General features: G+C 43.9%; 42 protein-coding genes. 5 read left to right on the top strand and 37 right to left on the bottom strand.

All coding sequences use genetic code 11. The features are described from left to right. Positions 1-90: 90 nt before the first annotated feature. The 20 genes from Q0I54_RS05385 to rlmH all read right to left on the bottom strand — a co-directional run bounded on the left by Q0I54_RS05385 (position 91) and on the right by rlmH (position 24,158). Positions 91-2,916 carry a penicillin-binding transpeptidase domain-containing protein gene (locus tag Q0I54_RS05385; RefSeq protein ID WP_296117078.1) on the bottom strand — a complete coding sequence of 942 codons (2,826 nt, stop codon included), beginning with the start codon at positions 2,914-2,916 and terminating at the stop codon, positions 91-93. Beyond that, entirely contained in the window at positions 2,909-3,427 is a 519-nt protein-coding gene (gene mreD, locus Q0I54_RS05380; RefSeq protein ID WP_296117076.1) for a rod shape-determining protein MreD, read from the bottom strand. The genes Q0I54_RS05385 and mreD overlap by 8 nt, the downstream gene beginning before the upstream one ends. A gap of 3 nt (positions 3,428-3,430) precedes the next feature. Beyond that, complete coding sequence (gene mreC / locus Q0I54_RS05375; RefSeq protein WP_296117074.1) at positions 3,431-4,297, bottom strand: rod shape-determining protein MreC; 867 nt, start codon at positions 4,295-4,297, stop codon at positions 3,431-3,433. Between the two features lie 21 nt (positions 4,298-4,318). Next, positions 4,319-5,332, bottom strand: coding sequence for a rod shape-determining protein (locus Q0I54_RS05370; RefSeq protein ID WP_366008568.1), 1,014 nt, complete (start codon positions 5,330-5,332; stop codon positions 4,319-4,321). Further along, positions 5,332-6,039, bottom strand: coding sequence for a DNA repair protein RadC (gene radC, locus Q0I54_RS05365; protein WP_296117073.1), 708 nt, complete (start codon positions 6,037-6,039; stop codon positions 5,332-5,334). The genes Q0I54_RS05370 and radC overlap by 1 nt, the downstream gene beginning before the upstream one ends. 120 nt (positions 6,040-6,159) lie before the next feature. After that, on the bottom strand, positions 6,160-7,479 hold the full coding sequence (locus tag Q0I54_RS05360) for an aminotransferase class I/II-fold pyridoxal phosphate-dependent enzyme (RefSeq protein WP_367270784.1): 1,320 nt from the start codon (positions 7,477-7,479) through the stop codon (positions 6,160-6,162). Continuing rightward, positions 7,476-8,435, bottom strand: coding sequence for a tRNA (adenosine(37)-N6)-dimethylallyltransferase MiaA (gene miaA, locus Q0I54_RS05355; protein WP_367270783.1), 960 nt, complete (start codon positions 8,433-8,435; stop codon positions 7,476-7,478). Before miaA ends, Q0I54_RS05360 begins: the two co-directional genes overlap by 4 nt. 15 nt (positions 8,436-8,450) lie before the next feature. After that, positions 8,451-10,532, bottom strand: coding sequence for a DNA mismatch repair endonuclease MutL (gene mutL, locus Q0I54_RS05350; protein WP_296117070.1), 2,082 nt, complete (start codon positions 10,530-10,532; stop codon positions 8,451-8,453). A 9-nt stretch (positions 10,533-10,541) separates the two neighbouring features. Then, positions 10,542-13,199 (bottom strand): DNA mismatch repair protein MutS, encoded by a 2,658-nt coding sequence (gene mutS, locus Q0I54_RS05345; protein ID WP_296117068.1) that lies wholly within the window; start codon positions 13,197-13,199, stop codon positions 10,542-10,544. Then, complete coding sequence (locus tag Q0I54_RS05340) at positions 13,200-14,798, bottom strand: NAD(P)/FAD-dependent oxidoreductase (RefSeq protein ID WP_296117066.1); 1,599 nt, start codon at positions 14,796-14,798, stop codon at positions 13,200-13,202. Positions 14,799-14,866: 68 nt separating this feature from the next. Further along, positions 14,867-16,135 carry an aminoacetone oxidase family FAD-binding enzyme gene (locus Q0I54_RS05335; RefSeq protein WP_296117064.1) on the bottom strand — a complete coding sequence of 423 codons (1,269 nt, stop codon included), beginning with the start codon at positions 16,133-16,135 and terminating at the stop codon, positions 14,867-14,869. 11 nt (positions 16,136-16,146) lie between these two features. Next, positions 16,147-16,989, bottom strand: a complete 843-nt coding sequence (locus Q0I54_RS05330; RefSeq protein ID WP_296117063.1) for an HdeD family acid-resistance protein — start codon at positions 16,987-16,989, stop codon at positions 16,147-16,149. A gap of 267 nt (positions 16,990-17,256) precedes the next feature. Next, positions 17,257-17,673, bottom strand: a complete 417-nt coding sequence (locus Q0I54_RS05325) for a hypothetical protein (protein ID WP_296117061.1) — start codon at positions 17,671-17,673, stop codon at positions 17,257-17,259. A gap of 67 nt (positions 17,674-17,740) precedes the next feature. Continuing rightward, positions 17,741-19,399: a polysaccharide biosynthesis protein gene (locus Q0I54_RS05320; protein ID WP_296117059.1), complete on the bottom strand. Its 1,659-nt coding sequence runs from the start codon at positions 19,397-19,399 to the stop codon at positions 17,741-17,743. A 51-nt stretch (positions 19,400-19,450) separates the two neighbouring features. Next, positions 19,451-20,566 (bottom strand): DUF3048 domain-containing protein, encoded by a 1,116-nt coding sequence (locus tag Q0I54_RS05315; RefSeq protein WP_296117057.1) that lies wholly within the window; start codon positions 20,564-20,566, stop codon positions 19,451-19,453. 34 nt (positions 20,567-20,600) lie between these two features. Next, complete coding sequence (gene ybeY, locus Q0I54_RS05310) at positions 20,601-21,098, bottom strand: rRNA maturation RNase YbeY (RefSeq protein ID WP_296117055.1); 498 nt, start codon at positions 21,096-21,098, stop codon at positions 20,601-20,603. Continuing rightward, entirely contained in the window at positions 21,088-22,110 is a 1,023-nt protein-coding gene (locus Q0I54_RS05305; RefSeq protein WP_296117053.1) for a PhoH family protein, read from the bottom strand. The genes ybeY and Q0I54_RS05305 overlap by 11 nt, the downstream gene beginning before the upstream one ends. After that, on the bottom strand, positions 22,073-23,332 hold the full coding sequence (locus tag Q0I54_RS05300) for a sporulation protein YqfD (RefSeq protein WP_296117050.1): 1,260 nt from the start codon (positions 23,330-23,332) through the stop codon (positions 22,073-22,075). Before Q0I54_RS05300 ends, Q0I54_RS05305 begins: the two co-directional genes overlap by 38 nt. A 10-nt stretch (positions 23,333-23,342) precedes the next feature. Next, positions 23,343-23,600 carry a sporulation protein YqfC gene (yqfC, locus tag Q0I54_RS05295; protein ID WP_296117048.1) on the bottom strand — a complete coding sequence of 86 codons (258 nt, stop codon included), beginning with the start codon at positions 23,598-23,600 and terminating at the stop codon, positions 23,343-23,345. Between the two features lie 78 nt (positions 23,601-23,678). Next, positions 23,679-24,158 carry a 23S rRNA (pseudouridine(1915)-N(3))-methyltransferase RlmH gene (gene rlmH, locus Q0I54_RS05290; RefSeq protein ID WP_296117047.1) on the bottom strand — a complete coding sequence of 160 codons (480 nt, stop codon included), beginning with the start codon at positions 24,156-24,158 and terminating at the stop codon, positions 23,679-23,681. Positions 24,159-24,296: 138 nt separating this feature from the next. Between rlmH and Q0I54_RS05285 the strand changes: the two genes are divergently transcribed. Beyond that, complete coding sequence (locus tag Q0I54_RS05285; protein ID WP_296117045.1) at positions 24,297-24,878, top strand: xanthine phosphoribosyltransferase; 582 nt, start codon at positions 24,297-24,299, stop codon at positions 24,876-24,878. Positions 24,879-24,980: 102 nt separating this feature from the next. On the opposite strand, the gene Q0I54_RS05280 is transcribed toward Q0I54_RS05285, so the two are convergent. Next, positions 24,981-26,300, bottom strand: a complete 1,320-nt coding sequence (locus Q0I54_RS05280; protein WP_296117043.1) for an MATE family efflux transporter — start codon at positions 26,298-26,300, stop codon at positions 24,981-24,983. 142 nt (positions 26,301-26,442) lie between these two features. On the opposite strand from Q0I54_RS05280, the gene Q0I54_RS05275 reads away from it, so the two are divergent. Then, positions 26,443-27,336, top strand: coding sequence for a helix-turn-helix domain-containing protein (locus Q0I54_RS05275; protein WP_296117042.1), 894 nt, complete (start codon positions 26,443-26,445; stop codon positions 27,334-27,336). A gap of 40 nt (positions 27,337-27,376) precedes the next feature. Here the strand turns inward: Q0I54_RS05275 and Q0I54_RS13280 are convergent, their stop codons facing one another. From Q0I54_RS13280 to Q0I54_RS05215, 11 genes are all read right to left on the bottom strand, one after another. Next, complete coding sequence (locus tag Q0I54_RS13280) at positions 27,377-29,146, bottom strand: HAD-IA family hydrolase (RefSeq protein WP_367270782.1); 1,770 nt, start codon at positions 29,144-29,146, stop codon at positions 27,377-27,379. Positions 29,147-29,340: 194 nt separating this feature from the next. Beyond that, positions 29,341-31,908, bottom strand: coding sequence for a heavy metal translocating P-type ATPase (locus Q0I54_RS05260; protein WP_296117041.1), 2,568 nt, complete (start codon positions 31,906-31,908; stop codon positions 29,341-29,343). 38 nt (positions 31,909-31,946) lie between these two features. Further along, the gene (locus Q0I54_RS05255; protein WP_296117040.1) at positions 31,947-32,276 is read right to left on the bottom strand and encodes a metal-sensing transcriptional repressor; all 330 of its coding nucleotides are present in this window, start codon (positions 32,274-32,276) and stop codon (positions 31,947-31,949) included. Between the two features lie 351 nt (positions 32,277-32,627). Further along, positions 32,628-33,815, bottom strand: a complete 1,188-nt coding sequence (coaBC, locus tag Q0I54_RS05250; protein ID WP_296117038.1) for a bifunctional phosphopantothenoylcysteine decarboxylase/phosphopantothenate--cysteine ligase CoaBC — start codon at positions 33,813-33,815, stop codon at positions 32,628-32,630. A gap of 9 nt (positions 33,816-33,824) precedes the next feature. After that, positions 33,825-34,232: an aspartate 1-decarboxylase gene (gene panD, locus Q0I54_RS05245; protein ID WP_294782947.1), complete on the bottom strand. Its 408-nt coding sequence runs from the start codon at positions 34,230-34,232 to the stop codon at positions 33,825-33,827. A gap of 46 nt (positions 34,233-34,278) precedes the next feature. After that, complete coding sequence (panC, locus tag Q0I54_RS05240; RefSeq protein ID WP_296117036.1) at positions 34,279-35,118, bottom strand: pantoate--beta-alanine ligase; 840 nt, start codon at positions 35,116-35,118, stop codon at positions 34,279-34,281. Positions 35,119-35,194: 76 nt separating this feature from the next. Beyond that, positions 35,195-36,022, bottom strand: a complete 828-nt coding sequence (gene panB / locus Q0I54_RS05235) for a 3-methyl-2-oxobutanoate hydroxymethyltransferase (protein ID WP_296117034.1) — start codon at positions 36,020-36,022, stop codon at positions 35,195-35,197. After that, positions 36,019-36,861 (bottom strand): Rossmann-like and DUF2520 domain-containing protein, encoded by an 843-nt coding sequence (locus tag Q0I54_RS05230; RefSeq protein WP_296117032.1) that lies wholly within the window; start codon positions 36,859-36,861, stop codon positions 36,019-36,021. Before Q0I54_RS05230 ends, panB begins: the two co-directional genes overlap by 4 nt. A 156-nt stretch (positions 36,862-37,017) precedes the next feature. After that, positions 37,018-37,830, bottom strand: a complete 813-nt coding sequence (locus Q0I54_RS05225) for a hypothetical protein (protein ID WP_296117030.1) — start codon at positions 37,828-37,830, stop codon at positions 37,018-37,020. Positions 37,831-37,940: 110 nt separating this feature from the next. Continuing rightward, the gene (locus Q0I54_RS05220) at positions 37,941-39,212 is read right to left on the bottom strand and encodes a DUF5716 family protein (RefSeq protein WP_296117029.1); all 1,272 of its coding nucleotides are present in this window, start codon (positions 39,210-39,212) and stop codon (positions 37,941-37,943) included. A 4-nt stretch (positions 39,213-39,216) separates the two neighbouring features. Continuing rightward, positions 39,217-42,306 carry a DUF5717 family protein gene (locus tag Q0I54_RS05215; RefSeq protein ID WP_296117027.1) on the bottom strand — a complete coding sequence of 1,030 codons (3,090 nt, stop codon included), beginning with the start codon at positions 42,304-42,306 and terminating at the stop codon, positions 39,217-39,219. A gap of 124 nt (positions 42,307-42,430) precedes the next feature. Between Q0I54_RS05215 and Q0I54_RS05210 the strand changes: the two genes are divergently transcribed. Then, the gene (locus Q0I54_RS05210) at positions 42,431-43,693 is read left to right on the top strand and encodes a chloride channel protein (RefSeq protein WP_296117025.1); all 1,263 of its coding nucleotides are present in this window, start codon (positions 42,431-42,433) and stop codon (positions 43,691-43,693) included. Positions 43,694-43,994: 301 nt separating this feature from the next. Here Q0I54_RS05210 and Q0I54_RS05205 read toward each other — a convergent pair whose 3' ends face one another. The 4 genes from Q0I54_RS05205 to Q0I54_RS05190 all read right to left on the bottom strand — a co-directional run bounded on the left by Q0I54_RS05205 (position 43,995) and on the right by Q0I54_RS05190 (position 45,790). Beyond that, positions 43,995-44,222 (bottom strand): hypothetical protein, encoded by a 228-nt coding sequence (locus Q0I54_RS05205; protein WP_296117024.1) that lies wholly within the window; start codon positions 44,220-44,222, stop codon positions 43,995-43,997. Further along, on the bottom strand, positions 44,212-44,703 hold the full coding sequence (locus Q0I54_RS05200; protein ID WP_296117022.1) for a DUF3990 domain-containing protein: 492 nt from the start codon (positions 44,701-44,703) through the stop codon (positions 44,212-44,214). Before Q0I54_RS05200 ends, Q0I54_RS05205 begins: the two co-directional genes overlap by 11 nt. Beyond that, positions 44,700-44,882 (bottom strand): DUF3791 domain-containing protein, encoded by a 183-nt coding sequence (locus Q0I54_RS05195; RefSeq protein ID WP_296117079.1) that lies wholly within the window; start codon positions 44,880-44,882, stop codon positions 44,700-44,702. The genes Q0I54_RS05200 and Q0I54_RS05195 overlap by 4 nt, the downstream gene beginning before the upstream one ends. Positions 44,883-45,241: 359 nt before the next feature. Further along, complete coding sequence (locus Q0I54_RS05190; RefSeq protein WP_296117020.1) at positions 45,242-45,790, bottom strand: VanZ family protein; 549 nt, start codon at positions 45,788-45,790, stop codon at positions 45,242-45,244. A 318-nt stretch (positions 45,791-46,108) separates the two neighbouring features. Between Q0I54_RS05190 and Q0I54_RS05185 the strand changes: the two genes are divergently transcribed. Continuing rightward, entirely contained in the window at positions 46,109-47,593 is a 1,485-nt protein-coding gene (locus Q0I54_RS05185) for a nucleotide sugar dehydrogenase (protein WP_296117019.1), read from the top strand. 33 nt (positions 47,594-47,626) lie between these two features. After that, positions 47,627-48,712, top strand: coding sequence for a GDP-mannose 4,6-dehydratase (locus tag Q0I54_RS05180; RefSeq protein WP_296117017.1), 1,086 nt, complete (start codon positions 47,627-47,629; stop codon positions 48,710-48,712). Positions 48,713-48,838: 126 nt separating this feature from the next. Here Q0I54_RS05180 and Q0I54_RS05175 read toward each other — a convergent pair whose 3' ends face one another. After that, positions 48,839-49,450: a hypothetical protein gene (locus Q0I54_RS05175; RefSeq protein ID WP_296117015.1), complete on the bottom strand. Its 612-nt coding sequence runs from the start codon at positions 49,448-49,450 to the stop codon at positions 48,839-48,841. Between the last annotated feature and the right edge of the window lie 129 nt (positions 49,451-49,579).

The following is a 49,579-nucleotide window of genomic DNA, read 5'->3' as shown; positions in this document are numbered from 1 at the left end:
GTATCTTACGTTCAACCTGTATAAAATTTTCAAAGTTCATTAATTTCTGCTTGACTTTTTATTTGCAGACTATTTTTGTGTCAGTTCTCTTTAATCACCAAAGCTGTTGGATGAAGTCCCGACGTTAATCGCCTGTCCGTTCAGTAACTCTTCTTCTGTGTTCTGTTTGAAGTAATACTTCATAACCTGATCTACGAATACGCAGGCATTGCTGGATCCATAACCATAAGCGATACGTGTGGCAATGGCAATCTGTGGATTGTCCGCTGGTGCGTATCCGACAAATAATGCATGGTTTGGGCGATTTTCATTCTCCTGCGCGGTACCTGTCTTACCAGCCAACGATACCTGCAGATCTTTGAACTGATCATGCTCACCAATGGCCATCTCCATACCACTGTGCAGAACCTGCCAGGTAGATGCCGACAGATTGGTAATCTGATTATGAACCTGCGGCGTATAAGTTTCCAGCGTATTTCCATCTGAATCAGTTACCTTATTAAGCAGTGTCAGATCATACACCGTACCATTATTTGCAATGGCAGCAACATAACGTGCCAACTGTGAGGTTGTATAGTTATGATTACTCTGTCCGATGGATGCGTCAATTGGAAATTCATCCGCAATTTTCGGCGTTCCTTCTGGGATCTCAATATTTGTCTTGTCAGCAAGTCCAAATTCTGTTGCATATTTTGCAATGGCGCTCAGACCTTTTTCCTCTTTGTACGTATCTCCGCTCAGGCTCAGTCGATATGCAGTCTCAGCGAAGAAATAGTTACATGAATCACGGATTGCCTGCGATACCGTAATGCTTCCGTGATTACGTGGATATACCCAGCACTTCAAATTTAATCCGAGACGGTCAAATACACCAGTATCTGTAATGACTGTTCCGGTTGAAATCGCACCTTCTGTCAGTCCGGCAGAAGCGGTTACCATTTTAAAAGTGGAACCAGGTGCTGTCGTCTGCTGGGTCGCATTATTATACAACGGCAGAGAACCATCCTGCAGCAATGCGTTATAATATGCTGAATCCATGTTGTTTGCAAGACGATTGCTGTCATAACCCGGATACGTTACACTGGCCAGCAGTTCTCCCGTATTTGGATTCATGATCACGCAGGAACCGGTACAAGGATCCAGCGCCAGTTGTGCCGGTGTGATCTGCATACTCTGAATCTTGCTTTTCAGGAAGGTATACGCACTGGTAGACCCGCTCTTCAGGCTTGCTACCGCATCGTCGTCCTGTGCAAGGATTCCCTGTTCATAAAGGATCAGGCATAACTGACTTCCTGATATCTTATCATTATAGATCAGATATTTATAAACGATCTTGTCGAAATCATTGCTGTTTTTCAGCTGTTCCGTCACATAGTTCACTAACTGTGTATATACTTCACTTGTATCTGCATATTTCTCGTTCAGATTAAATCCGGTAATATTGATCCAGGAAGAATCAATGGCATGGCGCAGATACTCCTGTACGGATGCTTTTCCACTCTTCCAGTTCTGGTATACATCATCGGATGTATCAATGGAAGAAGATACGAATACAGACTGATCCTGCAGCATTTTTACCACGTAAGTAACCATCTCCTGCATCTCATCAGACAAATCCTCATAGGCAGTATTCGACTGCAGTGCAGATGCAACTTCTGACAGTGCCGCCTCTTTCCTTGCAGAAAAAGTCTGGTATACCTGTGCCTGTACAGTACCGTCCGCTGCCTGCTCCATTTTGGAAAGATCAATGACACTGTTTTCAACCAATGCATTATATACTTTATAAATTGGAATATAAAGTTCTGAACTGTCACTGGTCTTTGCATTAATAATCTTGGAATTAATAATACCTGCAAGTTCCTGTTCGAGCAGATCGTAAACTGCCATCTGTAAGGTGGCATCAACAGACAGATACACATCATTTCCCGCGGATGGTTCTGTATAATCTTTCTGATCCAGAACCTTACCTACGTTATTGACATATACCGTCTCAGAACCTTTTTTCCCCTGAAGCTGTAATTCCATCACCTGCTCGATTCCGGCTTTTCCTACCACATCGCTGCGGCTGTAAGACTCATCCTGCTCATGCAGGGAATCGTACTCGGAATCAGAGATTTTTCCGGTATAACCTAAAATGTGGGAAAAATATTCCGGATAATCGTAAACTCGTTTGGTATCTTCCCGTACCTCGACACCCTGAAGATCAGATGCATGCTCCCGAATCATCGCCACGGTTTCATCGGAAACATCTTCCGCAATGCCGATGGCAATATACTTCTGATAGGAACTTAAATAAAGTGCGTAACGCACAACCATGATCTGATATGCACGGTATCTGTCATATGTTTTTGTATCTACCGCAAATTTTTCCAACAGATACTCATACATCTGTTCCGGCGTTGCCGTGGACTCATCATATCCAAGGGTTGCATTAAATTTCAGATCCGCAACTTTCTTTCTTCCATAAATATCCCGGCGGAATCCTGCCAGTTCTGTTCCATCTACAAGAAAAGACAGTTCTCCATTCGAATCCATATACAGATCCAGATCATTGACAATACTGTCTCCGTTTTTCTCGATCATATCGATCAGTGTACTGATCTCCGCATTCAGAAGTTTAGCACGTTCTTTATTGTTCGCATAGGTGCCGTTATCCTCCAGCGTAACTGTATAGGAAAGCTCATTATGTGCAAGAAGTACACCATTTCTATCATAAATATTTCCTCTGGTTCCCTCTACCTCGATCGTTTTCTCGATTTTCATCATGTAATCATTCAGATAATCGGAACCCTTGATGATCTGCATGGAAAAAAGATGCTGCAGAACAAAAGCAAACAGGCAGACAATCACTACCCATACCACAAACAACCGGGATGTTACAATTTTTACAATCCATTCTTTTATCTTATCAACCAAATTTCGCTGCACTCCTTCGTTCAATTGCTTCCAGTCTTTCATTTATTTTCAGTAAAATGAAGTAGAGCAGAACTGCCACGATCATTGTATAAACCAGTTCCGGTAAAATCGTATGGATCAGATAATAACCAAAAGAAAATCTTCCACGGAACCAGAACAGTGTAAAGTAGATCAGCAGATTACAGAAAAAATCACTGACTGCGATCAGTCCCAGTGGAAGTTTGATCTCATCCGGAAAAAAGATTCGCTTAAAAAATCCATTTATATAACCGATATACATATAGATCAGGGCATAAAATCCCACAATACTTCCAAACATTACATCCATCAGAAGTCCGGCAAAAAAACCGACAAACAATCCTTCCTTTTTTCCTCGCATAAATCCGAAAGATGCAACCACAACGATCAGAAGATTCGGTGAGATTGACGCGATAGACAATGCTTTGAACACTGTGCATTGTAAAAGGAAGCAGACAATGATCGTAATTGCCAGCACAATTTTCCTTCTCATAGCCTACTCCCCTCCCTGTTCATTTGTTGTATCCTTTGTCTGTAAGATAACAAACACATCACTTAGATGCTCAAAATCAACGATAGTCGCAATATGACCGGATTTGGTCAGATTATTGGAATCTGTCTGGATATCGGTAATATAACCGATTGGAATTCCCTCCAGAAACATATCACTGATATTGGATGTCACAATCTGATCCCCAACTTTTGCCTGATCTTCCTTATCTCGAAGATCATCAAACTCAATCAGACTGGACTCATTCATAGATTTTAAGCTTCCGCTGACAATACACAGATCCGATGTGCTCAGATTTTTGGCACTGACATTGCTGTTGTCATCAATGATAGAACGAACCTTTGCATAGTTTGGTCCGACCTGAATGACAATACCCGCAAGGCCGCCGTCAGCCAGTACATTCATGCCCACAGAAATACCATCATTGCTGCCGCGGTCGATCAGGAACATGGAAAACCAGTTTCCTGCATCTTTTCCGATCACATTTGCAGCTACTTTCTCGTAATCTGCATAGCTCTGATCCATGTTGTACAGTTTTTTCAGATTATCCAATTCTTCCTGATTCAACTGAACCTGATTCAGATTTTCCTGAGCCTCTGCCAGCTGTGTACGCAGTTCCTCATTCTCTTTTTCCAGTTTTTTCTTTGTCTGCATATGATCGCGCAAATCTGTCAGTGCACTTCCGAGCCGGTTCACACCCTTCTGCATCGGTGTGATCACCGCTCCGGCCGCAGCTGAAATCGGACCCGAACCGGATGCACTCAGACTGCAGCCAATGATGGCAATACACAGAATTGTCATGATCAGCAGAACATATTTCGCTGGAAATTTGCTCTGTTTCTTTCTCTTCATACCATGCCTCTGCTATTCGAATTATTTAAAAATTTTTGTACGCATGCTGTAAGCCAGCCGTTTGAATTTGTCGTTTGTAACAACAAGACTTAGTCCTCTTACAACTGTCTCATCCGGCTCCTCACAGGTATTTACTTTAATATTTGTAATATCCGTAAATAATTTATCCATATCTTTGATATTAGAGCCGCCGCCTGTCAGATAAATACCAGAATGGATGATATCTTTTGCCAGCTCTGGCGGAGTTTTCTCCAGGATCATCTTGATGGCATTGCAAATAGAATTGAGATTGTCTTTCATTGCTTCATAAACAGTCTCTGCTGTAATCTCCATCTCAATCGGCAGTCCGCTGACCACATCCAGTCCGACGATGGTATAGCTGCCCTCTTCCCCCGGGAGTGCACTTCCAATATGTTCTTTTAACTGCATGGCAGTCTTCTGACCGATGACCAGGTTAAAGTTCTTTTTGATATAAGTAATAATAGACTCATCCAGACGGTTTCCGCCAAAGTGAAGCAGATCACTCAATACCAGCCCGCCTAAAGAAATCACGGAAATCTCTGTAGTATCAGCTCCGATATCTACGATCATGATACCGGTCGGCTCATTGACATCAAGTCCGAGACCTACTGCATCTGCGATCGGTTTGTCACACAAAAGTACCGACTTCGGCTTCATTTTGCTCTTGTAAAACAGATCATAAAATGCCTTTTTCTCAACTTCTGTGATATCTGTTGGAACCGCAATGATAAACTCAGACCCTTTTACGTGACCTTTCACATTTTTCTCCAGCATTTCCTGTACCATGGTCTGCATATTATTGTAATCTGCAATGACACCGCCGGTAACCGGGAAAGACACATTGATTGTCTCTGGTGCTTTCTCATACATTGCATAAGCTTCATCGCCATATGCATACAGCTGGTTTTTATTGATTACCGCAATGGTATTTTTCTCTTTAATGATCTTATTGCTGTGTTTGCTGAAAATCTTAATATTACAGGTTCCAAGATCAATTCCGTATATATTTGCCATTATTCTCTCCCTTTCTCAAACAAAATATCCTGCTCACGGAAACTAAAATAACGATTATCTCCGATAATAATATGATCCATGAGTAAAATATCCAGTATCTCTCCACTCTGTTTTATCTTTCGGGTAACCTGGACGTCTTCCCGGCTTGGTTCCGGATTTCCGCTCGGATGATTGTGCAGGATCACAATATAAACTGCCTGCTCCTGCAGCGCAGTCCGGTAAATCTCCCTGGGCGATATCAGTGCCGCATTGCTTGTACCGACAGAGATCACTTTCTCACCGATCAGCATGCTTTTACTGTCAAACATGGCAAGCACCAGGATCTCCTGCGCTTCATGCCGCATGCGTTCCATATAATAGGATGCAATGCTTTCCGGGGACTCGAGTACCACCTGCTGTCTGCGTCTGGTACTTGCGATCCGCTTTGCCAGTTCACCGACACATTTTAACTGTACCGCCTTCACATTACCGATTCCATGGATCTTCGTCAGCTGTTTTACATCTAACTGCAGCAGATTCAATAATCCGTCCGGACCAGCATTCAAAATACGATGAGCCAAATCGACACACCGTTCTCCCCTGCTTCCTGTCCGGATAATGACACTGATCAGTTCCGCATCCGTCAGCGCATCCGCCCCATACATCAGACACTTTTCATAAGGTCTTTCTGTATCCGGTAACTCTTTTACTGTCATATTTTTCTGCATAAGCCTTCCTGTTCTACTCTCTCTATGCAGTCGTAGATATCATAGCATAATTTTTTTTTACTGTACACCTGAAAAATACGAACTTTTTTTGTAATTCTCTTAAAATTTTATGAAGAAATTTTACAAGTCTGCTACATTTTTCGCTTTAAAGTCTTTCGTTACAATACCTGCATCCACTAATTTCTGCAGTGCCATCATAATTCCAAGCTTTGCATGATACCAGGTCAGGCCACCCTGGAAATATACGGCATACGGCGGTTTGATCGGTCCGTCCGCACTCAGTTCAATAGATGATCCCTGTACAAATGCTCCAGCTGCCATAATAACCTGACTGTCATAGCCTGGCATATCCCAAGGTTCCGGTGTTACATAAGAATCCACCGGCGCTGCTGCCTGAATCCCCTGACAGAAAGCAACTACGCCCTCCGGGCATCCAAAGGTCACAGCCTGAATGATATCGTGGCGAGACTCGGTGCTGTTTGGGATCACCGGGAATCCGATTTTTTCAAAAATATTTGCTGCGAAAATAGCTCCTTTTAATGCGCCGGATACAACCATCGGAGCCTGAAACAGTCCCTGATAGAAGCTCTGGATAACACCAAGAGATGCGCCAACTTCTTTCCCAAGTCCCGGGGAAGTCAGACGGTATGCTGCGTTATCCACACATTCTTTCTTTCCTACAATGTAACCGCCGATCGGTGCCAGACCGCCACCAAGGTTTTTGATCAGGGATCCGACGATCATATCTGCGCCAACTTCCAGTGGCTCACGCTCCTCAACGAATTCTCCGTAACAGTTGTCCACCATGCAGATCACATCCGGTTTGATGGATTTCACGAAAGCGATCAGTTCACGGATCCGCTCCACAGATAATGTCGGACGTGTCTCGTAACCTTTTGAGCGCTGAATGGTCACCAGTTTTGTTTTTTCATTGATGGCAGAACGGATACCTTCAAAATCAAAATCACGGTTATTCAGCAGATCTACTTGACGGTAAGTAATGCCATACTCAGCCAGGGAACCTTTCGACGGGCGGATACCGATTACCTCCTCCAGTGTATCATAAGGTTTTCCAACCGGGGAAAGTAACTCATCTCCCGGACGCAGGTTGGACATCAGTGCCAGTGCGAGTGCATGGGTTCCACAGGTGATCTGCGGACGCACCAGAGCCGCTTCCCCGTGAAAACATTCTGCATACACTTCCTCTAAGGTATCACGGCCAATGTCATTGTACCCATAACCGCTGGTTGCCTGAAAACACTCTGCGCTTACTCTGCATTTCTGCATGGCATGTACCACTTTTAACTGGTTATACTCTGCGGTTTCATCTATTTTACCAAAACGCTCTTTTAACGTTTTCTCGATTTCTGCTCCAAATTCATATACTTCTTTTGAAATCCCCATATCCAGGTATTTCTGTCTGATCAGTTCTTCTGTCATAACCATCCTCCAGCTGTAATTGTATTTAAAATTTCATCCAGAATCCTGGAATCGTCATAATCATAATCCGGTTTGTTCAGCCAGATGACATCCCGCTCCCGGCGGAACCATGTCAGCTGACGTTTTGCAAAATGTCTGGTATCCCGTTTCAGCAGATACACAGCTTCCTCATAGGAAATTTCTCCCTCTAACCAGGAAAGAATTTCCTTATATCCAAGTCCCTGCATGGAAACCATGCCTTTATGGCATCCCTGATCCCGCAGGCGTTTTACCTCATCCACCAGACCTGCTTCCAGCATCAGATCTACCCGGCGATCAGTGCGCTCATACAGATGGGCACGCTCATCCGTCAGCACAAAATAGCGGAAATCATACGGGGATTCTTTCGCCCGCTCCTGCTCATTGTGCTTTGAAATCGGTTCCCCTGTTTTTTCAAAATATTCCAGTGCACGAATTGTCCGTTTCACATTATTTGCATGGATGATCTCGGCAGAAACCGGATCCACATGGCGCAGCATTTCATGCAGATATTCATTGCCATGTTCCTGCGCCAGTGCCGCATAATGCTCCCGCAGGGCAATATCTTCTTCCTGCTCGGTAAAATCAATGTCATACAAAAGCGCCTGGATATAAAATCCTGTGCCGCCGGCGATGATCGGAATCTGACCGTTGGCATAAATCTCTTTCAATGCTGCTTTTGCCATCTCCTGAAAACGAACAACATGAAATTCATCCTCGGGATCCAGCACATCGATCAGATAATGCTTTACTCCCTGCATCTCCTCCGGTGTCACCTTGGCTGAACCGATATCCATGCCGCGATACACCTGCATGGAATCCGCAGAGATCACAGCACCATTGATTTTTTTTGCCAAAGCGATGGACAAGTCTGTCTTTCCAACCGCGGTCGGCCCTGTCAGTATTAATAATGGTTGTTTTTTCTGTTCCTTCATCATAGTTTTACTGTCTCTCTATACGATTCTCTTAAATTTCTTTTCTATCTCATATTTTGTCATTGCTACGATCACCGGTCTGCCATGCGGGCAAAAATAAGGATTTTCCAGTGTCAGCAATTCATCGATCAGATGTTCGATCTCCGCCCTGGAAAGTTTCTGATTCCCCTTTACCGCCGCTTTGCAGGACATGCTTGCAATCTTTTCCACTACCAGATCTGGTGTATCTTTCTCAGACATACTGCCAAGGCCATCCATCAGTTCCAGCAACAGGCTTTGACCGTTCAGACCATACAAATTGCCCGGAACTGCGTTTACGGTATATTCTTTGCCACCAAAATGCTCGATCTCATATCCGAGTTTTTCAAATTCCGGTAAAAACTTTTTCAGCAGAGTTTCCTCCTGCATGGTCAGGGAAAGAATAATTGGAGGGCTGATCATCTGGGACGTAAATTCTTTTTCCCGATAAGCTTTCATAGTACGCTCAAATAAAACCTTTTCATGTGCCGCGTGCTGATCGATCATATAAAACTGATTCTGAAATTCCACCAGCCAATAAGTATCAAATAACTGACCGATGATGCGGTGCTGCGGTCTGGCCTGTTTGGAGAGCAGCTTTAGTTCTTCCTTCCTGCCTGTATTCAGATCCAAAGCAGTATCTGCATTTTTCTGTACATCAGAAACTGAATCTTCTTCTGCTTCCTGCTCCGCTGCTTCAAACAAATTCTGCTGTACAGGATTGGAAATAATCGGTATTTCAGAGTTATTTCCCTGAAATGCACTCAGATTCACGTCTTTTGTTTCAACTGCTGTACGTTCTTCTGGCGCTTGCATATCAACTTTCGATTTTACCTCCGGCTTTGCAGCAAATGAAATATTCTCCCGAACCATTGCATGATTACTGCTTTCCGCTCCGGTCGCCGGCTGCATCGTTCTTTCAGTCAGCGGATCACGCTCCGGATATTTCCGCTCATATGGACTGTCCTTTGCCACCGCTGCACGCAGACGTTCCAGACGCTTTGTCTCAAATGGTTCCGGCGCCGTTTCCCGGGAAACCTCCACTTGCTTTGCAGCCGTTTTTTCTTCATGAACTTCTACCTTCGGAATCAGTTCACTTTCCCGCAGGTGTCCGGAAATCAGTGCCACCAGCTGCTGATACAACATTTCCCCGTTGGAAAATCGCATTTCCATCTTATTCGGATGCACATTGACATCCACAAGAGTTCCGTCCAGAGAAATCATCAGAACGGTAAACGGATATTTGTGCTGCATCATAAATCCACGATATCCATCCTCCAGAGACTTAGCAATCAGACTGCTTTTAATATAACGTCCGTTAATAAAATAACTTTCGAAATTGCGGTTTCCTCTGGCAATGATCGGCTTTCCGATATACCCATCCACGCAGAATCCTTCGTATTCTCCATGTACTTCCAGCAGGTTTGCCGCAATATCACGACCATAAATATGGTAAATAATATCCTTCAGCTGTCCATTCCCCGAAGTATGTAAACGAATCTGTCCGTTATTGATAAACTTAAAAGATACATCCGGGTGGGACAGCGCCATCCGCTCCATCAGATCATTGACATATCCTGCCTCTGTCTGGGCGGATTTTAAAAATTTACGACGCACAGGTGTATTATAAAACAGATTTTTTACCAGAAACGTGGTTCCGTTTGGCGCACCAATTTCTTCCAGGGAAATCTCTTTTCCCCCCTCGATCAGATATCTGCTGCCGGTAAACTGCTCCTGTGTCTTTGTGATCAGTTCCACCTGAGCCACCGCAGCAATACTTGACAGCGCCTCACCGCGGAAGCCCAGTGAGGAAATACGCACCAGATCTTCTACTTTACGAATTTTACTTGTGGAATGGCGGTAAAAAGCAATTGGAATCTGCTCTGCTTCAATCCCGCATCCGTTGTCTGTGATACGGATCAGGGAAGTTCCGCCCTCTTTGATTTCTACGGTGATGGCAGAAGCCTTCGCGTCAATGGCATTTTCCACCAGTTCTTTGACAACGGAAGATGGGCGCTCTACCACCTCTCCCGCTGCAATCTTATCTATGGTCTGTTCATCTAAAACTTCTATCTGTGGCATATGTGCCTCCTACCAGCGATTTTTAATCTTATTCTGGATTTCATACAATTTGTTCATAGCCTCAAACGGTGTCATATTTGTCAGATCAATCTCACGGATCTCCCCGATGATGTCATCATCTTTCAACGTGTCAAACAGTGACATCTGCGCCATATCCACATCGTCCGGCTGTTTCGGTTTTGCCTTATGCTGTGCCGGAATCTCCGGAAGATTTGCGGCCAGATTGCTCATATTCGCACGCTCCAGTTCTTCGCAGATCACCTTTGCACGCTCGATCACCGGATCCGGAACGCCTGCCAGTTTTGCCACCTGGATACCATAACTTCTGTCAGCGCCGCCGGATACGATCTTTCGTAAAAATACAATATCGTCACCTTTTTCTTTTACGGCAATACAGTAATTATTTACATTGGAAAGCTTGCCTTCCAGTTCTGTCAGTTCATGATAATGAGTGGCAAACAGCGTCTTTGCTCCAAGGATTTTCGGATTGCTGATATACTCTACCACCGCCCAGGCAATAGATAAGCCGTCGATGGTACTTGTACCGCGGCCGATCTCATCCAGAATCAAAAGGCTGCTGCTTGTAGCATTTCTCAAAATATTTGCCACCTCGTTCATCTCTACCATAAAGGTACTCTGTCCGGAGGCAAGATCGTCGGATGCTCCCACACGGGTAAAAATACGGTCCACAATACCGATATTGGCACTCTGTGCAGGCACAAAACTTCCGATCTGCGCCATCAGCACGATCAGGGCATTCTGTCTCATGTAAGTAGATTTTCCTGCCATGTTCGGCCCGGTAATGATCGCAATGCGGTTATTTTTATTATCCAGATAGGTATCGTTTGCGATAAACATATCGTTATCGATCATTTTTTCCACCACCGGATGGCGGCCGCCCTTAATGTCCAGAATTCCTTTTTCGTTAATCTTAGGTCTCGTATAATCACTCTGCTCAGCTACAACGGCCAGAGAAGCAACTACATCCAGCGCCGCAACGGCTTTTGCTGTATGCTGGATGCGCACAACCTGATCTGCAATGGTATTGCGGATCTGACAGAAAATATCGTACTCCAGAGCTGTCAGTTTGTCCTCCGCACCAAGAATGGTTTCTTCTAACTCTTTTAACTCTGGTGTGATATAACGTTCCGCATTGGTCAGTGTCTGTTTTCTTGTATAATACTCAGGCACAAGATCTTTGTAGGAGTTCGTCACTTCCAGATAATAACCAAATACTTTATTAAATTTGATTCTCAGATTCTTGATACCGGTCTTTTCCCGTTCTTCCTCTTCGATCTTGGCCAGCCATGTCTTGCCCTCGGTCTTGGCATTGCGCAGATGATCCACCTGCTCATTATAACCGCTCTTGATCATGCCGCCTTCCCGGATGGAGATTGGCGGTTCATCTTCAATGGACTGACAGATCAGCTCATAAATATCCTTTAACGGATCCAGTTCTTCATCCAGTTCCCGCAGCAACGGTGTTTTCAGATCCTGAAGCAGCGTCTTGATGGCCGGAAGCATCTCAAGGGAAGAACGAAAAGCAATCAGATCCCGGGGATTTGCAGTCTGATAAACCACGCGGCTGATCAAACGTTCCAGATCATAGATCGGATTTAAATATTCCCGCAGTTCTTCTCTACAGATCATATTGTTTTTAAGTTCTTCCACTGCATCCAGTCTGGCCTCAATCTGCTTTTTATCGATCAATGGCTGCTCCAGATTGGCACGCAGCATTCTGGCTCCCATGGCTGTTCTTGTTTTATCCAGCACCCAGAGCAGCGAACCACGTTTCTGTTTTTCACGCAGTGTTTCTGCCAGTTCCAGATTTCTTCTGGTGGAACTGTCAAGCACCATAAACTTTCCGGTGGAATATGGTTCAATGGTGGTCATGTGATCCAGTGTCGTTTTCTGCGTTTCATACAGATATTTCAGCAGCGCACCGGCTGCTATCACGCCACAGTTATAATCACCAAGTCCCAGTCCATTCAGGGAAGCCACATGGAAATGATCCTTTAATGTAGTTGCTGCCAGTTCGTCTCCGAAATACCATGCATCCAGAGAATAGATTGTAATGCCAAGTCTGTGACGCAGGTCTTCCAGATCAATCCCGCTGACAAAAAATGCCTCATTGGAAATAATCTCAGATGGCATATATTTACTGATCTCATCTAACAGTTTGCGCTCAGAATCCAGTTCTGTCACATAGTAAGCGCCGGTGGTGACATCCGCCACGGACACACCGTATTTATTGTCCACGTACACCACACACATGATGTAGTTATTTTTTGTCTCATCCAATGCATTGGTATCCAGATTTGTTCCAGGTGTAACGATTCTGGTTACTTCTCTTTTTACCAGACCCTTTGCCTGCTTCGGATCCTCCACTTGTTCACAGATGGCCACTTTATATCCTTTGGATACCAGTTTGTTCAAATATCCTTCTACGGCATGAAAGGGCACACCACACATCGGTGCACGCTCTTTTAAACCGCAGCTTTTTCCGGTCAGCGTAATCTCAAGTTCCCGGGATGCCGTCAGAGCATCATCAAAAAACATTTCATAAAAATCACCCAGACGGTAAAACAGGATACAGTCTTTGTACTCCTGCTTTGTCTCCATGTATTTTTGCATCATGGGTGTCAATTCTGCTACATTTATCTCCATTTACTTTATCTCCTGTACGATCGCCTCTGCCACTTTTAATCCGTCCATGGCTGCAGACATAATACCACCGGCATATCCTGCGCCTTCTCCGCACGGATACAGCCCCCGGATCTCACTCTGAAAACTTTCATCCCTGTGAATCCGCACCGGGGAAGAGGTACGGCTCTCCACGCCGGACAAAATACAGTCCTCGCGGTTAAATCCACGGATTTTCCGCCCAAAAGCTTCCATTCCCTCGCAAAACGCCTCATTTACAGCTTCCGGAAACAGGCTTCTCAGATTTGCAAAGCCATGCAGACCTTTTACACAGCTATCAAAAGAACCGTATCCAGTGCTGGCTCTATTCTGTTTAAAATCACCATATAACTGCTGAGGCACTTTTCCCTCCGCAAGTTTCCATGTTTTTTCTTCTAACATCCGCTGAAAGGCAACGCCGGAAAGAGGATGTTCTTTATCTGGAAAATCTGCCGGAGTCACAGAAATAATGATGGCACTGTTTGCATTATGGCTATCACGTTTACGGTAACTCATACCGTTTACTGCCAGACAATTTTCTTCGGAAGAAGCATTGACCACGTAACCACCCGGACACATACAAAAGGAATACACGCCTCTTCCATTGGAAGCCTGATGTGTTACCTTATAAGCAGCTGTTGGCAGCAGTGTCATATCGGCACCGGTTCCATACTGGCTTTCATTGATCATCTGCTGTGGATGTTCCACACGCATACCTACCGCAAAGGATTTTGCTGCCATCGGAATCTGCCGCTCATACAGCATCTGAAACGTATCTCTGGCACTGTGTCCGATGGCCAGAACCACACCAGAAACTACCTTCCATTCCTTATGATTCAGCTCAATTTCCGAAATCTTCCCATCTTTGATATGTAAATCGGTCACCTTTGTGGAAAAATGGAAGGTTCCGCCAAGACCAATAATTTCCTGACGCATCCGCTCTACTACTGTGCGCAGGACATCTGTTCCCACATGTGGTTTTGCCACATACAAAATATCCTCCGGTGCACCAAATTTCACAAAAGTTTCCAGCACATACCGGCTGCGTCCGAATTTATCTTTTACTAAAGTATTTAACTTTCCATCAGAAAACGTACCGGCTCCGCCTTCTCCAAACTGCACGTTGGATTCGAGATTTAAACTGCCATCGCTCCAGAATGCTTCCACATCCTGCTGACGGGCAGATACTTCTTTTCCGCGCTCATAGATATTCGGGCAATAACCACACTGTGCCAGCAGATAAGCTGCAAACAGGCCCGCCGGTCCCGCACCTACGATTGCGATCGGTTGTTTTTCTTCTGCCGCCGTATCCTTTTTTTTCGGAATTTGATAAGTCACTGGCTGAATTTCCTGCACATGCGCATGATTTTTGCGGATTTTCTGCTGTGCATCCACCACAAGCCGCACTGTATACGTATAATTAAGTGTAGCTTTTTTTCTGGCATCCACCGACTGTTTCATGATCTGCATGGAGATCACTTTTTTTGTCGGAATCTGCGCCAGCGCACATGCCTTTTGAAAGATTTCTTCTTTTGTATGTGCCAGAGGCACAGAAATCTGTGACACTTGAATTGTCTTGTTCATATATTTCTCCAAATTATTCTGTTTCGTATTAGATATTTTACATACATTCGTGTTCGTTTCTTACTTTACTACTTTACGTCATTGTTTCTGACTTTGCAGCGCAATGCCGCCTGTCTGCCTGCCACTGTTCCACTGGACCAGGCCCACTGCAGATTATAACCGCCGCAGATGCCATCCACATCCACGATCTCACCTGCAAAATACAGTCCCGGTACTTTTCTTGACTCCATCTGTTCGGTCAGTTCTTCCACTGAAATCCCACCGCAGGTAACCTGTGCAAAAGAAAAATCCTTTGTTCCGGTTATTGTCAGTTTTACCTGTTTGAGCAAATGGATCAGCTCCCGCTGTAACTGCCGTCTCTTCGTTTCATTCACAGAAACAATCGTGCGCTCTCCCAGATGTTTTTGTGCACAAAGCATTGCTGCAAGTTTTTCGTTGACGATACCGGACAACAGTTCCTTCCAGGTCGTATCACCAGATACCTGGGTCATTTGGTTTTTCCAGAATTCGCGTAACGCATCTTCTGTATACTCTGGTGCAAAATCAAGCACCGCTTCCACTCTCTGATCCTCATCCAGCGCCAGTGACGCATACCGGCTCACCTGAAAAACCGGGATTCCGGAAATACCATAATCTGTCATCTGTACTTCCCCAATATCCTGCGCCACACATGATCCATCTACAAAAAGACTTATCGAAGCATCTGCCCGCACACCTGCCGTCTGCTTTAACCAGCCTGCCTCAGCAATCAATGCAGTCAGCGCCGGCAACGGCTTCTTCACTGTATGTCCTAATGCTTTCGCATAAATATAACCGCTTCCATCACTGCCGGTCTTTGGAGATGCCATACCTCCGGTTGCCAGAATACAACTTTTAGAAGCAAACAGACCGCTTTTTGTATCCAGCAAAAATCCGTCTTTCTCCCGCTGGATCTTCCGGATTCCAATACTGTTATACAGTTCAATCTGCAATACTTCCATGCGGCGCATCAATGCATTTCGAATGGTTGCTGCCTGCCCGCTTCTCGGATAACAGTAACCCTGCCGTTCTTTTGTCAGTACACCCAGTCCACGGAAAAATTCAATGGTATCTGTGGCGGAAAATGCCTCTAACATATGCAATACAAAGGCAGGGGTATCGCATCGATAAAAGCTCTCCCCCTGCATCAGATTCGTAAAATTGCATTTTCCATTTCCTGTTGCCAGGATCTTTTTGCCGGAAACTTCATGGTGATCCAGAATGGCTGTTTTTGCCCCTGTGGATGCAGCCTGAATGGCAGCCATCAGACCGGCTGCCCCTCCGCCAACTACAATTACATCATATTCTTTCTGTTTCACAAAAACTCCTCTTACTTATCATCCTCAAAAAAATGTAAAATTTCTCTGGTCATCTCATCGTCCAACTCATCATCTGATGCATTGTTCTCCTGCATCTCCTTTTTTGATACACTCGTAACAGGCTCAGCTGATACCACATCAGATTTTTTCAGTTTTTCTTCTTTCTCTGTATCAGGATCTGTTTTATCGGACTGTTTTTTAGTATCATTATCTGCCCGTTTTTCCAGCCCATCCCCTGCATCTTTGTCTTTTTTATCAAATGCTTTCTGTGCATGTCCTGCCAGTTCCAGTCTTCTGCTTGTGCGAATTGCAAAGATGAGATAGATCGGGCTGATAATGCTGATAACTCCGTCCGCGATCAGAATATAATAAATCACATCTTTATACTGGCTTACTTTTCCACCAGGATTCAACACGATCAGAATGGCCGCTGCCAGAAATACCAGTGCGATCAGCAGGAACACAAACCAGCCTTTGTTGTGCATACTCTTCAGATCAACCGCATTCTGCAGCTTGATAATGGCCGTCAGCAAAATGCAGATGCCGAAAAACAGTGAAAAATAGACGGCAATCTCATTGGTTCGAACCAGCATAAGGACTCCGATCAGCACGCACAAAACGCCCGCGGAGAAACCATATTTTCCAATATCCCGGTAACTTCCGGTCAGGAAATATTTCACGATCATAACAATACCGAATATCACAAAAATTGCTCCGGCAATATAAATAATATAAATCTCTTTAAACTGTGGAACAAATATCATTGCCAGTCCAAACAATATGTAAATGATAGCAATTCCAAGAATCATACCTGTTCCGATACCAATTCCCTTTTGTTTCTTCTCTTTTGACATCCCGGCCTCCATGATATATAACTATTACGCTTCTGTGTATCTCTGCAATTCTACACTCAGTCCGAGTTTTTTCCTCAGACTGAGATAAAAATCACTCGTGGTTCAGTATAGCACAAGCCACAGATTTTGGAAAGTCGTTTCCCGGGATTAATTTCTTGCTTTTTTCCAGAAAGGATCATTCTCTGCATTCTCTTTTTTACTCTTCTGTTTTGCATTTTTTCGTTCAGGCTTCCATCAACATTTCTGGAACATTTCATTCTTTCCCCGTCAGCTCGAATAATTTTCAAGAAAACTGTAAAGATTCTCCAGGGAAGAAAAGGAAATACCATTTACCGCATCATTTCTCAGATATTCAGGCAGATCGGATACCTTCAGGCTTGTCTCAAAATACAGCCGATCCGTGTCACTGAAATAAACGGACAGATATTCCCCGGATACTTTGACATAGTATTTTTCTTCTTTTAAATTATTCATGCTTTCCACCGTCGTGTTATCTGTACTGTTTTTCTGGACGGAAGCTGATGTATTTTCTTTCGTTTCATCATTTCCAGATGCCGTCTGAATTGGCGTTACATCTTCTGAAAGCTGAATGCCACCCATATAAAAGCCGCCCCAAAAAGCAGCAATGATCAATCCAGTGCAAATCAAAAAAGAAATGCGAATCATACGTGTCTGTTTCATCATACATAAACTCCTTTACACGTAGTATTCACATTTCTTCTTTTTTTATACAGATGAAAAAATCATCCTTTTATAATAAATGGAACTTCTTCGCAATGCGAATGATCAGTTCACCCTTCGGGAAACTGTGCAGTTCTTCTTCTGTCAGACCTTTGATCAACAGTAATGCAGCTGCATACACAACCATTCCAATCAGTACGGATACTCCCACACCAATCACATTGCTGTGTATTGCTTTATGGATCACAAAGTAAACCGCATATACTACCACACTCATGATCACGGACGCAATCGCCGGTTTTACAAATGTTTTCCTGATATCTGGTTTATACCCGGAATACTTTCTGACCGACGTACCGTTCAAAATACACATGATCAGAGAAAATGCAACGGTTCCAATACAAATACCATAAATTTTCAGATTCAGTCCGAACATGGCTGCAGCAATCACACCTGCATGGAGCACCAGCGCAATGGATGCATTTCGAACCGGAATTTTCATACGGTCGATACCCTGCAATACCGCATTGGACAATGTGGAAATCGAGTAGAAAATAACACTGATTCCACCGGCCTGCAGCAAATGCCCTGCCAGAGCACTTGACCCCGGAAACAAAAGCTGGATGATCGGATCTGCCAGTACCATAAGACCTGCGGTACACGGCATTGCCACAACCATGATAAAACGCATGGACATACCGATCTTTGATCTGACCTGATCATCATCTTTTTGCGCAAAAGCAGCAGCCAGTGCAGGTACACAGGAAGCTGCCAGTGCTGTGGAAATGGAAATTGGTACGTTCGTTAAAACACGGTATTTTCCAGAGAAAATCCCCCACCATTCGGACACATCCGTAGCAGAATATCCCTGAAGTGTCGCAATATTTTTAAATAACCACTGGTCCACGATAGATACCAGATTGTAAATAGTAGTACTGAGTAATACCGGAACGATCGTAGCGATCAGAATACCAAAAATCACACGGTAAGATTCCGGCTCTTTCTGTGCCACTTTCCGTTCCCGCTTCATAGCTTTGCGGAACTTTGGTAAAAACATGGAAAACACAAAGATGATAAAGGCAAGTCCACACAGAGCTCCCGCACTGGTTCCCAGTGTTCCGCCCGCAGCACCGTAAGCCGCATCATAATGTTCTTTACTTCCAAGTACGGTCGCAATTCGTTTACCATAAGCAAACAATACATAGGCAGCACCTACGCTGACTACCGCATTTACGATCTGCTCAATAATCTGGGATACCGCACTCGGGATCATGGTTCCCATACCCTGGAAAAATCCACGGAATACACCAAGTACCGCTACGATGATCAGTGTCGGAGCCAGTACCTGCAGTGCATACACGCCCAGTGGTGTCTGGAACAGCCGTGTCAGTTCTTCCGCGCCGAAAAATACGATAGCACAGGCTGCCGTACCGGTGATCAGCGCAAATAGCATAGCTCCCTTAAATACACGGTAAGCATTCTGCCGTTCCCCATTTGAAATTCGTGCAGAAACCATCTTGGATACCGCCATCGGCAGACTGTAAGATGATATCAGCAGCAACAAACTGTAAATCTCATATGCACAGCTGTAATAATCATTTCCATGATCACCAATGATCGCAGTCAGCGGAATTCGGTAAACAAGACCAATGACCCTGCTGACTAAGGATGCGATCGCCAGAATCGATCCCTGCACCAAAAAACTTGTATCATTTTTCTTCTTACTCATATAATAACCTCTTTTCCTGCTTTCAGGAAAACGCAGCATTGTCTGAGCAGCTTATCTGTTTGCATACTCTTCTTCGCTTGCATAAAAAGCGATCTTATCTGCATAGGTATCCTCGGTCACACATACCCATGTTTTTCCCTGATTTAATCGGATCTCAGATCCGCTCTCATCATAATATCTCGTCGGAGACTGCAGAGAATCTTTTTTCCATGTAATTGGAACCGCGGCACCATTTGTAACATAATACCCGGAACCGCCCGCCATGGTCTCCATATTCAGATATTCATCCTCACTGCTCATTCTGTTCCATCCGCAGATCTGGATGATGATGTTCTTTACTTCCACCTGTTTGCCGTTATTTCCATCTGTCTGAGCTTCCCCGTTCTGGAAACGTTTGTACAGCCCGGTTGTACTGTCATAGACAAACCACGGTTTGTTTACAAGATATCCCGGTTCCACCACAGCAGCCGCCTGTCCATTGTCCAGATAAAGCGGTGTATTGTCATCTTCTACAAACTGATAATGACCGGTATAATCTGCCTCATGCTGTGTGCGATATCCCTTGTAGGCAATACCTGCCACGATTCCCTCTCCGTCTGTATAGGCATTGTGTGGAGCTTTTCGATTAGAATCGCGGTGATACATGACTTTCTCCACACCACCGTCTAATCCGCTCAGATTGTCAACGTAATCTTCATTCAGAAGATCAACGGCATATTTTGCCTGACCATAATGTGCATAAATAGCGTCAAATTCCAGTGCCCAGTGCACATAATAATGGCGGCAGCTTCGAATGGACATGACTTTTTCCAGATTTGCATAATCCTGAAAAATCGCCATCAGACGTGTCTCCTGTCCTTCCACTGCAGCTTCATAAATAATATCCGCATCTGTAATTCCATACTGCGGTGTGGCAATCTTTGTATTACCAAGCATTACCGCAAACGGACGCTGCGCTGCTATTGTCTCGTCGATCCATTCTCCTGTCAGGTAACTGCGTGCCATTCCTTCTGGCACCGCCGGTTCCTGAACCTCAGGTTCTGCTTCGCTTACGGATGTTTCCTCCACCGGCTGTGACAATTCCGGTGTCGTTTCTTTTTTTCCGCATGCAGTCAGCATTGATAAGGATAACACCCCAACCAGTAACATAGCAAGTGCTTTTTTCATAAATTTACTCTCCTTTTTTCTTAATGACCCCTTTTTATCTTGTAATTCCCATGGTATCCAGGATTTTTCTCTGATGTGCCTCCATCAGTTCGGCTTCTTCCGGAACCATATGATCATATCCCATCAGATGAAGCATGCTGTGGGTGATCAAAAATGCGTATTCACGTTTTACACTGTGTCCGTACTCCTCTGCCTGCTGATATACCCGCGGTACACAGATCACGATATCTCCCAGAAGTACCTCGCCCGTATCCGGGTTGACACAGTCATCCAACTGGTCATCCACACCGTCGAAATCAGCTGGGTATTCATATGCGATCATTGGAAATGACAGCACATCTGTCGGTGCATCAATCTGTCTCATATCCAGATTGATCTCATGGATCCGTTCCTCATCCACCAGCGTCAGATTTACTTCCGCCTCATAAGGAAATCCTTCCGTATCCAGAGAATGTTCAATCACGCTCTCCGCCAGCTTTTTATAATGAAAAGAAAAACCCGGTGTCGTCTCACAGATAATATTAATTGTCATTTCGTCTTCCTCTGCTTTCTTTCTTACCGGAACGCGCGGAGCGTTCTTTTTTCAGCTGTGCACTCTCATATTCATCGTATGCTTTTACAATCTTCTGTACCAGAGGGTGACGCACGACATCCTGACTGGTCAGTTTGCAAAAAGCAATATCGTCCACATTTTTTAACACTTTCATAGCTACATCCAGACCGGATTTTGCTCCCGGAGCCAAATCTTTCTGGGATGCGTCACCGGTAACGACAACTTTTGATCCAAATCCAATTCGTGTCAGAAACATCTTCATCTGCGCCGGTGTCGTATTCTGAGCCTCATCCAGAATGATAAAGGCATTGTCCAGTGTACGTCCACGCATATATGCTAACGGTGCCACTTCGATCAAACCTTTTTCCTGATTTTTGATAAAACTCTCAGCTCCCATGATCTGATACAGTGCATCATACAAAGGACGCAGGTACGGATCGATCTTGCTCTGCAGATCACCGGGCAAAAATCCGAGCTTTTCTCCCGCCTCAATGGCTGGGCGTGTCAGGATGATCCTGCTTACCTCTTCATTTTTAAAAGCCGTGATCGCCATCGCCATCGCCAGATAGGTTTTACCGGTTCCCGCAGGACCGATTCCAAATACGATCATCTTATTGCGGATCTTATCCACATAATCCTTTTGTCCCAGTGTCTTTGGTTTTACCGGTTTTCCCTGCACGGTATGACAGATAATCTCGCTGTCTGCCTCCAGAAGCGGATGGTTTTTTGTACATCCACACATTTCAAGTGCATATGTTACCGTCTGTTCTGTAATATCATTTCCGCGCTTTGACATCCCGATCAATTCGTTCATGACTGCGCATGCTTTCTCCACATTGCTGTCATTTCCCATGATCTTTAAGCTGCCATCACGTACTACCATCGTAACCTGCAGATATTTTTCAATCTGTTTTAACCAGGCATCGAACTTTCCGAATACATTTGACATGTGTTCAATCGGAATGTCCAACATCTGTTGTGTCAATTCCATATGTGCCTGTTCCTTCCTGTCTCATCATCTTTTCCGTCTCTATCCGCCTGGTTGCCTTCACAACAACATTTAGAGACCCCTGCACGGAATTTTCCGTGTCAGTCCTTTTTATCATACCACTTTTCCCTGATATTTGAATACCTTTTTCTTCCAATTTCTTACAATAGTCTGTAAGTTTCTCTTCCGCCAGCGCTTTGGTCTCCGTTTTGCTGTAAGGAACTTTTTCCACAGTATAAGATTTCTTTTCCCTCAAGATCACCTGTACCGGCAGATAAAAATCCTTCCCGATGCATGGATACTGATAACTGCTGCGCACAAGAAATCCTTTTGTCTGGCGGTCAAAAAAAGAAATCTGACAGTTTCCCAGTACGAAAACAATGCCAAATCTGCGTTTTCCGGTCTTTTGATACACCGTTTTTTCCAGTGGAAACGTTATTTCAAAGGGAATCGTCATGCGAATATACACATCTGCATCCGCATTACAATACTCATACCCTGTCGTTTCTCCGCTGTCATCCTGCAATTCCAGCATTCCGCTAACCAGTGGCGTTCCTTTCTCCACCGTGTCACCTTTCTGCACCAGAGGTGTCCCCCGGCGCACTACGATAGAATCCACGGTTCCGGACACATCCGCCAGCAGATCTGTGCCATCTGTCTGGGAATCCTCCTGCTTTGCCTCAGCTCCCAGAAGCTGTTCCTGCACTTCCAGATACAGCCTGGTTCCAGCCATACGGACAGATACCCAGATAATATCCGGGAAATGATCCCGCAACATCAATTCTGTCTCTTCGCAGTCGATACCGCTTTTTGGCGTACCGTATCCAATGCCTTCCTGCTGCAGATAATCTGTCAGCACCTGCGTCGAATAACGGCTGTTTCCGGAGACATCCACCATCCAGATAAAACGCGACATGGAAAAAAGCACCACAAACAATGCAGCCAGCCCCACCAGAAAAAATCGGTGATGCCGGTAACGAAACCTTAAAAAAGGCAGTCCGACCCGTTTCTCGATCCGGATCCGGGTTCCGCTTTTTCGCAGCATCGGGCGCAGCCTGCGGAAAGCCTGCAGACTGATGCAAAAATGGTAGCCCTCACCATCCGGTTCAATATTCCACAGAACGATTCCCGCATTTCCACAAAGATTAAAAAAACGCTCCGGTGAATATCCCGTCAGGCATACATACAGATAACCCCGAAAAAATTTGATCACTTTCAACACCATACGCGTCTCCTCACATGCCATATTCCACTCGGTCGATTCTTCCTGTGATTCGCATATCTTCACTGGTGTAATATTCGATTTTTAACTGTTCCCCTGTAATTTCCACCTGTCCCTGTTTCAGGGAAAGCCGGATCTTATCCTGACGGTATTCCAAAATGCCCTTATAATTTTCCACCATTAAGTCACTTCTGCCGGTCACGGTAATAATTGCTGCCCCAAACATCAAATCCTTAGGCAGTTCCAGGCGCTTTGTCATCTGATCAGCCACTGTTTTGCTTTTTCTCTTCATACAACCAATATATGAAAAAGCTGTTTCCTTATAACTTCCGATTTACTATAACCCTTTTTATTTATGATATGGCTCCTTGCAGCTGATCCGGTATGCCCGGTACACCTGTTCCAGAAGGATCACACGCATCAGCTGATGCGGAAATGTCATATCCGAAAAACTCAGCAGCATATCTGCCCGGTTCAAAACTGCATCCGAAAGTCCCAGAGACCCCCCGATGACAAAACCGATATCACTAACTCCGTGAAGTCCCAGTGCATCTATTTTTTCTGAAAAAGCGACCGAATCCATCTTTTTGCCCTGAATGGCCAGCGCAATAATAAAACTGCCATCCTTCATCTGTTTCAGCAGACGTTCTCCTTCCTTTTCCTTGATCTGCTGATTTTGTAACTCACTGGCATGATCCGGCGTTTTCTCATCCGCCACTTCCACAATTTTCAGTTTACAGTACCGGCTCAGACGTTTTTCATATTCCTCAATGGCCTGACGGTAAAATTTTTCCTTGATTCTTCCTACAGTATAAATTGTTATGTTCATGAGCCCTATTATTTCACAACTGAATTTTTCTGTAAAGAAATTTTTCGTAATAGGCTTTTTAATGTAAAAAATATGTGCTATAATAATTGCAAATTATATTAACCGTATTATTCGGTGAAAACATAGTGGAGGAATATCATGCAGTTACTGGAAGAAAAGATTAAGACAGACGGCATTGCCGTTAATGAAGATATTTTAAAGGTAGACAGTTTTATCAACCACAAGGTAGACCCGTTCCTTATGAAAGAAATCGGCAAAGATTTCGCCGCACATTTCGCAGGTCAGGGAATCACAAAAATTGTTACCATTGAAAGCTCAGGTATTGCTCCTGCCCTTACTACCGCGATTGAGATGGGAATCCCGATGGTTATTCTGAAAAAACAGCCATCCAAAGTTCTGAACAAAAATCTGTATCAGACAATGGTTACTTCCTTTACAAAAGGAACAAGCTATGAACTGACCCTTTCCGCCGAACAGATTGATGAGACAGATCACGTTCTGATCATTGACGATTTCCTTGCGAACGGTGAAGCCGCTACCGGGGCAATCCGCCTGTTAAGAAAAGCTCATGCTACAGTTGCCGGTCTTGGAATCCTCATCGAGAAATCATTCCAGCCGGGTCGTGACAAACTGACTGAGCAGGGAATCCATGTATACTCTCTCGCAAGAATTTCCAAACTTGCAGAGAACCATATTGAATTCATTCCAGAAGAAGCATAATCAACTGATTTGTTTCAATAGCAATCGAAAAGCCGAAGCACAGGATTTTTCCTATGTTTCGGCTTTCTTAATTTCTGTATTTCTATTTTTATTCCTGTATCCCTACTTTTTGATACAATGCCGGAATGCCGGTATCAGAAACGCATCTGCAAAAATCCATGCCAGCACATTTGCGAGACAGATTCCCATAAATCCAATGGTCGGCGCCAGTGCAATACCCGCAATGGTTCGCGCGATCATCTCAAGCACTCCCGCAGTCATAGCAAAACTGGAAAATCCCATACCCTGGATGGAAAAACGCACAGTTCCTACCAATGTCAGCAGACAATATCCTAGCGTGCCGACAAGCAGATACAGAAAAGAATACTCTACTACTTCCGGATTCGGCTCACTCAGGAACAGCATTGTCATTGGTCTTCCCAGCAGCAATACAAGCGGAATACAGATTCCGGACCAGACAAATCCGCAGATTGATGCCTTTTTCAGTCCATCACTGACCCGTTCCTTTTTACCAGCGCCAATATTCTGCCCAACAAAAGGTGCCATGGTCTGTCCCAAGGATTCCAGCGGACATGTGATCAGATTGTTGATCTTCTGCGCTGCTGTCACTCCTGCCACAGCTACAGAGCCAAGCACATTAACAGCCGCTGTAATTACCAGTGTACCAATTGCAGTAATAGAATATTGCAGCCCCATCGGGATTCCGATACCGCATAAACGCATCGCATAACTTTTACGAAGCCGCCACTCATCTCTGGTTGCTTTCAGAATCGGGAATTTTTTCTTCATATAAAACAGACAGATCACACCGGAAATGCCCTGTGAAATTACCGTTGCGATTGCTGCTCCTGCCACGCCCAGAGGGATTGGGATCATCAGCACAAAATCCAGTGCAATATTTACCACAGAGGATAAAATCAGAAACATCAGCGGTGTCTTGGAATCACCAAGAGCTCTCGCCACACCTGCCAGGAAATTATACAAAAACGTGCATGGGATTCCCAAGAAGATGATCAGTATGTAAATATACGCATACTCGAAAATATCCTCCGGTGTCCGAAGAAGTACCAGCATATTTCTCGTGAAAATTGACACAAAAAATGTGATCACAATACTGAAAAAAACACACAGCCAGGTGCTGTTTGTCACATATCTGCGCAGATCCACCTCTTTATTCGCGCCAAAGGCCTGGGCGATTGGAATTGAAAAACCGTTGCATATACCGATGCAGAACCAAATGATCATAAAATTCAAAGAACCTGTAGCTCCAACACCTGCCAGCGGCTGTACACCGAGTACCTTTCCAACGATCATCGTATCCACCATACTGTACAGCTGCTGAAACAGCATACCAAGACACAGCGGAACTGCAAAATTTATTATGTGTTTCAGGGTAGAACCCGAAGTCATGTCCTTTGTCATAATATACTCCTCCTCAAATCGCTCTATGTTGAAACAATTTCAAAACTCACTATATACTATAGCAAATATCCTCTTGCATCCATAACAGAACTGACATAAAATATAACAAAAGCGACTTTTTTATATTCATTTGGAGATAATTATGAAAAATACTATAACAATCTCGGTTCAGGATGAATTTTGGGAAAACCGTGCCCACGGCGATACTTCCTTTCCCTGTGCTGCATACTATACTGATGCCAATACCCACGATATCCGCTGGCACTGGCATGAAGAATATGAATTATCCATTGTCCGAAGCGGCTCCTGCCCGTTATCTGTGGGAACCGACCATCTGACACTGCACGCCGGAGATGCCGTTTTTATCAATACCGGAACCCTGCATTCCCAGGAAACCACTAAGTCCACGAAAGACTTTTACAAAGAAGACCTTGTTTTTCACGGACGTCTGATCTATGGATCCAAGTATACCGTCTTTTGGCAAAAATACATGGCTCCCATTGCGACATCCAGTATTTCCCTGCCCTACATACACCTGACACCTGCGGTTCCCTGGGAAAAAGAGATCATTGATCTGATTTCCGATGCTACAGAATCTGCCCGTGAAAAGCCGTTTGGCTATGAATTTTATATCCGTGAAAAATTATCCCGGATTTTTCTTCTGTTAGCGCAAAACCGGACAGAGCTTGGCTCCCACAGTCGGGATGAAACTTCTCAGGAAATGCTGCATATCAAAAAAATGATCCGGTATATTCAAGCTAACTATACCGAATCTATTTCTCTGAAACAGCTGGCGCAGACTGCCAATATCTGCGAACGGGAAGTACAACGTTCCTTCCGCAATATCATCCGCCAGTCTCCGATCCAGTATCTGATCCATTATCGGATTGAGAAAGCCTGTCAAATGCTGGATTCCGGGGAGCAGAGTATCATTGATATCTGTAACAGTTGTGGATTTTCCAGTCCAAGCTATTTTACAAAAACATTCAAATCAATTATGGGATGTACCCCACGGGAGTATCGCAATACGCGATGACGTAAAAACAGGAAGGAATGTTTTTTCCTTCCTGCTGTCTTTATTCCGGATGGCATCTGCCACATGGTTCATAGCCCTGCTGCTGAAGTTCTTCCGCAGTTCCGGTAAATTCCTGACGATTATTTTCCTTAATATCCGCTACGCTGGAACAATCCGGCGTATGATATTTCATCGTATTTGTATTTAGCACATATGTTTTTTCCGTTACCTGAGCCTGCTGACTGGACGCTGTGGATATCTGAGACTGCTGACCAGACGCTGTGGATGCCGTCTGTGCCACAAGCTCCTCATCCGTTGCTTTCCGGCTCTCTCCGGTATTATAATCAATGATCACTCCCGGCTGTACATTGTAGACATAGACATTGTAGCAGACACCTGCGCCATTATCTTCTACAGATTTTGCTTCCATCTGTACTCCGGAGGCCACCAGGTTGTCTCCCTCAAAAATCGGAGTTACACGGTAGCGCACATGTGCATTGTTCTGTTTCACATAATCTGCGACTTCATCCTCAAAAGGTAACATTCCTGTCACATTCAGATAACGTGTTCCTGTGATCAGATTCTTCTCGTTTGCATTCTCACCACTGAGCTGATATCCGATCAGGTGGCAACGATTATACAAATAGTTTCCATCTATCCCCTCATATTTAACTGTATGCCAGCCGCTTGGTTTTATCTGACCAATGGCGCCACGTTCCTCTGTTGGCATCAAATCAATGCCAACGATTGCATCGGCCACGCCACATCGGCCAAGACTGTCCAGTTCTGAATAAACCTCATACGATGTCGTCTGCATGTCAGCATCTGTAAAATCAGGTATGTTATTGTTGATTGTTACATAAGGCTGACCGGAATACGCCGGAATGCTGTCTGGCGATATACTTTCGCAGTTCTGTGATACAGTACCACTGTCTGCAGACTGATCCTGCGATTCTGCAACTGCCTGACCATCAGTTTCTGCCTGTGTGGTACGTGGTTCCGGTGCCGGAGGCAGGGAACATGCCGAAGTAAGGACGGTTGCTACCACAATCAGCGGAATCAATACTGCACGCATTGTTTTTGTAACTTTATGTAACATATCTTTTTTCTTTTCGGATGTTGCAGATGCAACATCTGCATCTGACGCTTTTGTGCTTTCTACCTTTTTTGCATCTTTCCCTTTTCCGGTGTTCGAAGAATCTGCATCCATCTCATCGTCCACGACTCCTGCATTCTCCTTCAAAAATGCTCGCAGTTTCTCATAATCTTCTGTAAATACCATCGCCTGCATGCTGGCTTTTCGGGCACCTTCTACATTGTCTTCCCGATCATCAAAAAACAGACATTCTTCAGGATTTAACTGATATGTTTCTAACAGACATTCGTAAATCCGTACATCCGGTTTAATCAGATGTACATCTGAAGATACCATGACTCCATCAAAATCTTCCAATGAAGAAAATTTCGGAAAATACCGATAAAACTCATCTGCGGCATTGGAAAGCACATAGGTACTATACCCCCATCTTCGTGCATCCTCACACAACTTTACAGACTCCTCCAACGGCTCCATACAGATATCCCAGCCATACACACATTTTTTCAATTCCTCATGATATTGCTCAGGGATTCTTTTTGCCACGCTTTCATACATTTCCTCGATAGAAATCGTACCTCTGTCCCGTTCTACCCATTCCGGACCCTGAAACAATTCTTTTCGAATCAGATTTCTTGCTTGCTCTGATGAAACATATTCACGCAATGGAACTTCCGGATCGTAGCGCATCAGCACATTTCCCATATCAAATATTAAATTCTTGATTTTTGCCATAACTTACCTGCCTTTTTTAACCCAAAGAATGCCACTTTGCATACTCACATATAAAATCATATATGGAATACTCAAAGTGACATTCTTTTTTCTATAATTTTTATTTCCAAAATGCCTTTTTATTGATTTAGACATTTGCATCAAATCCCAGAATTTTTCTGCTCATCATTCATAGATCTGACGCCACAAATATCCTAACGGATTCCAGTTACCTCGTAACCTTCCTCTTCTACTGCTTTTTTCAGTGCAGCATCATCTACGGAACCAGATAACTGAACAACAGCAGTTCCTTTCTCATGGCTTGCTTCTGCGGATGCAACCCCCTCTAATACCTCTAATGCTTTCTTTACATGTGCCTCACAGTGTCCGCACATCATTCCTTTGATCTCGATTACTTTCTCCATGTCATTTACCTCCTGTTTTTCAGCCATTACGTCTGTATCGACTACACTCTGTACATCCTGCTGATCCTGATTCTTTTTATGATTTTTCTTCTTATCTCTCTTTGTACTGTAAACCTTTACAAAATTCAGACGCAGCGCATTGGTTACCACGCAGAAGCTGGACAAACTCATCGCTGCTGCTCCAAACATCGGGTTTAATTTCAGTCCAAACCAATGATACCACACTCCGGCGGCAATCGGAATACCTATTACATTATAAATGAACGCCCAGAACAGATTTTCGTGAATATTTCGAAGCACTGCACGGCTCAGGCGAATAGCCGCCGGCACATCAGAAAGACTGCTTTTTACCAGAACAACATCTGCCGCATCCAGGGCTACATCTGCACCTGCTCCAATAGCAATTCCCATATCCGCACGGGTTAATGCCGGAGCATCGTTGATTCCGTCACCGACCATGGCAACTTTTCCACGTTGCTGTAGTTCACGAATGACACGTTCCTTGCCATCCGGCAGGACACCTGCGATCACCTGATCTACGCCTGCCTGCGCACCGATTGCTTCCGCAGTACGCTCATTGTCACCGGTCAGCATAACAACTTCAATTCCCATATTCTGAAGCTGAGAAATTGCCTGCGGGCTGTCTTTTTTCATAACATCCGCTACCGCAATAATACCAAAAAGTTTTTCTTCTGTCGCAAAAAACAACGGTGTTTTTCCCTGATTTGCAAGTTCTTCTGCCTGACGCTGCATCTGCTCGGAAACTGTTGTTTTTCCGGAAACAAATTTCAGATTTCCGCCAAACACACGCGCACCGGAAACAATTCCTGACAGACCATTTCCCGGCATCACCTGAAACTCATCTGCCGCAGAAACCGTAATCTGCTGTTCTTCGCCATAAGCCACGATAGCTTTTGCCAGTGGGTGCTCACTCTTTAATTCCAAAGCTAATGCCGTCTGCATTAATGTATCTTTTGTGATACCCTCACACGGTATGATATCTGTTACTTTCGGTTCCCCCTGTGTGATGGTACCGGTCTTATCCAGTGCCACAATGTCTACTTTTCCGGTCTCTTCCAGAGATACCGCAGTCTTAAATAATACACCGTTTTTTGCACCTATACCGTTTCCAACCATGATTGCAACCGGTGTTGCAAGACCTAATGCACACGGACAGCTGATCACCAGTACGGAAATTCCTCTTGCCAGCGCAAAACCGAAATCACCGCCAACTAAAAGCCATACGATAATCGTTACTACTGCGATAGAAATAACTGCAGGTACAAAGATACCGGATACTTTATCTGCAACTTTTGCGATCGGAGCCTTTGTCGCTGCCGCATCACTGACCATCTGAATGATCTGGGAAAGTGTCGTATCATTTCCGACTCTGGTTGCTCGGCACTTTAAAAATCCAGATTGATTTAACGTTGCAGCGGAAACACTGTCTCCCTCGCCTTTATCCACCGGAATACTCTCACCGGTCAGCGCAGATTCGTTCAATGCGCTGTTTCCCTCAATGATCACACCATCCACCGGAACGCTCTCGCCCGGACGAACGACAAAAACATCTCCGATCTGTACCTGTTCCACCGGAACAGAAACTTCCTCACCATCCCGCAGGATCGTTGCTTTTTTCGGTGCAAGCTGCATCAGGCTCTTCAACGCATTTGTTGTTTTTCCTTTCGAATAAGCCTCTAACATTTTTCCAACTGTGATCAATGTCAGGATCATGGCTGCGGATTCAAAATAAAACTCATCCATGTACTGCATTACAGCCTCCATATCCATCCGCATCTGTGCGCCGGTCATGGCAAATAATGCGTACGTGCTGTAAGCAAAAGATGCACCGGAACCAAGTGCTACCAGCGTATCCATGTTTGGAGACTTATGCAGCAGACTTGTAAATCCACTGACAAAAAACTTCTGGTTGATGATCATGACCAGAATGGTCAAAAGCATCTGATACAGTCCCATGGCCACATGATTTCCCACCATAAAGGAAGGCAACGGCCAGTTCCACATCATATGTCCCATAGAAACATACATCAACGGAATCAGGATCACAACGGACGCGATCAATCGTTTCCGCAATTTTGGCGTCTCATGATCCTTCAATGCCTCCTCATCAAAGGCCGGTGCGGACATATTCTGTTCTCCGCCCTGCAAAGAAGCACCATACCCCGCCTGGGTAACCGCCTGAATAATATCTGATGGTGCTGCCGTACCTTCCACATTCATGGAATTGGTCAGCAGACTGACGGTAACGGTAGTTACACCGGGTACCTTCGCCACCGCTTTTTCCACATGAGCGCTGCAGGCCGCACAGCTCATGCCTGTTACAGAAAATTTATCCATAAAAACATTCACCTCGTTTATTCTATCTGCAAAATACGTTATTTCATCAGTTTCTGCATCGTTGTAACCAGCTCATCAATGACACTGTCATCACCATTTCGCACATTTTCAACCACACATGTTTTGATATGATTTGCCAGAAGCACTTTATTAAAGCTGTTCAACGCCGCGTTAATTGCTGCCACCTGTGTCAGGATGTCCACACAGTAGGCATCTTTTTCCAACATACCTTTCACGCCGCGCACCTGACCTTCAATGCGGCTGAGCCGGTTCATCAGATCCTTATATTCTTTCGCGTCACGTTCTTTTTTCTTATGGCAACAGCAACAGGATTCTTCCTGTACCGGAGCATGGTTCTCTTTATCCATATAATCTGTCCATTTCCTTTCAAAAATTGTCATTCATTCCTGTACACAGGCTCAGTGTATACCCCTATAGGGTATATGTCAAGTGTAAAAATCCGGAAAACACATCAATGATAAAAAATATCAAAAATGCATTTTCCGGATCTGTCAATTTCTTATTCTCTCTTTTTCAAACTCTTTTTTTATATTAACAGTTCACACGCGCCATTCGCAAAACGTCCCTTCAGGACTTCTCCGTAGCTACGCTACTATTTTTGCTCATAAAAAGGCGCTCCCTCCATCTTTATGTATCCTGATATCTCTTCATGCAAGCATGATCGATATCTGAATACATAAGATGAATGAACTGTAGCACTACATTCTTTCAAGAATGGTGTCCAGAATACAGCCTGCAGCCTCTTTTTTGCTCATCAGCGGCAGTTCTTTTTCCATATCATCTGCGATCAATGTAATCACATTGGTATCGGTGCCGAATCCGGCCCCTGTCACTTTCAGGTTATTGGCTACGATCATATCCAGATTTTTCTTTGCAATCTTAGTTCTGGAGTTTTCCAGCATGTTCTGTGTCTCCATGGAAAAACCGCATAAGAACTGATGTGTCTTGGAAGCACCAAGAGTTGCCAGAATGTCTTTTGTCCGTGTCAGCGGAATCGACATATCACCGTCTTTTTTCTTCACCTTCTCCGTGCTGACTTCTGCCGGACGGTAATCTGCCACAGCTGCCGTCATGATCACGATATCGGTATCCTCATATTCCTCAGTCACCGCATCATACATATCCTGTGCAGAAATCACTGGTTTCACATTGACGAACATCGGCGGTTCAATCGCACAAGGTCCTGTCACCAGTGTCACATCCGCGCCACGCAGCATCGCATTCTCTGCAATGGCATAACCCATTTTTCCGGTGGAATGATTGGTAATATAACGCACCGGATCAATGGCTTCCTGTGTCGGTCCTGCCGTTACCAGTACCTTTTTTCCTGCCAGATCTTTTTCAAAGGCGATCACGCGCATGATATGCTGGAACAGCACCTCCGGCTCCGGCATCTTCCCTTTTCCCACATCTCTGCAGGCAAGCATACCGCTGGCTGGTTCAATGATCTGCTTTCCATAGGAAGCCAGCACCTTTAAATTATCCTGCAGGATCGGATTTTCATACATATTTGTATTCATTGTCGGCACGATCAGCATCGGCGCTTTGCATGCCATCGCAGTAGTCGTCAACATATCGTCTGCGATTCCATGCGCCAACTTTCCGATCACATTTGCAGAAGCCGGTGCGATCATCATCACATCTGCCTGCTGTGCCAGGCTTACATGCTGTACATTAAACTGAAAATTCCGGTCAAAGGTATCCACCAGACATTTGTGTCTTGTCAATGTTTCAAATGCGGTTGGATGGATAAAATTTGTCGCATTCTGCGTCATGATCACATGCACATCTGCATGCTGTTTGATCAGCATACTTGCCAGTGATGCAATTTTATAAGCTGCAATACTTCCTGTCACACCCAGTACAACGGTTTTTCCTTTTAACATGATTTCTTTTTACTCCTCATCCAGTCTTGCTTTATCGAATAACTGACCATGTTTCTCATAATTTGTCACCCGGTCAATTCGATTGATCTCGTCCACAAAAACAACTGATGGTTTGTGTGTTTTTGCTTCCTCCGGCGTCATATCTGCATAAGACATAATGATAACTTTATCTTTGACGGAGGCACAGCGCGCTGCTGCACCGTTTAAGCAGATCATTCCGCTTCCACGCTCTCCGGCAATGGTGTATGTCTCAAAACGTGCGCCGTTATTGACATCAACGATCTGAACTTTCTCATATTCAAGAATACCTGCAGCATCCAGAAGATCTTCATCAATTGTGATACTTCCCACATAATCAAGTGCAGCCTGTACCACAGTTGCACGGTGAATTTTTCCTTTTAACATCTGAAGGGTCATAAAAACTTTTTTCCTCTCTACTTTTTACTTTTCTCCGCAGTGCTCATTAGCATACAAAGTTATCAATTAATCTTGTTTTTCCAATATAGACTGCCATAGCAACCAGTGCCGGACTCTTCAGTTCTGTTACCTGCTGCATTGTCAGACCGTCTACCGCTTTAACATAATCAATTTTTGCCAGCGGCTCTGTCTCAATGTTCTTTTTCATTGCTTCTACTAATTTTACCGCATCTGTCTCCCCTTCTTCAACCATTTTCTGGCCCATAAAGATGGTTTTGCTTAAAATAAGTGCTGCTTTTCGCTCTTCTGCGGACAGATAGGTATTTCTGGAGCTCTTTGCCAGTCCGTCTTCCTCACGGATGATCGGGCAGCCAATTACTTCCACATTCATATTCAGGTCATCTACCATATGTTTGATGACGGCCAGCTGCTGTGCATCTTTCTGTCCAAAATATGCACGATCCGGCTGAACGATATTGAATAATTTGCTGACTACAGTACAAACGCCACGGAAATGAACCGGACGGCTCAGTCCGCAAAGTTCCTCTGTCAGAACCGTCATATCCACAAAAGAACTGAATCCATCGTGATACATTTCTTCCGGTTCCGGATGGAAGATCAGGTCAGCGCCAAGGCTCTCACAGAATTTGCTGTCTTTTTCCAGATCTCTCGGATAACTCTCCAGATCCTCTGTCGGTCCGAACTGCATCGGATTAACAAAAATGCTGACAACTGCTTTGTCATTCTGCTCTACGGCTTTGCTGATCAGACTGCCGTGTCCCTCATGAAGATAACCCATGGTCGGTACAAATCCGACGGTCTTTCCTTCTTTTCTCCATCCTGCTACAATATCTCTTACTTCTTTTACTGTTGATACAACCTGCATTTTTAGTCTCCTCTATACTTGTTTTTTATTAAGAATGCCCTCTGCATTCTTGCTACGAGATGTGATGCCTTCACATTTAATATAACTTTTCAATAACTTCGTCTGAAATCGCGTATGTATGTTCTGTTGTCGGGAATGTACCTGCTTTTACCTCTGCGGAATAATCAGCAAACGCCTGTTTCATGATTTCGCCCACATTTGCAAAACGTTTCACAAACTTCGGTGTAAAATCAGAAAACATGCCGAGCATATCCTGATTTACCAGAACCTGTCCGTCACAACCTGCACCGGCTCCGATTCCGATGGTCGGAATGGAAACCGTCTTTGTGATCACTTCTGCAAGTTTTGCCGGAACGCATTCCATTACAAGCATAGAAGCACCTGCTGCCTCAACTTTTTTTGCATCCTCTACCAGCTGACGGGCTGCTTCCTCGCTTTTGCCCTGTACCTTAAATCCACCAAAGGCATTGATGGACTGTGGTGTCAGTCCGATATGTGCGCATACCGGGATATCTGCTGCCACAATAGCCTCAATCTGAGGGCACACTCTGGCGCCGCCTTCCAGTTTTACTCCATGTGCATGTCCTTCTTTCATCAGACGTCCTGCATTTAACACTGCATCATAGACAGATGTCTGATAAGACATAAACGGCATATCTGCCAGAACAAAGGCATTTTTGGCGCCTCTGCTGACTGCCGCTGTATGGGCGATCATATCTTCCATGGTAACCGGTAACGTATTTTCATACCCCAGCATAGTATTTCCAAGAGAATCACCGATCAGTAAAATCTCAATTCCTGCCTCGTCCATGAGTTTCGCCATGGAATAATCATAGCAGGTGAGCATCGTGATCTTTTCTCCGTTCTCTTTTTGCTTCTTCAATGTAGAAACTGTTGTTTTCATGATTTTATAATCCTTTCCATCTCAGAATAATCCCGCTCCGGATGTTTCATTTTTGCAATCTTCAGCACTTCTTCGGACAAATCTCTATAAATCTTCTGTTCCTGTGCAGACAAGCTGTCTAAATGATCCATAACCGTAGACAGGTCATTTCGCTCAATCGGGCCTGTCAAGGCACCAACCGGGCCGTACTGGATGATATTCTCCGTATTTCCAAGCATCAGCGGTGATAATGCGCGATGTGCATTTGCTGCCGAAAAGCCACAATTTCGCAGCATTTCCTCACACATATTTGCCAGTCCCACGTACAGATTGCTGGCCATAGCTGCCGCTGCATGATAACGTACTTTGTCTTCTTTTGAAATAACCTCCACCGGATTTCCGAAACTTTCAAAAAGCCGTACAAACCAGTTCAGATATTTCGGATCTCCCTCAATCGTAAAAAACGCCTGTGAGATCACTTTGTATGATTCATACTTATCATTGATGGCGAATAACGGATGGATAGAATATCCATAAGCGCGATAACGCTCAATATCCGAAAAGACAGCGGAACTCAATGAACCACTGAAATGACTTATAATCTTATTCTGAATCGGAAGCATTTTTAACTGTTCCCACATTTGGGCAATCGCCGAATCCGGAATTGCCACAAAAAGGACATCACTGTCCTCTACCAGATGTCTCAAATTCAGGTACTGTCTGGTATTTGTAAAATCTGCTGCCTCTCTGGATGACTGCGGATTACGGCTGTAATATCCGGTCACCCTAACATTGCGCTCGGTTAGATATTTTCCAAGTGAAAAACCAACTTTTCCTGCGCCAATAAATCCAATATTCATAAGCATCCCTCCATTTCTTAATGGCGGGACAGTGAGTCTCGTTTGCGACCTGCAATACAAGCTCCGTTTCAAAATAATATATACAAGGTATCGTTTCCTTTCGGAATACCATCCGCTCGACATTATACCACCACGAATGGCATTCGTAAAGATTTTTCAGGAATACATTTCCTCATATTCCTGTATCCACCGGGTACGGATCTCATCCTCCCGGCTTTTCCAGTTAAACGCATGGTTCGCATCCGAGATTTTTTTGCGTTCCTGATAATACTGCTCCTGATCGGACACATCTGTAAAATGCGAAAACGCTTCTTTCATTGTACCAAAATGGATCTCCGGTGCCTTCTCCTCCATCTGCTCCTCATCATTGATATAATTCATGGCATACAGATAACAGAGTTTTGACCGCTCTTCCCTGGATTTCTGATAAGCCGCCGAAAACATTCGTGCCGCCTCCGGGAACAAAAACAGCCTTGCATATGCCACTCCAAGATTATGCATAATATGCCCTTGCAGTTCCTCCGTCATCTGCAGCATAAATTCCGGCTGCAACAGTTCCAGATAACCATAAGCCGCATACCGATACCGTTTTTTCACCAGAAAATAATCCGCCCGCATTTTTCTGCGTTCCATCTGATTTTTTCCACGGATCCGCTCAATCACCTGCTCCAGATGATTTAATTCTGCTCCGGAATAATATCCCGATGACGCAAAAATCAGTTCCGCGCAGGCATACACATCCCGCTTTCTGTGATACAGATGCTGCAACTGTGCCGCCAGTTCCTTTGCGTCCAGCGCGTCCTGCAACCACGAAAACAGTTCCTTATTCATCCAGCCATCGTCCAGCAAAAACAGACTGGATTCCATGGCATAGCACAGTTCTTCCATCGTCTCGACCTGTACCGATAACGTCTCCAGATACAGCGGATACGCCGCTTTTTTATATGTACATAATTTTAAAGCACCCATTGTCTGCTCTCTCCATCCAATAAAGCGGACATTCAAGATCCACTTTTTCTAATTGCTCGTGAACACAGTCTCATTTTCAGATTTTGCTCTATCATATCCATGCTGCGCATCTACACACTATAACGTCCATGTTTCCCATTGTCTGTATCAAAAGACATCGGCACTGTCCATTTTTTTCCCGTAGATTCAAAAAACGCTCCAAAACCGGTGTCCGAAATATGCACCTGCGCCTGTCTGCCATTCTGTGCCACTGCCTGAATCCGAAGCCGGATCGTTTTGTCCGGCCGCTGCGGCAGATCTGTCAATTCAAAAGTCTGTTTGCGATGATTGATCTGTCCGATCCTACCGACTTCAAATACCAGTTCCGGTGTACCGTCATACAAAAATTCATAGGCAGGTGTCTCATAATACCAGTTTCTTCCTGCCTCCAGTAAGCGGATCAGCGCCGGACTTCCTTCTTTCTGAATATGCAGGAAAATCTCTCCCTGGGTCTTGTAATCACACTGATAGAAAAATCCCCAGTTGGCACTGTCACTATAACGATAAGCCGCGTAGCAGACTCCTTTCGTAAACAGATTTTTTCCAAGGAATACCCGTTTATTCGTGCCAAGCACCCGCAGAGACTCTTTCAGCCAGCTGCCGTCAAAGCCATCTCCCACAAAATAAACCGCAGAAATCATATGGTTTGCAAAGGATTCCCGGATAATATTTGCGAAAAATTCATCCCGCACCTGTGAATCCGGCACTACATAATCGGGAACATCCCAACGCTTTTTCTCCGCCGTCACCATCTGAAGGTTTCTTCCACCCCGCCGGTGCAACAGATAAAAACAAACTTCGCGCTCTGAAAAATCAAACAATACTACCTCATGCTGCCAGAGCATATTGTCCTGATGATACGTATGGGCGAAAAAACTTTCCGCATGATCCATCAAAAAGAACCTCTCTTCTGAAAAATCCAGCTCCTTTCGAATCTGCTCAAACAGGCGGATCACATCGTCCGTAATCTCCGGAACTGTGATGCCAAGACAGATTTCTGCTGCATTGGCCGCCGAACCATAACGATCTTTCAAGTGGATCAGACGCTGCAGGAACTGACGTAACAACCCCTGATAAAAGGCAGACTCTTCCGCAAATTCCTCCAGTGCTTTCTGATACAGATCTGTAAAAAAATCTCCCTGCGGATTTTCCCGTCTGCGCAACGCCTCTTCCCCATAAAATGTTTTTCCCGAACCGGACAGATACATCGCCAACGGGATCCCATACCGTTCTTCCCCGCCAACAGCAATTGTCTCCGGTTCTTTCATTCCCGACCCGAACAGGCTGACCATCGCCTGTGTTTCTGTCAGGTCAATTCCAATATATATTTTTCCAGGTTTCACGTTTCTACTCCTCTATGGGCTGAAATAAAGCATCTGCCAGATCGGTCAACTCTGCATACTGATAATCAAGCTGGGCCTCCCATTTTCCGGCAAGCATTCCAAGTTTTCCAAATCTCGTATCCTGCCATTTTTCATAGTCCACCGGTTCTAACACACCAGTCTCCATACAGCTGCCATCCGCTGTTTGAATCTCGTAAGTCTCCGATTTCTGCAGCAGTTCCCGGCAAATATAACTGTATATGCCCGGAAGCACTTCCTTAGCCGTACCTAAAATCCGGTGTCCATCCGGTCGGTTTAAGCGTACCACCTGCAGATTCTGCCCCGGTGTTCCGACAAAACAAATCGCTCTGGAACCATACAGCAGATATTTTCGCTGCAGCTTCTCCGGCAATATATCATAAAAATCAAAAAAGTGATTCTCCAACACAAATTTTTTCAGTACCTGTTCTGCCTGCTGTGCATATGTCTCATTGGCATCTTGGGCATATGCTTTCAAAAATGCTGCCGCACACACATTCTGACGGCAAGTTCTGCGTGCCATCCGTGCTCCGATGTACGTTCTGGCAGCATTTGGAAGTTCTGCTTCTTTTCGCATATACAACCAGGAAAACCAGACCGCATAAGACTGCAAAATCAGTTCATCTGTCTCATGCTCCAGCAGATCTTCATACAGTTTCTCATGCTCCGGTGCAAATTCTCCGGTAAACAACATATACAGCATCAATTTTTCCTCATACTGTGACACATCCAGTTCCTGCGCCTTTGCCTTCTGAATGCATTCTGCAAGTATTGCGATCGGTGCTGCAAATCGTTCCAGACGTTCCTGCAAAGATAACTGTACCAGTCCTGTTTCAGCATTCGAATCAGACATTTTATCCTCCGGCTGATCCTGATAAACATGCTTTCCGGACATCATTTTTTTCAGATGGAACTGATCCTTTGCTGTGTAAAGCATGCCGGAAGCACTCTCATACAAAATAACGAAAGGTTTTGTCGTCAGGTTGATATAAGTACCTTTCTCATATACCGGCACTTTCTGGATTTCTTCGATGCCATCCTGCAAAATATGAATGCCTGTCATTTCCGCATTGATCACGCTGACACGGTAGCTATTCTCCGCTTGACCACGCCACTGCTCCCAGTCGGAGCGCACAGACTGCTTCTTCACTTCCTCATAAACAACTGCAAGATCTTCGTTCATATGTCCCTGTGCCAGTTCCTGCTTTGCAAAATTCCGCAGCAGAACCAGATAGGATTCCCAACTGTTTCCAAGACGGCTGCGGTTTCTCACCAGATATGCAAACAGCATGGCTTTTCTTCTGGCCGGAAGGGAACTATTTCTGGAAAAATACCGCAAAATCTCATCCGGCAGCATTCCGTCCGTCTTGCTCCAGGAAAGCATATATGCCTCATACAAACCGGCAATTTTCAGATGCTGTGCCACGCCTTTCTGAAACCAGGAAAAATATACTGCGCCATAACAATTGCATTTGATCAGATAAGTACAGATGATCTTCACCGCATTACTGTCTGCCGCCAGCCTGTAACTGCGGCACAGCAATTGAAAATACACAGTATCAAACGTCTTTTGCGACTGCATCAGCGCAAACAAACGATTTCCGATATTCGCTGTCAACCGCCCATTTTTCATCATCCAGAAAAGTAAACGGCGTTCAAAAATTTCAAACTGGAACAGCAGTTCCGGATGATTTTCCAGTAATCTGGCTGCCTCATCATAAAAAATTGGGCTTGCATTTCCCGTCAGCATAAACTTGCGGATCCATTGGTATTTTCGCTCCGGATTGCGCAGCAATGCCTCATCAATATGAAGCAGGATCCATACAAGCACCGGATGGGACGGATATTTCAAATAAATCTCCCGCACCCGTTTCGTCACATCCCGGGTGTAAGAAGTTGTCTCACCAATGGTTGTCAGATACAGATAAAACGCACTGAGAGGAGTCCGCTGGTTCTGGATCATACGTGCCACTTTCTTTGAGAGCAGTTCTGCCTCATCCTTTCGGTCACAGGAAAGTGCCACATACATCCGATACAAAAGCTGCCACTCATTTTTGCCATCCAGTGCTTCCGCCTGATCAATGAGCTGCTCCATCTCACCGCTCCAACTATCCCGGCCAATCTTTTCACAACGATACTCCAGATACAGTTGCTCCATCTGCGCACGAATTTCACGATTTTTCCATGCCTTTGACTTCTCTGCTTTCTCCAAAACAGTCACCGTGATTTCTACCTCGACTGTCTGAAACGCCGTCTTTAACGTAATCTTTCCAAAATTTTTTCCACCATGAAGCTGTCCCGGTAAAATCTGATATGATAATTCTGCATGTTTTCCGATGAAATCATAACTTCGGATCTGCTGTTTTTCCAGTCGGATAAAATCTGCATCACAGGAAGCTTCCACAAAAATATAACCCCATTCACTTTTTTCAATATCCAGAAAATCTGTCTGAATCTTCGCGCCGGCTTTATATTCTCTCACAGACCGTGCCACCTGAATGCTGCTTCGCTTCTTTTTTCCACAGCCGATCAGGAATTCCTCCATCTCATGCGCCCCGCGCCCATGCTGTGTCAGCCCACGGTACAATAACTTCTGAAATCCGGTATCATGATGCAGCACATTTACAAAATACGGGGACTTAAAAATCTGCAGTGCCTCGTCCCAGTTCAGTTTGCACAAATTTGTAAAATCATTTAATGTCTTGATTTTTCCGATAGAAGACGGCAGATAATGCCGTGAAATATCCGCACGAAACGGCAGCTGATATTCTCCCACATTACTTGTAATGACAAAAATGCCACGATCCGTCATACCTTCCGTCATCGCATCCGCATGATACTGAAACCGGATTTGAATCTCCGTTCCATGAAATTCCGCCGTCTCACAGGTGACATGCGGATTCTCGCAGGATACAATACCACGCACTTCCCTGTCACTGCTGCTGTGGAATGCAAAGGTTCCCTCAAACACTTCATTCTCCGCAGCCGTAAATTTCAGATCCATGTCCGGCAGCAGCAGACATGTGTCACCATAGTCAAATTTTTCCTGTATGATATCCTGCAATTTTCTCTTCATGGTAATTTCCTGCCTTCTGCAATCTTTTCCGATTGCTTTTTTCCGGTTTTTCTCTATAATATTTAAGTATAAAACATTTTAGATGTTCTTGCAATGTCGGGAAAATAAGACGGGAGAAAAAGTTATGTTTGAATCATATATCAATGTATTAAAAAGAGGCGGTTCGCACCTCGTCTCATCACTCCGGGCTATTATCTTCGCGGTTCTGACCGGAATTATACTGGGATTTGTCGGAACTGCTTTTTATTACGGCATGCAGTTTGTGACAAACACAAGATTACAGCATCCATGGCTGATCTTTCTGCTTCCGGCTGCCGGTGCTGCCATCATTGGACTATATCATTTATTACATGATGAAAAAGACACTGGAACAAATCTGGTACTGTCCGCCATCCATTCCAACGAAAATATTCCGCTGCGCATGGCACCGTTAATCTTTATTGCCACACTGCTGACCCATTTGTTCGGCGGTTCCGCAGGACGTGAGGGCGCTGCCCTGCAGCTTGGCGGAAGTATCGGAAATTCCCTGGGAAAACTGTTTCACTTTGATGAAAAAGATCAGCACATTATGATCATGTGCGGTATGAGTGCCGCTTTCTCGGCGCTGTTTGGCACACCACTGGCTGCTGCGATTTTTTCCATGGAAGTGGTCAGTGTCGGTATCATGCACTATTCCGCTCTGCTGCCGTGCGTCATCGCATCGCTGACTGCTCACGGAATCGCCACAGCATGCGGCATTGCTCCGGAAATTTTTCCGATCAGTTCCATACCGGCATTCACACCGAAAACAGCTGTGGTCATCGGTATTTTTGCCGTACTTTGTGCTGTTGTCAGCATCTTATTCTGCACGATCCTGCACAATGCGGAACGTTTATACAAACGCTTTTTCAAAAATCCATATCTCCGGGTAGTTGTCGGCGGATGCATTGTCATCGCACTGACCCTGCTGGTTGGCGATCAGACCTATAACGGAACCGGCATGAGTATCATCGCAGGGTGTATGGAAGGGAAATCCGTCTTTCCGCTGGCTTTCCTTCTGAAAATGATCTTTACCGCCGCTACTCTGGGAGCCGGATACAAAGGCGGCGAGATCGTACCGACCCTTTTTATCGGTGCAACTTTCGGAACCTTTTTCGCAACCATTGCCGGATGCTCCGTTCCGCTGTGCGCCGCCGTTGGTATGGGTGCTGTATTCTGCGGTGTTACAAATAGTCCGATCACTTCACTGCTGATCTGCTTTGAATTGTTTGGATTCGAGGGAATGCCATATTTTCTGATTGCGATTGCACTGAGCTACATGCTGTCAGGCTACTACGGATTGTACAGCAGCCAGAAGATTATTTATTCTAAGTATAAGACAGAGTATATTAATCGGAAGACACATTAAAGTTTGAAAAGCCGATGGAGACATTGTCGTTTCCATCGGCTTTATACGTATCCGCAAAAAATCAAGATACTTTTTCTGTGCCTCTTTGTCATTCTGATATTCACGAAACAGGCAATTCCACTCGTCCACCAACACAACAAACGTATGTCCTGTATTTGCAAATACTTCATTCATTGCAAAAATTAAATGCTCACTATTCACATAATCCGGATATTGTTGCTTCAATTTCGTTACAATCTGTGTCTGTAATAACCGAAGCATATACACAGGTTACATAAATCAGATTTCGCAACGGCATATTTTATTCAAAAAGTTCTGGCTCATTTTCAATCAAATCTTCTGCCAGATATTTTGCATCCATATTTTCTATCCCATAACTGTCTCTTGAAATTTGTTCAGCAAGTTTACTGGAATAATAAATATCAAATGCCTTCCGCAAATCTATTCCTTTCATTTCAGAAATTGCATTAATAATATCATTTTCCAAATTCTGCTTATAAACTTCTTCCAGTTGCTTCTTATCTACCATTATTTTCCACCTCATATGCTCTTTTAAAAGTGATAAGTTTATTCAGTGTTTCCTGATTTACAATACATATTTGATTATTCATCTTATAGTATCGCAATTCACCTAATACCTTTTCCTTATCCCATAAACCTCTAAAATACATATCTACAGTCTTAAACACGTCATCATCGGCAACATTTCCTATAATAATATCATATTCTTTATTTAACGGCTGTCCTCTTCTACATGCACATACAAAATCAAGCCATTTCTCATTCTCTATTTCAAAAGATAATACATTAAAATCATCCCATGCTTCAGATAATTCATAAACATTAACTATTGCATTCTTTTCCTGTCTCATGCCCTTTCGAACTGCCCATTTCTTTGCCTGATTTTCAAAAGTTGTAATATAGAATCCTCGTCCAAAATCCAAATACTTTTTCGAATGTACTACGTCCGGATTTTTTATAATTTCTGTTGATCCATGATATACAATCATACATTAACTCCTTTTTCTCTTACGAAATCTGTAATATCTTCTACCAAATATTCTTTTCCCTGCGTATGAAGAACATCATAACATTTAATGATATAATTATCCAAAATTCCTGTTGAATTTAATATTCTATATACTTTGGCTGGAGACATCTTCCATTTATCCGCAAGACTATACAGCATGAATATTGAAAAGCTCAATTCTTTTTTCTCACACATAACTACTACCAACTTTCTATCATATTTATATTTAGATTATAACAAGTATTTTTTCTTCATACACTATTATTTTTCAATTATCATCAAAAAAATGGTAAGTTCTTAATTTTTATATTGTAAGTCATTACACCTACAAATATGTAAGCCTTTAATATCTCACCGGTATCCGCTTGTTGGCAGATACCTTGCTCTCTTTCGAGAGCATAAGCTTTTGAAGTTCTGTGTCGGTCATTGATTCATCAAGAGGCCAAGAGATATTTAGTTCTCTGGCACGTTTTTGAACTTTGACGACAATTTTGAATACTACTGAATTTATATGGTTTTTATTTCTTTCCAAATTTTACTTTTTTGTAACATCTCCACAACACATCCACCAATATACATCCAAACATACACCCCAGCGCATTATGAATCATATCATCCCACTCAAACAGTCCTCTTGCAAATATCAGCTGACACGATTCAATACCAAGTGAGATCAGAAATCCCACAAAAAAGGCTACTTTGGGTCTTATCCTCTGATTCACAATAAAGGGTAATAAAACGCCTGCCGGAAACAGCAACAAGCAATTCAGCAAATCTTCCTTTAACAATTCCATATCATGATAACGTATGATCGCATGCCAGGACCAAAACGGAATCCATTCCGCCTGCCTTGTAATCGTCGTTCTTGTAAACACAGTGGACTCAAATACGATCGCCAAAAATGTCAGAAACATCATCAGCGCAATGGCCTGCACTATCTGCACCCTTCCGTGGCGAACAGCCCGGATCAGAACAAACAATGTCAAAGCAGCAACTACGCCAAAACACAATATTTCTCTCCAGGACCACATTGGATTATAAGTGATAAGAATCTGATAAATGTCCATACAAAAATCCTCCTGAACAATTTATGCTTACCAATTATAACAGAATCATTCATTAACGCAATCCCGGGACATAATTCTTTCACATCTGGGTAACATATAACCGGTCCAAATGCCGTTGTTTTTTATATTATTAACACTTTTTCCTTTGCTTTGTCATTTTAAATGTCATTTCTATGCCATTTAAAATAGAATTTTCATTTTTGAACCATTTTCTATTGATTTCCATTTTTAAAGCTGATATTATAGAAATCGCTTATTTCCAATAGATAAGCAACACAAGAAATGTCATTTAGAATAGCATTTATAAAGGAATAAATTATGAAAAAATTATCAATTGAAAAAATGGTCAATACCATCACAGAAAAAAGAAAAGAAAAACATCTGACGCAGGCTCAGTTATCCGAAATCACCGGAATTCACCGTGGAATGATCGGCAGACTGGAAAACATGGACTACACCCCATCTATTGATCAGCTACAGTCCATCGCAGAAGTATTAGACTTCGACATCACAAATTTATTTATGGAAGAAGAACCAGAAAGTGCTTCTGCTACCACTCTGGATCGTCACTACAACATTGCAGTAGCAGGAACCGGTTACGTTGGTCTGTCCATCGCCACTCTGCTGGCACAGCACAACCATGTTACTGCCGTAGACATCATCCCGGAAAAAGTTGATCTGATCAACAACCGTAAATCTCCGATTCAGGATGATTACATTGAAAAATATCTGGCAGAAAAAGAACTGGATCTGACCGCAACCTTGGACGGAGAATCCGCATATAAAAATGCTGATTTCGTTGTCATTGCAGCTCCGACCAACTATGACAGTAAAAAGAACTACTTTGATACCTCCGCAGTAGAGGCAGTCATTGAATTGGTGCTGAAAGTAAATCCGGATGCGATCATGGTCATCAAATCCACCATCCCGGTTGGTTATACCGCATCTGTCCGTGAGAAATATCAGACCGAAAATATCATCTTCAGCCCGGAATTTTTACGTGAATCCAAAGCACTGTATGACAATCTATATCCATCCAGAATCATCGTATCTACCGATATGAACAATGAAAAACTGGTGCAGGCTTCTCATACATTTGCTGCCCTGCTGCAGGAAGGCGCCATCAAAGAAGATATTGACACATTGTTCATGGGCTTTACTGAGGCAGAAGCTGTAAAATTATTTGCAAACACTTACCTCGCACTGCGCGTTTCCTATTTCAATGAGCTGGATACTTACGCAGAAATGAAAGGTCTCGATACAAAAGCAATCATCAACGGTGTCTGCCTTGATCCACGTATCGGCACTCATTACAATAACCCAAGCTTCGGTTACGGCGGCTACTGTCTGCCAAAAGATACCAAACAGCTGTTGGCAAACTATAACGATGTTCCGCAGAATATGATGTCTGCCATTGTTGAGAGTAACAGAACAAGAAAAGATTTCATTGCAGATCGTGTTCTGGAACTTGCAGGTGCATATGAAGCAAACAGCCAATGGGATGAGAACAAAGAAAAAGAGGTTATCGTTGGCGTATATCGTCTGACCATGAAATCAAATTCCGATAACTTCCGGCAGTCTTCCATCCAGGGTGTTATGAAACGAATCAAAGCCAAAGGTGCTACCGTTGTCATCTATGAGCCAACACTTGAAAACGGAACCACATTTTTTGGAAGCAAAGTAGTCAATGATCTGAAAAAATTCAAAAAAATAACAAACAGCATCATTGCAAACAGATATGACAGCTGCCTGGATGATGTCAAAGATAAAGTATACACACGAGATCTGTTCCAGAGAGATTAATTAGCATAAATTTACAGGAGGTTTCAATAAGATATGCAGAACTTAGATTTACATAATAAAACTGTCCTTGTCACAGGTTCTGCCGGCTTCATCGGCAGCAACCTTGTGTTGGAACTTTTAAATACACAATCCCCGATCACGATCATCGGTCTGGACAACGTAAACGTTTATTATGACGTATCCATCAAAGAATGGCGTCTGAAAGAAATTGAAAAATGTGTAGCCGCACACACCGATTCCAATTATAAATTCTACAAAGGAGATCTGGCTGACAAAACTCTAGTCGATCAGATTTTTGGAGAACACAAACCGGATATCGTTGTAAACCTTGCCGCTCAGGCCGGTGTCCGTTACTCCATCACAAATCCAGATGCTTATATCCAGTCCAATTTAATTGGATTTTATAACATTCTGGAAGCCTGCCGTCATTCCTATGACAATGGAGCAAAAGGTGTGGAACATCTGGTATACGCTTCTTCCTCTTCTGTCTATGGAACAAACAAAAAAGTTCCGTACAGCACCGAGGACAAAGTAGACAATCCGGTATCTCTTTACGCTGCAACTAAGAAAAGCAACGAGTTGATGGCTCATGCTTATTCAAAATTGTATAACATTCCGTCCACCGGATTACGTTTCTTCACCGTATACGGCCCAGCAGGAAGACCGGATATGGCATACTTCGGCTTTACCAACAAACTTTTAAAAGGTGATACCATCCAGATCTTCAACTACGGAAACTGCAAACGAGACTTCACATTCGTGGATGATATCGTAGAAGGTGTAAAACGTGTTATGCAGGGAGCTCCGGAAAAGAAAAACGGAGAAGACGGACTTCCGATTCCGCCATACGCTGTTTACAACATTGGAAACAGCAATCCGGAAAATCTGCTAGATTTCGTCGATATCCTTCAACAGGAACTGATCCGTGCCAAAGTGCTCCCGGAAGAATACGATTTCGATGCACACAAAGAACTTGTTCCTATGCAGCCAGGCGATGTACCGATTACCTACGCTGATACATCTGCCCTAGAGCGTGACTATGGATTCAAACCAGCTACCAGTCTGCGTGACGGACTTCGTAAATTTGCGGAATGGTATAAAGAATTTTATCAGGTATAATGATTCTAAAAAATGGTCAGGGCAGAGTTTTTCATCTCTGCCCTTGTTAATTATCCAATACATATCTGCCTAATAAAAAACATTATTTATATCTACTCGTAAGTTACTAACTCATGATTCACTTCATCATTCTTCTAATAATTCTGAACAGATTTGGTCTACATCATAATCTGGAGCATATTTACCTGCAATCTCACAAATTTCTCGAATTTCATCAGTATTTTCTTCCAATGCGTCGATAATTTCATCAACATTCATTCCTCTGGCTAATTTTCTAATTACCTGCCGGGTCAACGTCTCTATATGTCCCTTCTTTTTTCCCCTTGCTTCGCCTATTGCCTCTGACTCTTCCCGCTCCTGCTTCATATGTGTTTCTTGATCATATTCAAAAATACTCATCCTTAAGACCTCCGCTTTATTACGTTTCAGAAAATCTGACAAGATTCCATTGCTGATACATTCGTCCACAGCTTTTTCTATTGCCAGTTCAAATTTCATCTGCTCCTGATATTTTCGAACAGTATCCACAAAAATCATATACTGATGCAATGTAGGACTTTTCTCTGCTAATTCTCGATTATGTCCCTCATTAATATTCAATATCGTAATCTTCAAATCCAGATCAGTCTCTCCGGAATGTCTTATATAAGCCTCTGACAGTCGCTGCTCCACTACATCTGGAATCTTCTCTGTTCCATTATAGAATACCACAAATTTCGGTTCTGGCAATGGAATCATTGTTCTTCCATATAAATTTTCATTTCTGGTCAATGCTGAATAGATGCATGTAACATAAATCAGATTTCGCAACGGCATATTTTATTCAAAAAGTTCTGGCTCATTTTCAATCAAATCTTCTGCCAGATA

The organism is uncultured Eubacterium sp., from assembly GCF_934295145.1.
Taxonomy (GTDB): Bacteria; Bacillota; Clostridia; order Lachnospirales; family Lachnospiraceae; genus Eubacterium_I.
This window is presented reverse-complemented; position numbering and strand designations above follow the sequence as displayed.

Bases quoted from the DNA above. Each gene is read 5' to 3' on its own strand.
- mreD (WP_296117076.1), bottom strand. From the start codon at position 3,427: ATGAGAAGGAAAATTGTGCTGGCAATTACGATCATTGTCTGCTTCCTT.
- mreC (WP_296117074.1), bottom strand. From the start codon at position 4,297: ATGAAGAGAAAGAAACAGAGCAAATTTCCAGCGAAATATGTTCTGCTG.
- Q0I54_RS05370 (WP_366008568.1), bottom strand. From the start codon at position 5,332: ATGGCAAATATATACGGAATTGATCTTGGAACCTGTAATATTAAGATT.
- radC (WP_296117073.1), bottom strand. From the start codon at position 6,039: ATGCAGAAAAATATGACAGTAAAAGAGTTACCGGATACAGAAAGACCT.
- Q0I54_RS05360 (WP_367270784.1), bottom strand. From the start codon at position 7,479: ATGACAGAAGAACTGATCAGACAGAAATACCTGGATATGGGGATTTCA.
- miaA (WP_367270783.1), bottom strand. From the start codon at position 8,435: ATGATGAAGGAACAGAAAAAACAACCATTATTAATACTGACAGGGCCG.
- mutL (WP_296117070.1), bottom strand. From the start codon at position 10,532: ATGCCACAGATAGAAGTTTTAGATGAACAGACCATAGATAAGATTGCA.
- mutS (WP_296117068.1), bottom strand. From the start codon at position 13,199: ATGGAGATAAATGTAGCAGAATTGACACCCATGATGCAAAAATACATG.
- Q0I54_RS05340 (WP_296117066.1), bottom strand. From the start codon at position 14,798: ATGAACAAGACAATTCAAGTGTCACAGATTTCTGTGCCTCTGGCACAT.
- Q0I54_RS05330 (WP_296117063.1), bottom strand. From the start codon at position 16,989: ATGTCAAAAGAGAAGAAACAAAAGGGAATTGGTATCGGAACAGGTATG.
- Q0I54_RS05325 (WP_296117061.1), bottom strand. From the start codon at position 17,673: ATGATGAAACAGACACGTATGATTCGCATTTCTTTTTTGATTTGCACT.
- Q0I54_RS05320 (WP_296117059.1), bottom strand. From the start codon at position 19,399: ATGAGTAAGAAGAAAAATGATACAAGTTTTTTGGTGCAGGGATCGATT.
- Q0I54_RS05315 (WP_296117057.1), bottom strand. From the start codon at position 20,566: ATGAAAAAAGCACTTGCTATGTTACTGGTTGGGGTGTTATCCTTATCA.
- ybeY (WP_296117055.1), bottom strand. From the start codon at position 21,098: ATGACAATTAATATTATCTGTGAGACGACACCGGGTTTTTCTTTTCAT.
- Q0I54_RS05305 (WP_296117053.1), bottom strand. From the start codon at position 22,110: ATGGAATTGACACAACAGATGTTGGACATTCCGATTGAACACATGTCA.
- Q0I54_RS05300 (WP_296117050.1), bottom strand. From the start codon at position 23,332: ATGGTGTTGAAAGTGATCAAATTTTTTCGGGGTTATCTGTATGTATGC.
- rlmH (WP_296117047.1), bottom strand. From the start codon at position 24,158: ATGAACATAACAATTTATACTGTAGGAAGAATCAAGGAAAAATTTTAC.
- Q0I54_RS05285 (WP_296117045.1), top strand. From the start codon at position 24,297: ATGCAGTTACTGGAAGAAAAGATTAAGACAGACGGCATTGCCGTTAAT.
- Q0I54_RS05280 (WP_296117043.1), bottom strand. From the start codon at position 26,300: ATGACAAAGGACATGACTTCGGGTTCTACCCTGAAACACATAATAAAT.
- Q0I54_RS05275 (WP_296117042.1), top strand. From the start codon at position 26,443: ATGAAAAATACTATAACAATCTCGGTTCAGGATGAATTTTGGGAAAAC.
- Q0I54_RS13280 (WP_367270782.1), bottom strand. From the start codon at position 29,146: ATGGCAAAAATCAAGAATTTAATATTTGATATGGGAAATGTGCTGATG.
- Q0I54_RS05260 (WP_296117041.1), bottom strand. From the start codon at position 31,908: ATGGATAAATTTTCTGTAACAGGCATGAGCTGTGCGGCCTGCAGCGCT.
- Q0I54_RS05255 (WP_296117040.1), bottom strand. From the start codon at position 32,276: ATGGATAAAGAGAACCATGCTCCGGTACAGGAAGAATCCTGTTGCTGT.
- coaBC (WP_296117038.1), bottom strand. From the start codon at position 33,815: ATGTTAAAAGGAAAAACCGTTGTACTGGGTGTGACAGGAAGTATTGCA.
- panD (WP_294782947.1), bottom strand. From the start codon at position 34,232: ATGACCCTTCAGATGTTAAAAGGAAAAATTCACCGTGCAACTGTGGTA.
- panC (WP_296117036.1), bottom strand. From the start codon at position 35,118: ATGCAGGTTGTATCAACAGTAAAAGAAGTAAGAGATATTGTAGCAGGA.
- panB (WP_296117034.1), bottom strand. From the start codon at position 36,022: ATGAAAACAACAGTTTCTACATTGAAGAAGCAAAAAGAGAACGGAGAA.
- Q0I54_RS05230 (WP_296117032.1), bottom strand. From the start codon at position 36,861: ATGAATATTGGATTTATTGGCGCAGGAAAAGTTGGTTTTTCACTTGGA.
- Q0I54_RS05225 (WP_296117030.1), bottom strand. From the start codon at position 37,830: ATGGGTGCTTTAAAATTATGTACATATAAAAAAGCGGCGTATCCGCTG.
- Q0I54_RS05215 (WP_296117027.1), bottom strand. From the start codon at position 42,306: ATGAAGAGAAAATTGCAGGATATCATACAGGAAAAATTTGACTATGGT.
- Q0I54_RS05210 (WP_296117025.1), top strand. From the start codon at position 42,431: ATGTTTGAATCATATATCAATGTATTAAAAAGAGGCGGTTCGCACCTC.
- Q0I54_RS05205 (WP_296117024.1), bottom strand. From the start codon at position 44,222: ATGGTAGATAAGAAGCAACTGGAAGAAGTTTATAAGCAGAATTTGGAA.
- Q0I54_RS05200 (WP_296117022.1), bottom strand. From the start codon at position 44,703: ATGATTGTATATCATGGATCAACAGAAATTATAAAAAATCCGGACGTA.
- Q0I54_RS05195 (WP_296117079.1), bottom strand. From the start codon at position 44,882: ATGCTGTATAGTCTTGCGGATAAATGGAAGATGTCTCCAGCCAAAGTA.
- Q0I54_RS05190 (WP_296117020.1), bottom strand. From the start codon at position 45,790: ATGGACATTTATCAGATTCTTATCACTTATAATCCAATGTGGTCCTGG.
- Q0I54_RS05185 (WP_296117019.1), top strand. From the start codon at position 46,109: ATGAAAAAATTATCAATTGAAAAAATGGTCAATACCATCACAGAAAAA.
- Q0I54_RS05180 (WP_296117017.1), top strand. From the start codon at position 47,627: ATGCAGAACTTAGATTTACATAATAAAACTGTCCTTGTCACAGGTTCT.
- Q0I54_RS05175 (WP_296117015.1), bottom strand. From the start codon at position 49,450: ATGATTCCATTGCCAGAACCGAAATTTGTGGTATTCTATAATGGAACA.